Consider the following 57,671-nt stretch of genomic DNA (forward strand, 5'->3'; position numbering starts at 1 on the left):
TGAGCTCAAAGTAAAGTCAACTAGTCCAGCGCTGAAAGAAAAACCGGCTGTCCAGTGCATCATTGCTGCAAATGCAAGTGAGAGACCAGTGAAAACTGCATGTAAAACGTATAACGGCCAAGCAACAAACATAAACGAGAACTCAAGCGGTTCCGTGACCCCCGTAAAGAATGAAGCAAACGCACCGGCCAACATTAAACTACCAACTTCAGCTTTTTTTCAGGTCGTGCATTGCGATAAATTGCATAGGCACCAGCAGGTAAGCCAAACATCATGACTGGGAAAAATCCGGCCTGATACATACCAGTAACTCCCTTAACACCTTTTCCAGCCCAAAAATTACCGATATCATTAATACCAGCAGTATTAAACCAGAAAACTGCATTTAAAGCTTGATGAAGTCCAGTCGGAATAAGCACCCGGTTGAAAAAGCCATAAAGTCCTGCACCTGCAGCACCCAAGCCAACCATAAACTTGCCAAATGCCACAAGTGCATCATAGAGTGTTGGCCAAACGAACAGTAAAATAACCGTCAGTATCAGCATGACAATTGCTGCCATGATAGGTACTAATCTTTTACCACTAAAAAAAGATAATGCCATTGGCAATTTTGTTTTATGAAATTTATTGTATAAAGCAGCTGCAATTAATCCTGCAATAATACCGATGAACACGTTACTGCTCAGAGTACTAAATGCTGGATCAACTTTTGACGCCTTGATGCCCTCAAGCAACGCAACCGATGACGGGTCTAGCACCTTAATTGGAATTAAATATGCAACCAACCCTGCTAATGCGGCTGCTCCGTCCTGATTCTCCGACATACCAACTGCTAATCCGATCGCAAATAAAATCGACAACGACCCTAAAATAGCATTACCGCCGGCCTGTAAAAACTGAGCCAGCGACCACGATGATGGCATATAATGTCCAATACCAACTAACAGCGCAGCAGCAGGTAGAACAGCAACCGGCAACTGAAGGGATCGGCCCATCCGCTGCAGATAAGTCCTCATAATAAGATATCCTCCTAATTTCTCTTCTAAATTCACACGAGTAATATCTTACCGTCATTGACATGCACATACAAGTATTAAATTATAATTTAAAAATTGGTCTAAGTCTGATAAGCGGCTCTAAATAGGCAATGTAATACATGTTTTACTTAATTTTGTTTTTGAACATATTAATCAAAGTTGATCTATCAGCTTTTTTATTAGACTAGACCAATTTTTGAAAATTTACATAAAATTTCATTATATTTAAAATAGTACTTTAGTTTTACGCTACAGCCGCTATATATTCTGTAACACGAGTAAATAAAAATCCGTTCCACATCGGCAGCATCAACAGCAACCAACGCACAGCGGATTTTATATTCCAACATACATAGATTTTATTTTTTTAAATCGATTCTCTTACTGATCAAGTAAATGATAATACCGCCCACTGTCATCGACAGTAATTCACCTAAACCGATTGTTAACCAACCAGCTAAAAAAGGTGCCTTTGTCATAATATTTAACTCCCAGGCAATGGTAAACATTGATAATGAGACCACAATTGCCGTTAAAACAAACTTAACCAGCATTGACTTGATTGGTTTAGTTAGTAGCATGACGATAATCAACACAATAAAGGTGGATGCAGTACCAATTGGCACATCCAATGTCCAAGTTGGAGACGCAAAGTTAGATAAAAATACGCCTAACGTAACGCCCCACAGATACCGCTTATTAAACAGTACTAGATAGTTAAACATTTCAGCAATTCTAATTTGGACAACGCCAAAACTAAGCGTTGATAAAAACAAAGTAATTACTAAATATAAAGCGGCAACCACCGCAGTTTTTGTAATTCCTCGTACTGAAATACGAGAAGTTTGAACAGAATTTTTCACTGATAATATCTCCTTTGTAGTCCATTGCGGACTAGTAATAACTGCGACCAAAGGTGAAGGAAGTGTCACAGTGTGATCAATTCAGTTTTTGATCAAAAAATTTCAACCACTCATGTCGAGCATATCTTTGATTACTTTTCGGTCCAGCCACCATCAATTGGCACCACGGTACCGTGAATATAATCAGAATGTTCACTGGCTAAGAACAGTGTTAAGTCAGCAACTTCATCCGGCCGTGCCCAGCGCTTAGCCGGTGTTTGATCTGCCACCCATTTGGCCATGTTACCATCATCTGCAAAATCTGCTGCATTCATCGGAGTCTGAATAGCCCCTGGGGCGATGCAATTAGCTCTGATTCCCTGACCTGCATAATCAAGATCCAACTGCTTTGTCATACCAATGATAGCATGTTTAGAGGCAGTGTATGCAATTCCGCCTCCGCCTGCAACCAATCCAGCAATTGAAGCCATATTAACAAAAACACCATGTCCTTGTTCAAGCATCACAGGCAGTACCGTTTTTATTAATAAAAATTGACTGGTTAAATTAGTATCAATGATATTATTCCAGTCTTCAACACTGGTGTCTTGTACATTATGATATCCGTCTAAAACGCCAGCAGTATTGCAAACAATATCGACTTTTGAGCCGAGTCTAATTGCGGCATCAACAGCCTGTTTGGCGGTGTCCTCAAGTCTGACATCCCCAGTCAACAAAATCATCTTATCCGTTTTAATTGATTGATCAAGCAAACCTAAGCCTTCACCGTCTTGGTCAACAGCAACAACATTCGCCCCATGTTTGATAAACTCGCGCACCTGAGACAGGCCAATTCCCGATGCCGCCCCCGTCACGATAACCGTCTGTTCGTTAAAATCATTTAGCATTAATCAGTTACCAACTGCCAATCTTCAGCGAGAATATCACAATCCGTTGGAGACCAAAGACTAAAAGCCTCGTCTTCAGTCTTAATGAGAAAATAAGGATTCAAAACGTCTCCTTCAAATTTGCCCTCTGGTACAAGTTGGATAAATAACTCAGTTCCTTCCCAGCCAGTTCTAACAGCCTTTTTGCCTTGCTTAATGGATGGTAGTACATCTTCAAATGTCATTTATACGTCCTCCTAAATTTAATCATGGTAACAGACTACCACGAACACTTACCAAAAATCCAGCAATCAGTTAATTGTACTGATAATAATACTATCAATTCTTATTTCGATTTAATTAGCATGTCGCTATATTTTTTTTATCGCCATCAAAAAACCGGAAAACATAAATTTCCCGGTTTTAATACTACAATTTAATTTCTTGTCCAACATAAATAGTGTATGGGCTACTAATACTATTTAGTGATGCTAAAGTCGACCAACTAATACCGTACTTTGCGCCTATCGATGATAGAGAGTCACCACTTTTAACAGTGTATGTTGACGATGAAGAAGTGGACGTGCTGCTAGTTGAACCGATTTTAATTGTTTCACCAACGGTAATAACATTAGTGTTACTAATGTTATTTGCAGATGCCAGAGCACTAACAGTTGTACCATACTCAGCAGCGATTGCGGATAACGTGTCACCACTCTTAACTGTATACGTTGATGAAGACGTAGATGAACTTGTAGAAGTCGATGAACTGGTTGATGAAGAGGCTGTGCCACTAACCTTCAGAACTTGACCTACGTAAATCAGATTGGCATTACTCAAATCATTTAATGAAGTCAGAGCTGAAGTCGTTGTACCATACTCTTTTGCAATTGCTGATAACGTGTCACCACTTTTAACGGTATATGTCGAAGTACTACTACTTGATGTGGAACTGGCTGATGAAGAACTTGTTAGTTTCAAAACCTCACCAACGTAAATCAGATTGGCATTGCTGAGATCATTAAGTGAAACCAAGTTGGCAGTAGTTGTGCCATATGTGCTAGCAATTGCTGACAGTGTGTCGCCACTTTTAACGGTATAAGTTGAAGTTGAACTCGTGGACGATGTACTTGATGTAGAACTGCTACTTGCACTCGATGATGTTGTAGTGCTTGAGCCACTCTTAACAAGTAATTGCTGGCCAACGTAAATCAGATTTTCATTACTGATATCATTCAATGAGGCCAATGCCGAAGCCGTAGTGTCATAATCTGATGCAATGCCAGATAATGTATCTCCACTCTTAACAGTATAATATGTTGCACCTGAAGTACTAGTTGTTGAAGAAGTTGATGATGAAATGCTGGTACCAGAAATCGATTCGCCATTGATCGCAATTTCATCTAAAGCGGTCAAATTATATTCTTCAATTATTTCATCCAATTCAGTTGCATAGTTTGGATCAGTAGCGTATCCATCAGATTGCAGGTCAGCAGTTACCATTTTATAGTTAGTAACACCCAATAAATTACTATAACGTGAGTTTGAATAAAGAAAATATCCGTGGTCTTCAACACTCTCCGAGTTATTATCATATTTTCTGAATTCCGCATAAACGGTTACATAGCTACCGTTTTCGTACTCTTTAGTTGGATAATCAACATAATTTCCATTATAACTACCTTTTATACCAAACAAGTTATGTGCTTCAGTAGATAATGATGAGCTGCCCCATCCACTTTCTAGAATTGCTTGTGCAACAGTAACGGAGGGTAACACGCCATACTCATCCCATCCTTCAATGGCTCCTTCTTCCAAGCTTTCAATAAACGCTTGATCAGTTGAATTTGAAGTGAAGGTTGGTTGTGCCACAGTATTTGATGTCGATGCTGATGATGCCGCAGTTGAAGCCGTACTTGAAGATGTTGCAGTTGAGGCAACAGACATAACAGCCATCACTTTAGTAGTGGCAGAAGAACTTGCCGAACTGGAACTAGCCGTAGTGCTGGCACTTGCTGAAGTGGCACTGGATGCACTCGATGTTGAACTGCTAGCCTCAACGGCTGACGATGCACTCAAAGACGTCGTACTCGAGGCCGCACTTGCAGTAGAGCTGATAGCACTCGATGCGGCAGAAGAAGCCGCTGATGTCGCACTGCTTTGAGACGTTTCTGAAGAAGAATTAGATTCACTATTTTCACTAGTTGAGCTTGCACTGCTTACCGTCTGTGATTCATCTGATGTGGAAGTCGCAGATGACTGGACGTCAGTAGTCGCAACACTCGACAAAGTAACTGTATTGCTTTGAGATGACGTAGCTGCGACTGACTCTGTCGAACCAGTTCCCTCATCACTTGATGTATTATCAGCATGAACGGTAGTGGTAGTTAAGCCAACCGCAAATGAAAAAGCAGCTATGCCTGCAACAACCCACTGACGTCCATGTTTATACATTTTATAGTGTAACTTAGAATCATTTTTATTCATTAATTTTCCCCTTCTCATCACAAAATTATTCATTATTTTCATGTATCAAATGATAATAATAATTTAACATAAATTAAGAAACAATTAACTACCTGAACATTTCTTAAGATAATGCAAAGTGTTAAATATGTCAAAAATAGAAAGCAATTACATTAATTAGCGCTAATTACTGGTATGTAGGTATTTATAACGTATCGCAGGGGTAGGAATTATTACAATCGTCATGCTTTGTAATTTAAATTTAACAACCAAAAAGTGGACTAAATAATACATTAATCACTATTAACTAATTATCTTAAGATAATGATTTTAAACATTATTTGCCAAATATAATAAGTATTAATTCTTATTGTGATCATACATAATTAATCATAATTTTTATTTTTTAGAATACTTATACATCATTACAGCAATTTATTATCAATATGAAAGTTGTTCACCACTTTTTCTTGTGTAATAAAAATATTTTCTCTCAAGGCCCCAAACCGGCTCATTTATATTTTATAATTAACGTGGTAATTCGGACAGATGGTTTGTAATCGTTATAGGAGACACAATGAGATTAAGAGACAAATCTAATCAGGAACTAGCTCAACAATTAATCACCCATAAAAATCGTGAATCTTTAATCGCACATATTGCTGAAGATGAACTAATGCAACGTGCAATTGGTGGTGATATAGAGGCCCGTAAATTATTGCAAAAGTACGCTAGTCTGTTGAAAAACACCACTAGTTTCTCTTGGCACTTTAAAATTAAACGAAGATCCTAGAATTTATCAAATAGAATAAGCTCATAATTAATTTAATAATTTTCTTATGTATTGTTGTTGTTTTATTGCAAAACTTAGGTATAATGGTGGCACAGTTGGTTGGCGTTTGAAAAAAGAGGTTTTCCCATGAGTATTGAAAATGAAAGTAATGAATTCTTAGCAAGTAAGCTACATCATAATAACTTTTCGAGTTCATTAGTTGCCAAAACTGCAGAATCGGAATTATTACGACGTGCGGTCGATGGAGATTCTCAGGCCGCAAAAGTACTAATGCAACGAAAAAAAGAAGTTGAACAACAAAAACAAATTAGTTCAAATAAATCAGATAAAGTATTTATATCTTGGACCATGACTTTGAAACGACATTAGGTCGTTTCTTTTTTTGTCATAAATTGAATAATATCGGTTATCAAACCCACTATTATTTTCAAATTTATGGTGGTATGATTTTTTTGAAAGCGAATACAAAGGAGATTATGAAAATGAAAAGTTACAATTGGGCGATTGTTGGACCTGGACGTATTGCTGAAGACTTCTGTTCTGAATTTCCGTCAGAACAAACACTTTACGGTGTTGCAAGTTCACACGATCCAAATAAGGCAAAGCAGTTTGCAAAAAAATTTAACATTAAACATACCTATCAAGACTATGAAGATTTACTGAATGATCCACAGGTGGACATCGTTTACGTAGCAACAACAAATAATTTCCACTTTGATAACATCAAGCATGCATTGACGGCAGGCAAACATGTTTTCTCTGAGAAGCCTGTCACATTGAACACCTCTCAACTACAAGAATTAATAACTATCTCTAAAGAAAAACATTTGATATTGATGGAAGCACAAACAATTTATCATATGCCACTGTATGATAAACTGACCGAATTTATTCGTGATCAACAGTTAGGTCAATTAAAATCTATTCAGGTTTCGTTTGGTATGCACATCGACAAAACACAAACGAAAGACAGACTACTCAATCCTAATTTAGCAGGTGGTGCTCTATTAGATATGGGAATATATGCAATCAGCTTTGCTAGACGCTTCATGACAGCGGCACCAAAATTAGTTGCAACGCAAATGGTTCCCACATCCACAGGAGTTGACGATGTTAGTACCTACTTGCTAACAAATGATAATAATGAATTATGTACTATGAACTTTAATATGCTAGCAGATATGCCAACAATTGGTTATGTAATTTACGAAAATGGCTACTTCATCATTGAAAACTATCTAAGACCCGAAAATGCCGTGTTCATAAATGCCGACACCGGTGGAAAACAATTGATAATTGCTGGAAAAACAGACATTGCAATGGGATACGAAGCACTCGACATGGCAAAAGCAGTTGAAACTGGAGATAATGACACCTTGGATTGGACTGTTCAAACCATGAATGTCATGACTCAGGCACGTAAAGATTGGGATTTTAAGTATCCTAATGAATAAATTTAATACTTAAATCGAACGAAAAGTAGTGGTTAAAATTTATTTACCACTGCTTTTTAATTTATCCAGATATTAAATTTTATGTACAGAAATAAAAAAAGCATTCCACATAATTGTGAAATGCTGCAAAACATTGAATATCAATGATATTAACGCTTTGAAAATTGTGAAGCTTTACGGGCCTTCTTGAGACCTGGCTTATTAGAACCCATTTTCACTAAGTTGGAATAACCTTTAATATCAAGGCTTTCCTTAAGTATTACCTTCAATAAATCTCACTCAATTTGAATAACTTTCACTCAAATAGTGGGGATTTTATCAAAATAATGCGAGTCATTGGTGTTCTTTACATAGAAAAATTAGTTTCATCATTTTCAGCAACCATATCTATTGGTTGCTTTTTTTGATCCGTATAATCTACACTTTGCGTGCCTACTTCTTGGGAATCTTTACCCTTTTTGAAATTCTCAGCTTGTTCAAGAACTTGGTCAAAAATATCACTATTCCATTGTGGCGGATATCCATTCTTGTGCAATAAGATAACCAGGTCTCTTCTTAGCTGATTTTTTATATCATTTCGACTTGACCAATCAGCAAATTTTGCCTTATCATCAACTAACTCTTTTATATCTTTTGCTAAATTCAACGCATTTTCATCAGAATACTCAAAATCGTGTTCATCACGAACTTTTATGAGAATATCATAAAAAGCCTTTTCTTCATATGATATTCCCATCTTTTCAAAAGGATCAGCATCTTCTTTCAGATTCTTCATAATGTCCAACAATTGATCAGATAGATCATTTACAAAATCTGATACAACTTCTGAGACAAATACCTGTGCATCTCTATTATTGTAGGATTCAACAACCTTTTTAAGCCGTTCAGAGAATTCTATGGATTTCAGCTTATTCGTTAAACTATAGATTTTAATTTGTGATTTTAATAGCTTCAACAACGCGTTAAATTTAGAATTAGGCATCTTAATTCTTGCTAATTCATCTTGAACAGCTTGACTAAATAGTTCATCTGTTTCATTATTCACAATATCTTCTACACCAGTAGACGTTATCGCGTTGTATACCATTTGCTGGACAGTTTTATTCATCATTTCAGCATCTGGTGTATCCCCTTTGGTTTGCTTATAAATAATAGACCGAATAGCTAAGTAGAACTGGGCTCGTTCTGTTTCTTCATCACTTAATTCACCTGAAGGAAAAACAATCTCATACGCTTTCTTCATCTTTTTTGATTCGTGCATAAAACGATTTTCAAGTTCATTTCTCATTTGTACATATTCTGCCCCTTCATTTAGGACCATTAATCGCTCGGATGGTGTTCCCATGTAAAACAAACTTGCATCAAACTTAGAGAGCATCTCATCAATAATTGCCAACTGATTTCGAAAAATATCTAATGTCACAGGCAAATCATCAATTGGATTACCCTGATCACCATCATACATTTTCAATGCTTCTAGCATAGCCCGACGAATTCCAATATAGTCGACTACAATTCCATGATCTTTTCCTTCAAACACCCTATTAACACGGGAAATTGTTTGAATTAGTGTATGTTTTTTTAGCGGCTTGTCATTGTACATTACTGTAAGACTTGGTACGTCAAATCCAGTTATCCACATGTCGACAACAATGGCAATTTGAAAATTTGAATTATTGTTTTTAAATTGTTTTTCCAATAATTGTCTATGAGCTTTATCTCCAATTAAATCAAACATTTCTTTAACATCATCTTTATCTCGAGTTGCAACAAGATTCACTTTAGGTAATTCTACTAGCTTTTCAAGCTCTGCATCTGTTAAATCCTCTCGATCCGTTTTTTTAGCAATAAACCAATCAGGTCTGATTTTTTTCAACTCTCGATACAAAGCATAAGCATGCTCACGACTACTCGTTACAATCATGGCTTTTTGAACTATCTCAGGTTTCTCACTAACAAGTCTCATATAGTGAATAGCGATATCTGAAGCCACTTTCTTAATACGGTCTGGATGACTAAGGATTTGCTTCATATTTGACATGGCTTTTTTGCTTTCTTCCACTTGATCTGGATTAGCGCCATCCTCACTCACCTTTTTGTAGTATTTATCAATCTCAGCAACTTGACTATCTGACATAATCACGCGCGCTAATCGAGGTTCAAATGATATACGCACTGTAATACCATCATCAGTTGACTCTTTCATAGTATATTGATCAACAATTTCTCCAAATACATAGATAGTTTCATCTATCGGTGTTCCAGTAAAGCCAGCATAGGTTGCATTAGGAAAGGCTTCTCTTAAGTAGTGAGCAAAACCATAAGATGTTTCAATCCCCTTATCTGTCTTTTTCAGTTTAGCCTCAGTATTTGTTTGTGTTCTATGTGCTTCATCAGAAATACAAATAATATTTGTTCGTTCGGACAGCAATCCTGTCTCTTCCTCAAATTTTTGTATCGTACTGATATATACTCCACCAGATTCATTTGTAGAAAGTTCTTTTTTTAAGTCAGCACGGCTTTCAATTGCTTTAACATTGTTATCTTTCAAATATTTTTTGGATGACTCAAAGAGTTCACTTGTTTGATTCAACAAGTCTTCCCGATCAACTAAAATAACAACTGTTGGCGATTGAAAAACATCACGATTATGAGTAGCAAGCAGACGAGTTAAAAAAAGCATAGTATTTGTTTTTCCCGAACCAGTAGCACCAAAATATGTCCCACCTTTACCATCACCAGCAGGCTTCAAATGATTCTTAATATTTTCCAACATTTTATTGGCTGCAAAAAACTGTGGGTATCGTGTAACAATTGCGGTTTCTTTTTTTTCTGTATCTGGGTAATAAATAAAGTCCCGTAAAATAGTAATTAGCCTATTCTTCGAGAACGCGCCATCAATTAAGGTCTTTAGAGCAGAAATACCATTTGCTACTTTCTCTTCATCATTAGCTTTATTCCAAGAATAATAATATTCATATGGAGTAAAAATCGACCCCATTTTAGTATTTGCTCCATCAGATAAAACAGAAAGGAAGCAATACTTCATTAGATTTGGAATATCCCGATTATAGCGTGTATGAACTTGTTTCCAAGCATCATAGATTGTCATATTTTCATTAATTGCTGCCTTAAATTCAAAAATTGCAATTGGAATTCCATTTACAAAAACCAGCATGTCAGGTCTACGTTCGCGGTCACCAACAACGGTGTATTGGTTAACTATTTTAAAGATATTATTTTCAAGATTGTCATAATCAATATAATCAATATGAAGAGCTGATTCTTTTGTATCATCTCGAATCAAATCAAAACCTTCATTTATCAGGAAGAATAAATTACGATTTGACTGATATAACGGACTGGTTGGAGAGAGTTTTATCTTATTTATGATTTTAGCAATTTCAACTTTTGATAAATCTGAGTAACGTGCAGTTAAATAACTTGTCATGTCAGAGAGAAGTAACACTTCGTCATATTTGCGATGTATCATTTCACCATTTATATAGTCGTAGCCATTATTTTGAAATAGTTCAATGATTGCTGCTTCTAAAGTTGCTTCATTAAATTTTGACACTCATCCTCGCCTCCTTAATTGCACCATTTATTAAAATCGGACAGATATCCTTGATTTTTTGTTTTAAATGCTCGTTTAGTTTCCGTCTATTAATATAAGCATTATAAATATCAACAATAGATCTTTGAATATTAATATCGGGAATAGGAACTTTTACCTCTTGCATATCTTCCCAATTGAATGTTTCTCGTGCACTTCCCCAAGAATTAAAGCGTGAATATCGATCGAACTCATCTCTTCTAAAAAACATATTCAAATAACTTGGAATCAATTTTTCAGGACTTGTAACTTTAAATGTAATATAAGATGATGAACAAATTATCGCTTCAAGGGAGTTATTATGTGCTAAAGAAATTTTGTCACCATTTCGAGATGTTACTGTAACATATGCAAACTCATCTGGTTCAACAACTAAATAATTTTTCAGTGATACACCGTCCATTTTAGCTTTAGTTTCAATGAATTTTTTCTCAATGGATAAACCTCTAACAGAATCAACATCGTATCTTAAAGTTACGTTTTTATTGGCAGTTTGCTGGATGTAGGTCCCAATCGGTTTACTTGGCGTTTCCTGTCTAATTTTTTCAATTGTCGCATCACAAACTAATTTTAAATCTTCCAATCCATTTTCGAAGGATTGTTGATTAGCAAGTAGTGCTTTATAGACAGCAACATACTTTTGTTGAATCTCAATTGATGGTAGGTCAATATCAATGTCACAAAAGCGTGTCCAATCTAGATTCCCTCTAATAGAAGCGTCCGTACAGAACCAAGCATATCTATCAAATTCTGACGATTGAAAGATCATATTTAAGTATTCAGGTAATACTATTTCGGTTTTAGTTATTTGAAATACAAAATATGCTGATGAAACAACAATTTCATCACCTGTAGTATTCATAGCAATTGGAATACGTTCATCACGTCCAACGTGCATCAGATTACAAGCAAAACTATTACGCGGGACTACCAAATATTTTGAAGTATCTGCCCCAACATTTGTTGATGGCATAAACTGTTTTAATATATTGATCCCAGAAATATTTGGATGATTGGGATTTCCATTTTTAATTTTTATTTGTTCAATAATATCTCCAATTTTATATTTCATAACCTATCCCCCTGAAAGCTTCCTCAAGACGATTTTGCGATTTTTTTTCATCAGTCAAGACTTCTTTCATTTCTGATTGAATACGTGACATTTCTTTTTCATAGTTTATATCTAAATCATGGTCAATAAATTCTATATATTTACTAGGTGCAAGAGAATAGTTGGCTTCTTTAATTTTATCTATAGTCACTGACTTGCATAATTCCGGAATATCTTCATAGTCGCTACCTTTTTGCCAAGATTGATATATCAACTTAACTTTTGCTATTTGTTCATCAGTCAAGATTGTTTTTTTCTTATTTGTTCCTTTTTCAACCTTGTATTGTTGTACATGATCATTCCATTGACGTAAATCCATAAAAAGAACTTCATTTTGATGATTTCGAATTAAATGACCGTGTAATTCATGATCGGATTTATTATTGTTCAAAATCCACAAAGTCACTGAAATATCTGTTGTATAAAACATATTCCGTGGCAAAACGATAATAGCTTCAACTTTATCATTTTCAATTAATTTTTGCCGAATTTCTCTCTCAATTCCATCTGCATTTAATGCGCCATTGGCAAGTAAAAAACCTGCAACACCATTAGTCACATCAAGTTTAGAAAGTATATGCAAAATCCACGCATAGTTCGCATTTGATTTGGGGGGTACTGCATACCCTTGCCAACGTGGGTCGTCTAACAGTTCATTTTCTCCACGCCAATCCTTAAGGTTAAACGGAGGATTAGCCATGATATAATCTACCTTCATATCTTTATGTTGATCATCTGTAAAACTTGAACTTTCTCCTAGTCCTTGTTTGCCCAAATCATAGGAAATTTCTCGAATCGCCAGGTTCATTTTTGCTAACCTTCTTGTATCAGGATTCTTCTCCTGACCTATTATTGAAACTGCCGATTTGTTACCATTATGACGTTCAATAAACTTCATTGATTGAACGAACATTCCACCCGATCCACAAGCAGGATCATAAACCTTTCCACTATATGGTTCAATCAACTCTGCAATCAGTTTAACAACTGAAGAAGGCGTATAGAACTCACCTTCTTCTTTAGTTGCAGAAAGAGCAAAACTTTGTAAGAAATACTCATAAACTCGACCTATTAAGTCATCCTCTTTAAATCTTTCAGATGAAATCTTATTAATTTCATCAATGAGATGTTTGATGGTGCTAACAGCTAGGTTAAAGCCAACATAAAAATTGGATGGCAGCGCTCCCTGTAACGATTCATTTTCCTTTTCGATATCGGACATAGCTGTATCAATTATGACGGCAATATCGTTTTTGTTGGCATTTTTCACTAAGTATGACCAACGTGTATGCTCTTCTAGATAAAATACATTATCAGCAAGATAAAACGATTTTTCATCTAAAAACTCTGGAACATCTCCGTACTCTTTTCTAATTTTTTCACGTTGGACCTCAAATTTTTCTGAAGCAAACTTAATAAATATTAGACCAATTATTGCATCTCTCTTATCGTCTGTTTTACCAGATGAGCGCAGAATATTACGAATATTAAATAAAATTGTTTCTAGTGTCTGTTCTTTAGGTGTCGTAGCTTTTTTTGCCATATATTTAACTCTCCCTGTATTTTAGTGTCTGATACTGTCTAAACGGCTGGAAATTACTTTTGCTAAATTTATCTGTAATAATGATGAACGTCCATATTTTGGATTTTGTTGTGTTAACACTTGAATTTCTTCCTCTGTAGGTTCAAGTTTCGCTCCAAAATCGTATTCTAAATCCTCAATCGTTGTTCGACTTTCATAATGACTCTCTACGTAATTACGCTCCTCATCATTTTCGTAAACCACCACGTTTTCTAATACTTTGGAGGCTGAATAGTAATAATCTCGATAAAAATCCCCATTCATGCTCTGATTCCACGCATCCACCAGTAGATGCCAAAACTTCCAATCTAATGAATCTTTGAGAAAATAGTTGTAGGCAGTATCGCTATTATTAAAAACTAATTTTGAAAAATGTGGTGATAATGTCATTCCCCTATCTCGATCAAAATCAAAAAGTGGCCTAACCTCAAAAATTAAATGATCGCCATACATGAATTTTACAAATCGATATCGACCTATTCTCCATTCGCTAGGAAAATCACTTGTATTTACAAGCCAACCGTAATAATCACCATCATGAACTTTTCTTTCTTCGTCAGGATCTTCAACGATCAAAATATAAAAATTAGGATCAAAATTATATAATAATTTCTGCTCCGAATCTAGGTATGTCCAATCTTTCGTTTGAGAAATCAAATAAAGATATCGCTGATAAATTGTGGTGTTTAAATGTAGTCTTTTTTTATACAGACGTTCTACCACAAAATCGGGAGCCGATTCAGAAATTGGTGTATTCGTATCACTTATTCTAGTAAAAATTTGTCCAGGATTGATTGTCTTTTTACCCCTAGAATATTTGTTAATTAAATAAACGGGAACACTGTTCGTATTATATACAGTCAAGACGTCAATTTCTTTTTCCTCAACTGTTAAGGTTTCAACATTTATTTTAGGTGGCTTATTCGAGAAGTTTTGATGACTCAAAAAATCCGTTAACTGTTGTTTATTTTTCCTATTATCATCGTCAGAAATGCCAACTATTTCGAATGTCTCATCTTCTATACCAAAGATAAGATAACAATCCTGATTGTGAACTGTATTTACAAACGATAATATATCCCTCATAAGTTCAGAGTTGTTATCATGCCATTCTCGCTTATAGTCTAATCTCTCATTCTCACTAGTATGGTTATTTATCAGATCAAGTAACTGTTCCTCTTTCAAAAACTCACTTCTTTCTTAAAGAGATACTCCATTAAAAACCACTTGCAAAACTTTTAACCATCATTATCACAACTTTTATTTCCAAAGTTTTTCCTAATCCAATTCATTGCCAAAGAAGTGCTTATCTCCAAGTGAGATAAGTGCTTTTTTGGCATTAATCTTAGTTCATTTTACCTATTTTCATCACAATCAAAGTCTGGTATAACGTCATTTTTCATTATTAATTCTTTTCTGATAATAGGACCTCGGATCATTATATCTTTCCATTAAAACAATATCTTTTTTTGTCGCATCCTCATCGTCACCAAGTATCGAATAAAGTTCACGATCACGAATATCTTTTCTTAATAATTCGTCATTCAATTCAAATTTTTCGTTAAATAATGCCTCTAGCATTATCTCAAATTTTTTTCTTAAAAATATCTTTTCTACCTTACCTTCAGAAACAGAATAAGAATCTTCATCGATAAAAGTATCCTTATCATCATATAGTTGCATTTGTTTATATCGCTCATCTTCTGCATTCCCTTGATAATCATTAAGTTTTTGATCAGATATACTTCCTGCAGCATGAAGTTGTTCATTTCCTGATTTACTATTTTTCCGAAAATAATCAAACATATCATCTCTGACAAAAGAAACGACATCATCTATATAATACATTTTCTTTCGATTACCTGAACTAGTCTTTACAGGATTTATATTTTTATTTCTAAGGGTGCGTACTACTTGTTTATAAACAGCTGTTTTCTCCACCCACAGTTCTCCCCACACTTCAAGAGCAACATTTACAATATCATTTCTTGAATACAATTTTTTTCCCATAATTCCACCTCTGTCCACTAAATCGCACAAATTGTCTAATTCACGTTCATAAATAAGTTCCAATTATCACTATTATATCAGTAATTTTAAAAAATGTCGTTTTTTATATGTCAATAGAATGTCCAATAAAAAAAGAAGATAATGTATTTGCAAATAAGGAAAGGAATTGATGAAATATGAAACACACATGTAAGAGTTTACTAACAGAAATTTTATCTAATTATACTCCGGCTATCTATTTATATAGTACTAATCAAAAAGATTTAAGCAACGTATCATTACAGCTTCAAGAATTATGGTTTTCAAATGTTTCCCCATCTCTTCTCACGATTCAGCGATCGGATATTGATAGGAGAGATGCTGATTTATTAGGAATTTGTGCAAATTTACTCTATCTTCAATATAAGCTTAAAACAGAATTTTCAAAACTGTAGATTTTTGACCAAGATCGTTATGTCATTAAACTATCGATCCTCACTTTGAGGTTCTCGTCCCATTTGGTTAGATGCTAATACTTTTAGCATCAGAAAGGATCTGGTGTTGCTCATGGCAAAACCTAACTGGACTCCGCGTTTGGAAGACGTGCTGGGTCACAAAACACAAGAAACAACAAAAGTCAGTCCTCGGACTGGCAATAAGTACAAAACTGACGTCATCCCCGTTTTAAATGTTCTTTCGACAGGACTCGTTGAAGACATGGGCGATGGGAAATATCGTTATTCCATTGTTGATCGACAACAAAATTTGGAATACGCAATCAAAGTACCAACTAAAATTGATGTTAAATTCGGTACCGCATTAAGCTTTACAAATGTTTGCGGCGGAACGACAAATTTTGGTGGTTGGTATTCTGCTGATTCAGTATCCATTATTCAACGCAATGCGTAAGTATCGCCGTGTTAAGCGCTCCAAAGATAACAGTCATCAAAACTATCAACTCTTCTTGATAGCTTTCGGGCTGTTTTCTTTATTAACAGGTTTCAGCTTTTTCATCTTTACTAGTTGTCAAAATTCACGTTTCTTCACCTCATTAAGTGAATTATTTCGAAATATAACTGTTTTACTCGTGATTATATCGCTGGTACTACTTGTCATATCCGTCATCACATTCTTTCACCGCGAATTGGTTACTACACTTGAGATACCGTCGATGAGTAGTAAAGCTGAAAATTTATCAAGAAAAATCAAACAACTTTTCAATGATAAACAACTTGACGATGTCTTATGTCTTTGTAACTCAACTCGATATGGAATTGAATTTCCTCTTCTATATGTTTGGGTATCTGACGATTGTAATTATGGCTACATTGCTATTGAGAATATCGCCACATATGATCGCATGGATCAAGATAAGTATGAACAAAAAGTCTCGGGAATTCTAGGCGGAAAATATAAGCGCTTTGCGGTAATCTCGTCAGAATTGACTAGTAACGACAGCTATATGCTGTTTCATTTTGAAGATACATTAACTTACTACAAACTGATAATTAATGAAAAAGAAGATACATTATCTGGCTACGTTAGTAAAGATCCACATGCTATTTTGTTATCAAAAGACTTAGTCTGGCATGCAGAGATGACACCACATCTGAGTGTTATTGCTAGGACTCGGGCCGGAAAGTCAGTTCTGTGTGGTCGGTATATGGCAAGATTAATGCAATTGCAGGGCTGGATTGTTGAATACAATTCTGCTAAATTTGATCGCTATGTCAAAGAGTTCGACGGTAAAAGTGATCCACTTGAAATCGTTGAGCGTGCCGAGTATTGGTGTGAAGTTATGTTAGAACGCTTAAATAAGATCAATGATGCGGGGCAAGAAAAATATCTTGACCTTCCAGATCTTGTCGATATCGGATTATTCTTTGATGAAATCGGTAATTTAAACGCTGCGTTAGAACTCGATAAGTCACTCAAAAAACGGTGGGAAGTTGCGATCAATAGGTTAACCGCAACCGGTGGAGCAGCTGGTTTGCATCTCGTTGCTATCTCTCAGTTTGCAACTAAAGAAGCGTTTCTGCCCAGTTTAGCTCGCGTAAACTGTTCTGACGCTGTCATAATGCTTGCTGGGGCTGCTGATTCCGCCGATGAAAGAAGATTCCTGATGGCTGGTTTTGCTGATTTACCCCAGCGTAATTATAAGGTTGGGCAAGGTGTGGCAAGAATAATTACTAGTGGTAAAAAATGGGAAACCCCACACTTCTTCGAAGCTCCTTGGTTTATCTAGATTAAAAAATAATATCTTAAAAAGCATGGCAACGCGCGCGTTGCCATGCTTACATAAAATTTTAAATTTAACTCTAACTATTCTACGCGCATACGGCACAGGGCTTGTCGATGTGCCGTAATAATTCCAATTGCTGAAAAAACAGCAATATAAATAAGAGATTTTAGTAGGTCAAACTAAGAATAGTTAGAAGAAAAGAAAGGTAAGGTTATTTTAAATGGCGAAAGATAGTACATTAACCTGCGTTATGATTGCACAACAATTACAACCCGAGTTTTGGCATGGCTGGGATGAACAACCAATTATTCAAGCGCAGAATGGCGATGCTCGAGATTTATTAGATAATGTCGTACAACGGTTAGATAAAAGCAACGTTAAGGTTTCAGAAGCATACGGTATTATTCACAACAAATATACAGAAACAATTTGGAATGCAGAAAAGCAACAAAATAGTATTCGTCAAAAAGAAGATCATGTTCATTTCTTATTAAAATTTGATAAGGGCAACACAATCAACAATTTGGCGATGACAATCGGTGTCGAACCGCAATACCTTGAAAAAGCTAAATCAGGCAGATACGGTTATGACAATCTACTTGCCTATCTCGTCCATGCAAAAGATAAAGATAAGTTTCAGTACAATCCAAAAGATGTGACGACAGCTGTTGGTGAAGATTACTTAAGTGTTTATAATCGGCGCCGTGAAACTTGGCTACGCGGACGAGCCACCAAAGAAGCACAAAACTCAATGCAGAGTGTTGATTATCTTATCGCCCAAGTATTACAGGGTAAATTAACAAAAAGTCAAATTATGAGCGATGAAGATTTATATATGGTTTACGGTCTTAACAGCTCTAAGATAAATGGTGCTTTTACAGTCATTGGTGAGCGCAAAAGTATTACCGCTCAACGCGATATTGAAGCGAGTAAATTCAAAAAAAAAATTATTTTTATTTCTGGTACTGCTGGAGTTGGTAAAACAAAATTTGGTAAATTACTTGTACGCCAAATCCAAAAAGCTGTGCAAAAAGAACATAACTGTTACTGGGAATGTTGTGTTACTGCTTCAACTAATCCTTTTGATGAATATAGCGGACAAGAAATTCTTTTTCTTGACAATGTCCGTGGTGAAACATTAGGCTTTCTTGACTGGCTTAAACTCTTAGATCCACATAATATTAGCCCTATTTCAGCTAGATACCATAACAAATTTGGTGTTGCTAAAGTAATTATTATTACCAGTCCAGTTCCACCCTATCAATTTTTTAATCACCCAAAATTTAACAGTATGGAAGATTTAGGACAGTTTTATCGTCGAATTGATTTTTGGATTAGTTTTTCAAATAACAAATTATTAGTATGTAATCCAATCCGAGACTTTTGGCATCACAATAGCAAATATCATTATCTGCATAACTCATCTTATCGTTTCTCGAAAAATGGCTTATATAAAAAGACAAATGCAATTCAACGAATTCTAAAATTAATTAACAACAATATGAAATGGAAAAAGAAAAAGGAACAAATCACAACCGCCGGCAAGCTTAAGTGATTAGTCCCCTAATTGGTTTGCAAGTTTTACTTGCAACCTCATTATATCATGGAGGTAATTAAACATGTTGCTACAAAATACTGATAATCAACAAAATCTAACTGAACAAGAACTTGTTAAAAACATCTTAGATGAAGTGAAAAGTACACTCACTCAGCTAACCATTAATAATCGTTATATGAATAAACAAGAAACATGCGATTACTTAAAAATTTCTAATAACACTTTAGACAAATGGATCGGATATGGCTTGCCCTTCATTTTAGTTGGGAGCACACGTCGTTTTGATCGTGTTGCTATTGATAAATGGCTAAATTCGCGAGTATAATATCGTTACTCCTTTGACTCGCAAACAAAGGAGTTTTTAACTGTGAGCATTACAAAAACAAAAAATAATACTTATCGCGTTCGAAAGAAGTATCCTTTGGATATCATGCAATCTCTTGAATTATCGAATCCCGACTACGATAAGATTTTTAAAACAAGAAAGGAGGCCAAACAAGCTGAACTTGAATTCGAAAACAGAATTATCAAGTTCAGAAACAACAACAGTATCAGTTCTTTTGAATTGGGCGGTGAAGTTCTTTTTAAGGACTTTTACAAGGACGTCTGGTTAGATGATTATAAAAGTGGCTTAACAAGTTCTTACACGCAACCTCCTAGTATTGTAACCATTCAAAATACCGAAGATCTTTTTAGGCTTCATATTTTGCCAATGTTTGGAGCCTATTCACTTAATTATCTTAATCAGCATCGCCAATTCGTTATTCAAAAAATGAATGCAAAGGCAAAAGAATATGCTAATTTCAAAGTTATTCGCAGTTATGTAAATCAGGTATTCGACCTAGCAGAAGAATATGAGTACATCGAATCTAACCGACTTAGCAAAAGTCTTAGAAAAGTAAAAGCGATCAAGAAAAATCATTTAAAATCTGCAAAACGTGATGAAGATAAATACCTTACTGATACCGACCTAATGGCATGGTTTCAGGCTGTTCAAGAGGACTTGGATAATGGATCACTTTCATATCAAGATTATACGTTATTCTGGACAACTTTCTTCTTATCTGATCGAAAATCAGAAACGTACGCCTTGCAATGGAAACACGTTGATTTTAACAACAAGACAATCTATCTCACTCAAGCACTAGACAAATTCGGTAATGTTAAAAATACAAAAGGAAATAAAAATACGCAATTCTCACTGCCAGATCATTTAGAAAGAATGCTGATCGAATGGAAACAACGACAGAAAAACGAGCTTGCGGAATTAAATATTAAGCAAACACGAGATCAATTCTTATTTACTTATTGTGATCGACAAGGTAATTTAAATCAACGACTTCATACAGATTATTTAAATTATCGGATGAAATCTATTCACCACCGTCATCCTAATTTAAAACCTTGCTCTCCCCATAAGCTGCGTCATACAACCGCAACTTTAGCTAAACTCCATGGTATGTCACTTGAAAAAATTTCAGAAGCATTAACCCATTCGAATATTGGAACAACTCGTGTTTATGTTAATGCAAATAATGTTGTGGATTTAACTCCGGCTAACTTTGCTTATGATAACTTAAATAAAAATGGTCGTGGGGATTCGGTGGGGAATCTGGTGGGAATTTCCACAAAAAAAGACACCCACAAAGATGTGGATGCCTTGTAAACGTTGATATATCTGGATATTAACGCTTTGAAAATTGTGAAGCTTTACGGGCCTTCTTGAGACCTGGCTTCTTACGTTCTTTCATACGTGCATCACGAGTTAATAATCCGGCACGCTTCAAAGGACCGCGGAAATCAGGGTCAACGTTGAGCAAAGCACGGGCAATACCATGACGAGTTGCACCAGCTTGACCAGAAAAACCACCACCACGAACGTTAACTAAAACGTCATAGTTGCCACTAGTTTCAGTAGCAGTAAATGGTTGTAAAACAACTTCACGTAAGTTAGCAAATGGAATATATTCAGTGATATCCTTGCCGTTCATCGTGATTTTTCCTGTACCTGGTACCAAACGTACACGTGCAGTAGAGTTCTTACGACGACCTGTGCCGCTATATTGTACTTGAGCCAATTCTGTTCCCTCCCTAAATTAAGTTTGTAATGTCTAATACTTCTGGCTTTTGGGCTTCATGCTTGTGATTTGCATCAGCATATACATGTAGCTTCAAACCCATCTTTTGTCCAAGTGAGTTATGAGGAAGCATACCCTTAACAGACGTTTCGATTAACTTCTCAGGGTTTTTCTCACGTAAATCACCAGCAGTGCGTTCTTTTAAACCACCTGGATGATTTGAGTGATGGTAATAAATCTTACCACTTGCCTTGTTACCAGTTAATTTAACATTTGCTGCGTTAATAATAATCACATTATCACCCGTATCCACATTAGGGGTGTATGTTGGCTTATTCTTACCGCGCAAGATCGAAGCAACAACTGTTGATAAACGACCAAGTGCAATATCGGTTGCGTCAATGACGTACCATTTACGTTCAACTTCACCTGGTTTAGCTAAGTATGTCGATTTCAATGTAAAATCCTCCATTTTTCTTGTCTTCTTCAACTAATTAATAAGCTGCCGGGGCCTTTTAAGTGGTTAAAGAATACCAACAATCAGTTTACTTTAAAATTCACTGTTCGTCAATGCTTTTTAGTCATCGTAATTAACTTCTACTAAATATAATCCGCTAGCTGGGGCTGTTCCTCGTGCTTGGTTTCTATCCCTCGCTGCCAATACTCTCGGAATATCGTTTACTGGACGCTGATCATTTCCAATTTCCAAAAGAAGTGAAACCATTATCCGAACCTGATTGTACAAAAATCCATTACCTTCAAATTCAAAAATGATCTCCTGATCATGCTCATCCCTCCATATTTGAGCATGATAGATTATTCTCACATTACTCTTTGTTTGACTGCCTGAAGCAACAAGACTCGTAAAGTCATGTTCACCAATCAAGTCTTTCACAGCAATTTGCATTCTTTCAATATCAAGTGGATATTTGTAATGTGCCGTGTACCGTCTCTTAAAAGGATCAACGAACTCTCCTTGTGATACGCGATATCGATACAACTTCCTGTGAGCACTATATCTAGCATGAAAATTGGCGTCAACATGCTCTGCACTCTTAACCATCATATCAAGCGGTAATAAGCTGTTCAATGCCCGCCGCATTGAATCATCAGGTAAATCAAAGGGAATATCAAAATGAGCAACCTGACCAAGTGCATGAACGCCCGCATCTGTTCTACCTGAGCCATACACTTCAATTGCAGGATCAGGGTTTTTAGCAATTTTATTCACAGCAATTTTTAGCGTCTTTTCAACAGTACGCTGATGCGGCTGAACTTGAAATCCAGCAAAGTCAGAACCGTCATAAGCAAAAATTATTTTGTATCGATACATAGAAAAAAAGCTCCTAAACTAAGTAAAATATCTCAGGGTTAACAGTATAATTGTGGCTGCTACCATTACAAAACAAGCAACCGAATCTGCAGTATGCCAATGGAGCAACCTATATTTAGTCCGCCCTTCGCCACCACTATATCCACGTGCTTCCATGGCTGTGGCTAAGTCTTCGGCACGATTAAAAGCACTAATAAATAACGGAATTAAAATCGGAATTAGTGACTTAACTCGTTTCCACAAGCTTCCCGTGCCAAAATTAACACCACGTGCTCTTTGCGCATTCATTATTTTTTGACTCTCATCCATTAATGTAGGTACAAAACGTAGAGCAATAGATAACATCAAGGCCAGTTCATAAACTGGTACTTTAATCTTGGTCAAAGGCTTAAGTAGCGACTCTACTGCATCCGCAATCATCAACGGTTGTGTAGTTAATGTCAGGACCGTTGACATACAAATAATTAACACAAATCTACAAAAAATGTACGCACCGTTAATTAACCCAAATTGGGTAATAGACAGTATGCCCCACTGCCAATACACATGACCACCACTACTGAAAAATATTTGCAGAATAACAGTTAAAACAATAATAAATATTAGTGGCCTAACTCCATCCCAAAAGAATCCTAATGGAACTTTGGTTAACAGAATTGTCCCCAAGGTAAATGCAGCCAACCATGCATAGGTTTGCCAACTGTTTGCAAAAAAAATGATCACAATAAAGTACATGCTAAGAACCAATTTAGCACGTGGATCTAATTTATGAATTACCGAATTGGTAGGCACAAAGCGGCCAAATAGAACTTTAGAAAACATTAATTTGACCCACTTTCCAATTGTTTTGCAACTTGCCTGCTTAACTCCTCCAATGTTAATGGATATGGGTCAAATCTAAACCCACCTTTTGTCAGCTCATTGGCCACTTTAGTTGTCTTTGGAATCGTTAAGTGGTTTCCAATTAACCCCTCTGGATTTGAAAAAATTTCGTTCGGACTACCTGCCTTAACAAGATTACCATCATTCATAACAAGTACCTGATTTGCAAAAGCTGCAGCATCTTCCATTTGATGCGTCACTAGTATCACATTAATGTTATTTTTCCTATGCAATTGACTAAAAAGTTGCATAGTTTCCCGTTGACCACGAGGATCTAACCCAGCAGTCGGTTCATCTAAAATCAAAATTTCTGGTTTCATAGCCAGTACACCGGCAATCGCTACACGTCTCATCTGACCACCAGATAATTCAAAGGGAGATCTTTGCGCTAAACTATCGTCAAGCCCAACTAATTGCATAGCTTCTTTTGCCAAAACTATGGCCTCATCCTCTGATTTACCAAAATTTTGCGGTCCAAAAGATATATCTTTTAGAACAGTCTCTTCAAACAGTTGATTCTCGGGAAATTGAAAGACGAAACCAATCTTTGAACGAATTTTACCGAGTTCAGAATTACTACTAGTGGAGCTGATAGTTTCGTTTCCAACTTTAATCGTTCCAGTCGTTGGTCTAATCAACCCATCAAGTAGTTGAATCAGCGTTGATTTACCACTGCCGGTGTGTCCAACAATCGCAGTGTACGATCTGTCTGAAATTCTTACGTTTATATCATGTAGTGCATTAACCTCAAACGGTGTACCAACCTGATACGAAAAATTTACTCCATTGAACTCAATTGTTGACATAACCAATTCACCACCTGACTGCTATTCATGTATTCCTCTGGAACTTCAATCTTTAATTCTTTTAAATCATGTTTAATATGTTCTCCAAGTGGTAAATCAAGACCCTTTTCAAGTAACATTTTAGAATCGGAAAGAATTTTTTCCGGTTCTCCAGATGATATCAGACTTCCATCATCGATGACAAATAAGCGATCTGCCAAAGCAGTTTCGTCTATATCATGTGTGATTGTTAAAACTGTAAATTTATAACGCTGTTTTAACTCATGCAACAATTCAATAACTTCTTGGCGTCCCTGAGGATCCAACATACTTGTCGCTTCATCTAAAATCACAATCTTCGGCTGCATCGCTATAACACCTGCAAGTGCCACCCTTTGCTTCTGACCACCAGAAAGTCCGGCAGGTTCACGATCAGCGTATTTATCCATTCTAACAAGTTTCAATGCTTCATCCACTTTGGCCACCATCGTTGCATGATCAACATGGCGATTTTCAAGACCAAACGCAACATCATCAGCAACTGTGGCTCCAACAAACTGATTGTCAGGGTTTTGAAATACAAAACCAATTTTTGAGCGAACATCCCATACGGTGTTCTCGTTCAATTCTAGTCCGTCAACCACGACCTGCCCACTATCAAGGGACAGCAGACCATCAATTGCCTTCGCAAGTGTACTTTTTCCGCTTCCATTGTGCCCAATAATGGCCACCCATTCGCCTTGAGACACATCAAAAGATATATCATTCAAAACATGAATGTCATTTCCTGGATAACTAAATATTGCATTTTGTACGGATATTATATTATTCATTAACTGCCGCTCCATTGTAAATTTACACCAGAATCATCATAACATAATAGACGAATCAATCAGTAAAATATGTACAAAAAAATCACTTACAATTGTGGCGCTCAGGTAGAAACCTGCATTCAAGCTAGACTAGGATCTCTCCACCATCATAACGCTCTATACCATCAATCATAGTGATTCTTTATTACGCTTATTTATATTCTATTAGACAAACTCAAGAATAACCATCGATGCAGCATCGCCGCGACGAGGCATTGTCTTCAAGATACGAGTATATCCACCATTACGATCAGCATACTTAGGTGCTAATTCTTCAAACAAATTTTGAAGAGCAGACTGAACACGTACATCTTCGCCGTCTTCCTTAATATCTGCAACCATATTGCGAAGAAATGAAGCAGCTTGACGACGAGCATGTAAATCACCCTTCTTGCCAAGAGTAATCATTTGGTCAGCAGTCTTACGAACTTCTTTAGCGCGAGCTTCAGTAGTTTCAATACGACCATTAACAATCAAGTTAGTAGTTAAATCGCGTAATAAAGCCTTACGTTGGGAGCTTGTGCGTCCTAATTTACGGTAACTCATGAACAGTTTTCCTCCTTTGTGAGAGTTTTAATCTTCTTGACGAAGTGATAATCCTAAATCAGCTAATTTAACCTTTACCTCTTCAAGTGACTTACGACCAAGGTTGCGCACCTTCATCATGTCAGCTTCAGAGCGGTCTGTTAGTTCTTGAACAGTGTTGATTCCAGCACGCTTGAGACAATTGTATGAACGAACTGAAAGATCCAATTCTTCAATTGTCATTTCTAACATTTTTTCCTTATGAGTCTCTTCTTTTTCGACCATAATTTCAGCATTCTTAGCAGTATCCGTTAAATCAACGAACATTGAAAGATGCTCAGTTAGAATTTTGGCAGCTAAACTAATTGACTCACTTGGCGTGATTGAACCATCAGTCCAAACATCAAGCGTCAACTTGTCGTAGTCGTTACGTTGCCCCACACGTGCATTTTCAACATTGTAGTTCACGCGTTCAATTGGGGTATAGATGGAATCAATCGGTAATACACCGATAGGAAGGTCATCCATACGAGCTTTGTTATCATCAGCTGAAACGTAACCACGACCAGTATTAGCAGTCATCTGGATGTGTAATTCAGCCCCATCAGCAACTGTTGCAATGTGCAAGTCTGGATTCAGAACTTCAACATCACCATCAGCCTCAATATCACCAGCTGTAACAGCGGCGGGACCCTTAACATCAATCTCTAAAGCCTTATCTTCCTCAGAGTCAATCTTAAGAGAGATTTTCTTCATGTTCAGAATGATTTGAGTAACGTCTTCTGTGACACCCTCAACTGTTGAAAATTCATGCAAAACACCATCAATTTGAATACTGGTGATGGCTGCTCCAGGGAGTGACGCTAATAGAATTCGTCGTAACGAATTTCCAAGCGTTGTTCCATAACCACGCTCGAGTGGTTCTACGACAAACTTGCCATAGTTATTACTTTCATCAACTTTGTGAATGTTAGGTTTCTCAAATTCGATCATTCTTATCTTTTACCCCTTTCAAAACGTGGTTCGCTATTAATATAAAATACATTAATATGAAGAAAACTCCACGAAAATGTAGCAGAATTAAACACGACGACGCTTTGGAGGACGAGAACCATTATGTGGCACTGGAGTCACATCACGAATTGCACTCACTTCAAGGCCAGTACTTTGAAGTGCACGGATGGCAGCTTCACGTCCAGAACCTGGTCCCTTAACAGCAACTTCGACAGTCTTCATACCGTGTTCCATTGATGCCTTTGCAGCAGCCTCTGACGCCATTTGTGCAGCAAACGGTGTAGATTTACGACTACCCTTAAAGCCCAATGAACCAGCTGATGACCACGCAACAGCATTTCCTTGTAAATCAGTAATCATAACAAGCGTATTGTTAAATGTTGAATGGATATGTGCAACTCCAGTTTCAATATTCTTTTTTACTCGACGCTTACGAGTTCCTTTTCTTGTAGCCATAGGAATTGTTTCCCTCCTTTACTTAATTATTTTTTACGACCTGCAATAGAAACGGCCTTACCCTTACGAGTACGTGCATTATTCTTTGTGTGTTGACCACGAACTGGCAACCCACGACGATGACGCATACCACGGTATGAACCGATTTCTTGAAGACGCTTGATGTTAAGTGAAGTTTCACGACGAAGGTCACCTTCAACTTTAAGTTGATCAACCTCAGCACGTATCTTGTCTTCTTGATCAGGTGTTAAGTCACGAACACGGATATCTTCTGATACACCCGCGTTAGCAAGAATCTTTTGAGCACTTGTATTACCAATACCAAAAATATAAGTTAAGCCGATTACAATTCGTTTGTCACGAGGTAAATCGACACCTGCAAAACGAGCCATTTATTAGTACACCTCCAATTCAGTTTTATAAAATTACTTACCTTGACGTTGTTTGTGCTTTGGATTTGCAGAGCAAATTACCATAACACGGCCATTACGCTTGATCACTTTGCAGTGTTCGCACATTGGCTTTACTGATGGTCTTACTTTCATTGTAAAATATCCTCCTAGAAAGTCATAATCCAATTAAATACTACTATTTAAAGCGGAAAGTAATACGACCCTTTGTTAAATCATACGGAGACATTTCAACTTGAACACGATCACCAGGCAAAATTTTGATGTAGTGCATCCGAATCTTACCAGAGACATGTGCCAATATCTCATGTCCATTTTCTAATTCCACTTTAAACATAGCATTCGGTAAAGTTTCCGTAACTTTACCTTCAATTTCGATCACATCGTCTTTTGCCACGAAATATTCCTCCTTGTTCCTCAGATTCAACATAAAAATGGCGGACTTATCCATCCACCTTGACTTTTGTCAATAAACCTAAAGTAGTGTACCACAGCTTTAATGACAAAGCAAGAATAGCACGTTATCGCACCAATTATATGTTTTTAAGAATCTGCTGAACTTCTGAATAAACCTTGTCAATATCTTGCTCGCCATCAACGGTGTGCAAAACATTTTCCTTTTGATAGTAATCAACAAGTGGCGTGTTCATCTTGATGTTAACATCCAAACGGTTCTTAACAGTCTCAGGCTTATCATCTTCGCGTTGGTAGAAATCGTGATGACCACAAACATCGCAAGTTCCCTCAACCTTAGGCATATGGTAAATCTTGTGATACGTTGCTCCACAGTTGCGGCAAATGAAACGACCAGTCAATCTTTCAACTAGAACACTTGGTTCAACATGAATGTTCAAAACGGCATCCAGTTTACGATTAGACTCGGCAAGCATTTCATCAAGCGCTTCAGCTTGCACTAAGTTTCGTGGAAATCCATCTAACATAAAGCCTACTTTTGTATCTTCTTCAGCCAAACGATCACGAACAATTCCATTAGTAACTTCGTCAGGAACTAATTCACCTTTGTCAATAAACGCTTTTGCCTTAAGACCCATTTCAGTTTCATTCTTCATGGCAGCACGGAAAATATCACCAGTCGAAATATGTGGAATGTGAAATTCATCAACAATTTTTTGTGCTTGGGTACCTTTACCGGCACCCGGAAGTCCCATTAAAATGAGATTCATGGTACTCATCTACAATTCCTCCTCAATCATGTATAAACCCAATATACTCTCTCTTCATATTCAAACCATTTAACTGTCTAACAACATCTAATGCAATTTGTACAACAATTAGTAAACTTGTTCCTCCCAAACCAATTGATTGACTTAAATTCCAAATGTCACTTGCTAACAATGGAATCAAAGAAATAAATCCAAGGAAGACAGAACCAACTGTACTCAATCGCATTAAAACTCCAGCAACAAAGCTTTGAGTCCCCTTACCAGGCCAAACACCTGGAATGTAACTGCCTTGTTTTTGTAAGTTCTCTGACAGTTTTTCAGGATTGACCTGAACGAAAGCATAGAAGAATGTAAATACAACGATCAACAAGATATACAATGTTGTACCAGGTAACGTCTGCATATTAAATATATCAGTCATTACTTGATACCAAGTATCTCCACTATGATTTTGCTGGAAAGCCATTAAGATAGTTTGCGGTGTTGATACAAACGAACCAGCAAAAATAACCGGAATAACACCAGACACGTTTATCTTCAAAGGAAGATAACTACTATCTGGGGCACTTGTCGTACGACGTGTGTATTGAATCGGAAGACGACGCTCAGCTTGCTGAACCCAGGTAACAAACGTCACAATTATCAAAAGTGCAACGACCACGACGGCGATAAAACCAATACCGATCCATAGCTCTTTACCAGAAGCACCAACAATTTGATCTTGCCAAAGTTGTTTGATACCACTAGGCATCTGAGCAATGATACCTGCAAAGATAAGCATTGATACACCATTACCCAAACCACGTTCGGTAATCATATCACCCATCCACGTCGCTAACATAGTTCCGGCAGTTAGAATTAAACCTATCATCAGATATGTTTGAATTCCTGGATTATTGACTAGTTTCAATGTGCTTAAAGCGTTAAAACCAGCTGTAATACCAATTGATTGGATAAACCCAAGAACAATTGTCAACCAACGTGTTGCTTGATTAAGCTTACGTCGACCAACATCACCTTGTTTACTCCATTCAACGAACTTTGGAACGATGTCCATTTGCAAAAGTTGAACAACAATTTGAGCAGTGATATATGGTGAAACACCCATTGCAAACAATGAATAGTTTTCAAGCCCACCACCACTAAATGTATTCAAAATTGATGCGAGCCCAGTAGATGCAACCTGCTGTAACGCAGCTGCATTTATACCTGGAACGGTGATATACGCACCAAGTCGGTACACAATTAGGACAAATAAAGTAAACAGAATCTTCTTACGAATCTCCGATACTTTAAATCCATTTTTGATAGTTGCAAACATTAAATCACCTCAGTTTTACCACCTGCGGCCTCAATTGCTGAAACAGCAGAAGCAGAAAACTTAGCTGCTTTAACTGTTAACTTCTTAGTTAACTTTCCATTACCAAGAATTTTGATGCCATTTTTTTCGTTCTTGATTACACCATTTTCAACTAGTAAAGCAGGTGTAACTTCAGTGCCCTCATCGAATTGATCAAGGGTAGCTAAACTAACAATTGCGTATTCTTTACGACTGATGTTAGTGAATCCACGCTTTGGAATACGACGATAAAGTGGCATTTGGCCACCTTCAAAGCCTAAGCGTGTCTTGCTACGAGCCTTTTGACCTTTTTGACCACGACCTGATGTTTTACCGTTACCAGCTGAGGTACCACGACCACGACGAGCGCGAACTCCACGTGATCCTTCTGCGGGTTGTAATTCATGTAACTTCATTTGGGTCTGCACCTCCTTATTGATTAATTAATTACTTAACTTCTTCAATCGAAACTAGGTGAGCAATTTTAAAAATTGCACCACGCGTAGCTTCGTTATCTGGTTTAATTACAGAGCTGTTCACACGACCTAATCCAAGTGCTTTTACAATAGCACGGTGAGCTGGAAGACGGTGAGCGGCGCTATGGATTAACGTAATTTTAACTTGTGCCATAAGACTGTCCTCCTATTTAGATAAGTGTTCGAGTGAAACACCACGTAATGCTGAAACTTCATCAGCACTCTTCAATGCCTTCAAGCCTTCAAAAGTGGCACGAACAACATTGACAGGTGTGTTTGAGCCTAAACGCTTTGAAGTAACATCAGCAACACCAGCAAGTTCCATAACGGAACGAACAGCGCCACCGGCTGCAACTCCAGAACCTTCAACGGCTGGCTTTAACATAATACGGCCACCACCGTAAACACCAACTACTTCATGTGGAAGTGTTGTGCCGACGATTGGTACTTCAATCAAGTTCTTTTTAGCCGCTTCTACAGCCTTACGAATTGCTTCTGGAACTTCTTGAGCTTTACCAGTGCCAAAACCAACGTGGCCCTTCTTGTCACCAACAATGACTAATGCAGCAAAACGTAGTCGACGACCACCTTTAACAACTTTAGTAATTCGATTGATAGCAACCACGTTATCTTCAAGATCTAATTTTGATGGGTCAATAAATGATGCCATTACGGGTTATTCCTCCTTTTCTCTAGAATTTAAGTCCGTTTTCACGAGCTGCTTCAGCTAAAGCCTGTACACGACCATGATACAGATAACCGCCACGATCAAATACAACTTCACTGACATTCTTTTCAGTACCACGTTTAGCGATCAATTCGCCAACCTTGGCTGCTTGTTCTGATTTATTTCCACTAACTTCTTTGTCAATTGTGGAGGCACTTGCGAGCGTCACACCCTCTACATCATCAATTAATTGAGCGTAGATGTTTTTGTTAGAACGATAAACACTTAAGCGTGGGCGCTGAGCAGTACCAGAAATCTTTCCGCGAACGCGTGCATGACGACGTTGGCGTGTTTTATTCTTATCTGGTTTTGAAATCACAATAGTCACCTCTTTGATTTATTTTAAAACATTAAAACTACTTACCAGTCTTACCTTCCAAACGACGAACATATTCATTTTCGTAACGAATACCTTTACCTTTGTAAGGTTCTGGTGAACGAACTGCACGTACTTCGGCAGCAAAGTCACCAACTTCTTGCTTACTGATACCACTAATTTTAATAGTAGTGTTATCAGGAACTTCGAGCTTAAGACCTTCTGGAGTTTCGAATTCAACTGGATGTGAATAACCAACAGTCAAAATCAACTTAGTACCTTTTAATTGTGCACGATATCCGACACCAACGAGCTTCAATGTTTTACCAAAGCCATTTACAACGCCTTCAACCATGTTGTTAACATTGGCACGTGTAGTACCGTGCAATGCACGAGTCTTGTTGTTGTCGTCAGGACGATCAAACTTAACTACGTTACCTTCAACAGTCATTGTAATAACTGAAGAAATAGCACGAGTTAATGAACCCTTAGGACCTTTAACTGTAACGTCATCACCATCGCGTGAAATTTCAACGCCTGCTGGCAAATCAATCTCTTTATAACCAATACGACTCAATTTGTGCACCTCCTAACTATTATTAATTAATTACCAAACGTATGCGACTACTTCGCCGCCAATTTTCTTTGCTCGAGCTTCCTTATCGGTAACAACACCTTGAGAAGTCGAAATGATAGCAATTCCTAAGCCATTTAAAACCTTAGGAACGGCGTCAGCCTTAACGTATGAACGAAGACCTGGCTTCGAAATACGCTTAAGCCCTGAAATAACCCGTTCGTTGTCCTTACCATACTTCAAGAACACACGAATGATGCCTTGCTTATCATCGTCAATATATTCAACATCGCGAACGAAACCTTCGCTTTTTAAGATTTCTGCGATGTCTTTCTTAATTTTAGATGCAGGTACTTCAACTGAATCGTGACGAACCATATTGGCGTTACGAATACGAGTCAGAAAGTCTGCAATTGGATCACTCATAGACATCGATGTTTATCCTCCTTTTGTCGGTTTGTTGTTTACCAGCTGGCCTTCTTCATACCAGGAATCTGGCCCTTATGTGCGAGTTCGCGTAAGCAAATCCGGCATAGATGGAACTTTTGATAAACAGAATGTGGACGTCCACAACGTTCACAACGAGTGTAGTTTTGTGTTGAAAACTTAGCGGGACGCTTGTTTTTAGCAATTTGTGATTTTTTTGCCAATTTGTGGAACCTCCTTATTTATTTAGCAAATGGCATTCCTAATTCTGCCAATAATTCGCGTGATTCTTCATCAGATTGAGCTGTTGTAACAATTACAATATCCAATCCACGAACACGGTTAACGTTATCGTAATCAATTTCTGGGAAAATCAATTGTTCACGAACACCAAGTGTATAGTTACCACGGCCATCAAAAGCTTTATTGCTGACACCATGGAAATCACGAACACGTGGGAGAGAAACATTGATTAACTTATCCAAAAAGTCATACATGCGTTCGCCACGGAGTGTAACCTTCGCACCGATTGACATGCCCTCACGAAGACGGAAACCAGCGATTGATTTCTTAGCCTTTGTAACAAGTGGCTTCTGACCAGAAATTAATTCTAGTTCTGCTACTGCTTCGTCCAAGTTTTTTGCATTTGTGGTGGCATCGCCAACACCCATGTTCAAAACAATCTTATCGATTTTTGGAGTTTGCATTACAGATGTATAGTTGAACTTTTCGATTAATGAAGGTGTAATTTCATTAACGTATTTTTCCTTAAGACGGTTTACCATGAAGTATTATTCCTCCTTCCTTAAAGATTAGTCAATTGTTTTGCCTGACTTCTTAGCTACGCGAACCTTTTTGCCATCAACAACTTTAAACCCAACGCGTGTTGGTTCATTTGTTGAAGGATCGATAAGCATAACGTTTGAAGCTTGAATTGGCGCCTCAGTGTCAATAACACCGCCTTGTGGATACTTGTTACTTGGCTTTTGGTGTTTCTTGATCATATTTACGCCTTCGACAACCACGCGGTTTTCCTTAGCAAGTGTACTTTGGACAGTACCTTCCTTGCCTTTGTCCTTACCACTGATTACTCGAACTTTGTCACCAGTTTTTACGAACATGTTGATGTGCACCTCCTTATTAAATAGATGAATTAAAGAACTTCTGGAGCTAATGAGACGATTCTCATGAAATCATCATCACGTAGTTCACGGGCGATTGGTCCAAAAATACGAGTTCCTTGTGGGCTCTTGTCATCCTTAATAAGTACGGCAGCATTTTCGTCAAACTTGATGTAAGAACCATCGTTACGACGAAGTCCAGCTTTTGTACGGACGACGACAGCTTTAACAACGTCTCCCTTTTTGACAACGCCACCTGGTGTTGCTTGTTTTACAGTAGCAACAATAATGTCACCAATATTACCAGTCTTAACTCGTGAGCCACCCAAAATCTTAATTACTAAAATTTCACGGGCACCTGAGTTATCAGCGACCTTCAACCGACTTTCTTGTTGAATCACGGTTAATGTCCTCCTTCCATCTTCAAATCAGAATACGAATTTAAGTGATGATTTAGATAATAACAGCTTTTTCAACAATAGAAAGCAGACGGAAACGTTTTTTAGCAGACAATGGACGAGTTTCCATGATCCGTACTAAATCGCCGGTCTTAGCATCGTTATTTTCATCATGCGCATAATATTTCTTTGAGTACTTAACTCGCTTACCATACGAAGGGTCAGTCTTATAAGTATCAACTTGAACAGTAATTGTCTTGTCCATTTTGTCTGAAACAACACGACCTTGGTATACCTTACGAGCATTACGATCTTCACTCATGCGTTAATCCTCCTTTTCGTATTCTATTTGTTAATTTCTTGTTGCCGAAGAACTGTTTTCACCCGCGCAATGTCTTTGCGAACTTGCTTTAGACTTGCGGTATTTTCAAGTTGACCAGTGGCCAATTGAAAACGTAAGTTGAACAATTGATCCTTCAGTTCTTTTTCTTTATTAAGCATTTCAGCAGTGGTTAATCCGTTCAATTCTTGAACAAAATCTTTACTTTTCATCTGATTGCCCACCTACTTCCTCACGTTTTACGATCTTAACACGCATTGGTAACTTGTGGCCGGCTAAACGTAATGCTTCACGGGCAACTTCTTCAGAAACGCCACCTACTTCAAACATTACCTTACCGCGCTTAACAGGTGCTACCCAGCCTTCTGGTGTACCTTTCCCATTACCCATACGAACTCCGACACCTTTGCTCGTATATGACTTGTGTGGGAAAATCTTAATCCAAAGCTTTCCACCACGCTTCATGTAACGGTTCATAGCAACACGAGCGGCTTCAATCTGACGGTTTGAAACCCAGCTGGAGTCCAATGCTTGGATACCATAATCACCAAAGCTAACGGCTTTACCACCCTTAGCTTCACCACGCATGTGGCCACGGTGAACACGACGGAACTTTACTCGTTTAGGTACTAGCATGTTTATTTCCCTCCTTGCTCAGTAGCGTTCTTAGCGCCCTTCTTTTCTGGGAGAATTTCTCCACGATAAATCCAGGTCTTAACGCCCAAAGCACCATAAGTGGTGTGAGCTTCATCCCATGAATAATCAATATCTGCACGAAGTGTGTGCAAAGGAACTGTACCGTCAGCATAGGTTTCAACACGAGACATGTCGGCACCATTCAAACGGCCAGCAACTTGAGTCTTAACACCCTTAGCACCCGCACGCATTGCACGTTGCATTGCACCACGCATTGCACGACGGAAAGCTACACGAGCTTCAAGTTGACGAGCGATGCTTTCACCAACAAGGTGTGCATCAAGATCAGGCTTTTTGATTTCAACAATGTTAATGTGAACTCGTTTGCCTGTAAGACTGTTTAACTCTTTACGAAGTGCTTCAACTTCTGAACCACCCTTACCAATGACCATACCAGGCTTGGCAGTGTGAATTGAAACGTTCACGCGATTTGCTGCGCGTTCAATTTCAACGGTTGATACAGAGGCATCAGCAAGTCGTTTTGAAATATATTTACGGATCCGTAAATCTTCATTCAAGAATGTAGCAAAATCTTTTTCAGCATACCACTTTGCTTGCCAATCGCGAATGACACCAACACGGAATCCTGTTGGATTAATCTTTTGACCCACTAGTTATTCCTCCTACTTTTCTGATACAACCACTGTAATGTGACTTGTCCGTTTGTTAATTGGTGAAGCTGATCCCTTTGCACGGGGACGGAAACGCTTAAGCGTAGGTCCTTCATTTGCAAATGTTTGGCTTACAACCAATGATTCACGATCTAAATCAAAATTGTTTTCAGCGTTTGCAACAGCAGATTTTAAAACTTTTTCTACGTCTGAAGCTGCACCACGAGGGGTGAACTTTAGAATTGCTAAAGCTTCAGCAACGCTCTTGCCACGAATGGCATCTAGAACGAGTCGAACCTTGCGGGCCGATACACGAACAGTCTTAGCAGTTGCTTTAGCTGATGTAATCTCTTCTGCCATGATTCACCCTCCTTTATTTACCAGTTGTTTTATCGTCAGTACCATGACCATGGAACGTACGAGTTGGTACAAATTCGCCAAGCTTATGACCTACCATGTCTTCTTGAACGTAAACTGGAACATGCTTACGACCATCATACACAGCAAACGTGTAACCTACAAAGCTAGGGAAAATTGTTGAACGACGTGACCAAGTTTTGATCACTGATTTTTTGTCTGAATCAGCTTGTGCTTCGACCTTTTTCAAAAGGTGAGCATCAGCGAAAGGTCCTTTTTTCAAACTACGACCCATTATGTGTTACCTCCTCTCGGATTCTACCGTTAACTAATTAGCGAGTATGTGGTCCACGCTTGCGACCACGAACAATAAACTTGCTTGAACGTGCCTTGTGTGAACGTGTTTTCTTACCAACAGTCTTCTTACCCCATGGAGATAGAGGTGATGGCAGACCGACTGGAGCTTTACCTTCACCACCACCATGAGGGTGATCGTTAGGGTTCATAACAGATCCACGAACGTGTGGGCGTTGACCAGAGTAACGCTTGCGACCAGCTTTACCAACATTAATTAACTCATGTTGTTCATTACCAACTGTACCGATAGATGCACGGCAAGTTGAAAGAACCATTCGAACTTCACCTGAAGCAAGACGAACAAGAACATACTTGTCTTCCTTACCAAGGATTTGTGCTGAAACACCAGCGGAACGGGCCAATTGGCCACCCTTACCTGGCTTTAATTCAATGTTGTGGATGATAGTACCAACAGGGATGTTTGATAATGGAAGAGCATTACCTACCTTAATATCAACATCTGGGCCTGATTGTACTTGAGTACCAACAGTTAAACCCTTTGGAGCAATGATATATGATTTAGTACCATCAGCATATCCAAGTAAAGCGATATTTGCTGTACGGTTTGGATCATATTCAATTGCTTTAACAGTTGCTGGAACATCATCTTTGATACGCTTGAAATCAATAATACGATATTGACGCTTTGTACCACCGCCACGGTGACGAACAGTAATATGTCCGTAACTATTACGGCCGGCCGTGTGACTTAGCGGAGCAAGTAATGACTTTTCTGGAGTAGTTTTAGTAATCTCTTCAAAGTCAGAACCAGTCATGTTACGACGACCGTTAGTGGTTGGTTTGTATTTCCGAATTCCCACTTTATTTTCCTCCTATTCTAGATTTTTAATTATTCTTCGTTGAATAATTTAATTTCATTTGAATCGGCAGATAAAGTGACAATAGCCTTACGACGCTTCTTAGTGTAGCCAGCGTAACGGCCTTGACGCTTCAACTTACCTTTAACATTCATAATATTAACTTTAACTACCTTAACATCGAAGATTTCTTCGATAGCTTTCTTAACTTGAGTCTTGGTAGCTCGTACATCAACATCAAATGCATAACGCTTGTCATCCATGAATGCCATCGTTGCTTCTGTGACAACTGGACGTAAAATAATATCGCGTGCTTCCATTATGCGAGCACCTCCTCTACTTGAGAAAGAGCTGATTGAGTAATTACTAACTTGTCGTTATTAACTACATCTAAAATATTAACATTTGCAGCATTTGTAACAGTTACATTAGCAATGTTACGAGCTGACAAAGCAACATTTTCATTATCTTTATCAAGAACTAATAAAGTCTTTTCTGCAACTTTTAAGTTTGCCAAGACAGCAGTGAACTCTTTTGTCTTTGGTTTGTCAAAGCTGATTGAATCAACAACGACAAGTTTGTCATCAGCAACCTTCTCTGACAAAGCAGACTTGATTGCTAATTGACGTACCTTACGGGGTAATTTGAAACTGTATGAACGTGGTGTAGGTCCAAATACAATTCCACCGCCACGCCATTGTGGTGACCGAATTGATCCTTGACGTGCACGACCAGTTCCCTTTTGACGCCATGGCTTCTTACCACCACCGCTAACTGCACTACGATTCTTAACGGCATGTGTACCTTGACGTAATGATGCACGTTGACGTAAAACCGCATCATAAATGGCATTTTGGTTTGGTTCAATACCAAAAACATCGGCATTTAAATCAACCGTGCCATTTTGGCTTCCATCTTGTTTATATAATGCAACGCTTGTTGTCATTACCTAGTTCCTCCCTTCCTATTGTTTGTTTTTTTGCTTGCTAAGGTTTTTCTTAGTATTAGCTTTTACAGAATTTTTAATGGTAACAAATGACTTGTTAGCACCTGGAACATTACCTTTAATCAACAAAACGTTGTTATCAGTATCAACACGAACGATCTTCAAGCTTTGCATTGTACGAGTGTTGTTACCCATACGTCCTGGTAATTTCTTACCCTTGAAAACACGGTTAATAATTGAACCAAGTGAACCAGGACGACGATGGTAACGAGAACCGTGAGCCATAGGTCCACGTTGTTGTCCATCCTTATGGATATTACCCTGATATCCGTGTCCTTTTGTTGTTCCTGTGACGTCGACAGCTTCACCAGCTGCAAAAAGATCAACTTTAATTTCGTCGCCAACCTTAACGTCGTCTCCTAATTGCGCATCTCTAATTTCACTGATGAAGCGCTTAGGAGTAGTATTTGCTTTTGCTACATGACCTTGTTCGGGCTTGTTGCTGAGCACTTCACGCTTGTCATCGAAGCCAAGTTGAACGGCAGTATAGCCGTCATTTTCAACAGTCTTGACTTGAAGAACAATGTTAGGAGTTACTTCAACTACAGTGACTGGTACTAATTCACCTGATTCAGTGAATACTTGAGTCATCCCTACTTTTTTACCTAAGATTCCTTTGGTCATGAGTACACCTCCAATATGTTGTAATAATTATTTACTAAAGCTTAATTTCAATGTCGACACCACTAGGCAAGTCAAGTTTCATTAATGAATCAACTGTCTTTGGTGTTGGATCGATAATATCAATCAAACGCTTGTGTGTCCGCATTTCGAATTGTTCACGTGAATCCTTGTGCTTATGTGGTGAACGAAGCACCGTGTACAAGGTACGTTCCGTTGGTAACGGAATTGGACCTGAAATTGATGCACCAGTACGCTTAGCAGTCTCAACAATCTTGTCAGCAGACTGATCTAATGTACGATGCTCGTAGGCCTTCAAACGAATACGAATTTTTTGTTTTGCCATTATGTTCCCTCCTTCGTCAATATTTTAAATTTGACTAGCTCCGTGAAAATTACCGCCACATCCTGTGGCAAAGCGGCCGGGTGTGTCGCAACCTCTCACATCAACGCTGTATATACTTTTACCTGCCACAGGACATAGTTATACCCATGGAAAGCTCAAGCACTTATATATATTACTAGACATTCCCTACAAACACAAGGACTTTTCGCAATTTTTTATTATTCAATTCTTTTCTACTATTAAAAAAACTCGATTCCGCAAATTACAAATTTGCAAAATCGAGTTTAAATTTGGTGAATCAATTATTCTTTAATATTTGAGCCGCCATTTTTCTTAATGATATCTTCTTGAATAGACTTTGGAACTTTTTCATAATGATCAAATGTCATTGTGAATGTACCACGTCCTTGTGATGCTGAACGAAGTGTTGTAGCATATCCAAACATTTCTGAAAGTGGAACAAATGAGTGAACCATTTGTGCATTACCACGATCTTCCATACCATCGATACGGCCACGACGTGCAGTAACTTGTCCCATGATATCTCCCATGTATTCTTCTGGGATAACAATATCAACCTTCATAATTGGTTCAAGGATTACAGGACCAGCAGTCTTTGCAGCATTACGAAGGGCTAATGATGCAGCAACCTTAAATGCGGCTTCACTAGAATCGACTTCATGATAACTACCATCATAAAGCTTGGCCTTGATATCAACTAATGGGTATCCGGCAAGAACACCATTTTCAAGTGATTCTTTCAACCCTTGTTCAACTGAAGGAATGTATTCACGAGGAACAACACCACCAACAATGGCATCTTCGAATTCAAATCCTTTACCTTCTTCATTAGGTTCGAATTCAATCCAAACATCACCATATTGACCTTTACCACCAGATTGACGAACAAACTTACCTTGAGCTTGTGTCTTCTTAGTGAATGCTTCACGGTATGAAACTTGTGGGTTACCAACAGTTGCTTCAACGTTAAACTCACGCTTCATACGATCAATGATGATATCCAAGTGAAGTTCACCCATTCCGGCGATCAATGTTTCACCAGTTTCGGGATTAGTTTCAGCTTTAAATGTTGGATCTTCTTCAGCAAGCTTTTGAAGAGCAACATCCATCTTATCCTGGTCAGCCTTTGACTTAGGTTCAACGGCAACCTGGATAACTGGGTCAGGGAATTCCATCGATTCTAGTTGAAGTGGACGGTCTGGATCAGTTAATGAATCACCAGTAGTGGTGTTCTTTAATCCGATAGCAGCCGCAATATCACCTGAGAATACTTCTGGAATTTCTTGACGGTGATTTGAATGCATTTGGAGCAAACGACCAACACGCTCACGTTTGCCCTTAGTTGTGTTCATAACGTATGAACCTGATTCCAAAGTACCAGTATACACACGAATGAATGTTAAACGACCAACGAATGGATCTGTGGCGATCTTAAATGCCAAAGCAGCGAATGGTTCGTTGTCATCAGCCTTAAGTTCGATTTCGTCGCCAGTATCAGGATCAGTTGCATTGTATGGCTTAACATCAAGTGGTGATGGTAAGTAATCAATAACTGCATCCAACATCATTTGAACACCCTTGTTTTTGAAAGCAGAACCAGCAAGAACTGGGAATAATTCGAGATTCAAAGTACCACGACGAATGGCAGCCTTAATTTCAGCTTCTGAAATTTCTTCACCATCCAAGTACTTTTCCATGATTGCATCATCAAGATCAGCAAGTTGCTCAATCATAGAATCACGACGCTTTTGTGCTTCAGCCTTGTATTCTTCTGGAACATCAACTGTATCCCACTTTGAACCAAGTTCGTCTTCGTCATAGATATCGGCCTTCATTTCAACAAGGTCAATAACACCTTCGAAATCGTCTTCGGCACCAATTGGCATTTGAATTGGTAATGCGTTTGCTTGGAGACGATCCTTAATAGTAGATACTGAAAAATCAAAGTCAGCACCCATCTTATCCATCTTGTTAGCAAAGACGATCCGTGGGACATTGTAATCTGATGCTTGACGCCAAACAGTTTCAGTTTGTGGTTCAACACCAGCTTGAGCATCAAGCACAGTAACGGCACCATCTAACACACGAAGTGAACGTTCAACTTCGACAGTGAAGTCAACGTGTCCTGGGGTATCAATAATGTTGATACGGTGATCCTTCCATGCAGCGGTTGTAGCGGCAGAAGTGATCGTGATACCACGTTCTTGTTCTTGTTCCATCCAGTCCATTTGTGAAGCACCATCATGAGTTTCACCAATTTTGTGAATTTTACCAGTGTAATACAAGATACGCTCAGTTGTAGTCGTCTTACCGGCATCGATATGGGCCATAATCCCGATGTTGCGAGTCTTTTCAAGTGGGTATTCTCGTTTATTAGCCATCTTAAAAGTGTTTCTCCTTCCAGGTAAATAAAAATATCATAATTCCGAAAAAGTGGCTCCTATATGCAATTTAAATGTCATATAACAGCCACCAGCCTGTGTTCAACAGGCAAATCAATTAAAAGGTTTAGATTACCAACGGTAGTGAGCAAAAGCACGGTTGGCTTCAGCCATTCTGTGGGTATCTTCACGCTTCTTAACAGATGCACCAGTATTGTTAGCGGCATCCATGATTTCACGAGCAAGACGTTCAGTCATAGTATGTTCACCGCGTGAACGTGCATATTGAACGAGCCAACGAAGGCCAAGAGTCGTACGACGATCTGGACGAACTTCGATGGGAACTTGATAGTTAGAACCACCAACACGGCGAGCCTTAACTTCAAGAACTGGCATAACATTTTCCATTGCTTGTTCGAAAACTTCAACAGGATCATTGCCAGTTTCTTCTTTGATCAAATCAAATGAAGCATATAAAATTTTTGAAGCAGTTCCACGGCGACCATCAATCATCAAACGGTTGATCAAGCTGGTAACTAACTTTGAATTGTACATTGGATCCGGTAAAACTTCTGGATTTTTAGCATGTCCTCTACGTGGCATTTAGTTTACTCCTCTCTTTACTATTCCTTTGGCTTCTTTGTACCGTACTTAGAACGGCTTTGACGACGATCCTCGACACCTGCGGTATCAAGAACACCACGAATAATGTGGTAACGAACCCCAGGTAAATCCTTAACACGTCCACCACGGATCAAAACAACACTATGTTCTTGTAGGTTGTGTCCAATACCTGGAATGTAAGCAGTAACTTCGATTAAGTTTGATAAACGTACACGAGCATACTTACGTAATGCTGAGTTAGGCTTCTTTGGTGTCATTGTTCCGACACGAGTTGCAACACCCCGCTTTTGTGGTGCTGGGTTACTTGTTGAAGCTTTCTTATAACTGTTGTAACCAAAACTCAAAGCTGGTGACTTTGATTTAGAGCTCTTTGATTTGCGCCCTTTACGTACCAATTGGTTAATTGTTGGCATGAATTTGTTTCCCCTTCCTGTTTTTAAGTCCACACATCCAGGTGGTTCTTTTTATTTCATAAAAAAAATCACACAAGGATCGTGTTTACATTGTGCTACCGTCGACGACAGCGAAAATCTGCCGTGCGACAGAATAACTGCGTTGTGAAAAAAGCACCTTTAATAGAATATCACGCACCGTGTTAAGTGTCAACGATTCCTCCAAGATAAAATCCGACTTTTTGCTATTATGTCGTACTTAAATTATAGGAGGTAATTATTATGAGCTTACTATATTTTTGTATTGGCACAATTCTAGCTTCGTTCACAACATTATGTGCATGGCGCATCCCTCAAGGTATCTCGATTATTATACCACGATCATCGTGCGATTCATGCCACCATCTGCTTAAACACTGGCAACTTATTCCTATTATTGGTTTCGTCATCCAAAAAGGAAAATGCCATTTTTGCAAACAAAGAATTAGTTGTGTGTCCTTTATAAACGAACTATGCATTGGAACCTTTTGCCACATATGCAGTCAGTTACCAATGCAGTTATTTGTCGGCTACCTACTGGTATTCTTAACATTGATTTTTATTTCAACAATGGATTTAGAATTTGGCTATATTTACCCAATCTGTTTGCTTGGTCTGACGCCTTGCTTTTTCTTACTACCACTACCAAATTATCAAAGTTACACTTTTTGGATTGCAACAATTTTTATCCTATTACTGCTTTTATTCTTATCTCTTTATTGTAAAAGTCTTGGGTTTGCAGATGTAGAACTGATCATGATTTGCCAATTTGTTTGGGGATTTTATTTAACAAATATGATCATATTATCCAGTAGCCTCATCGCGACCGTGTGGATGTTATTCTTCAAACACCACGATAGAATTCCTTTTCTACCCTTTTTGTGTTCGGCTACTATGTTAGTTATTTTATGGCAAATGAATATGTACTAAAAAAGCCGAACTGCATTTCTGCAATTCGGCTTTTTTAACAGGGTATTATTCCTGCTCTTGTTCTTTCATTTGTTGTTCAAGATCACTAATTGAGTAGACGCCGTTTGTTGAAGCGGCACTAACTTCCTTAGGCTTGATATTGCGATATTGTCCCATCCCAGTACCGGCAGGAATAATCTTACCAATGATAACATTTTCCTTTAAACCAACAAGAGGATCGTTCTTACCGCGAATAGCAGCATCCGTCAACACACGAGTAGTTTCTTGGAATGACGCAGCTGATAAGAAACTATTCGTTTCAAGAGCAGCTTTTGTAATTCCCAAGATAACAGGACGTGCAGTGGCGGGGACACCACCAGCAACCAATGTTTTATAGTTGTCATCACGGAAATCATTAATGTCAAGTAATGCACCAGGCAAGACATCAGTATCACCTGGATCCATAACACGGACCTTACGTAACATCTGACGAATCATGATTTCAATATGCTTATCCAAAATTTCAATACCTTGCATACGATAAACCTTTTGAACTTCAGTTAATAGGTATGTTTCGGTTGAAAGGACATCGCGTACCTGAAGCAATTCCTTAGGATCAATTGAACCTTCGTTAAGAGCAGCACCACGGTGAACAAATTCACCTTCGGCAGTCTTCAAACGAGCAGTAAGTGGCAAAGTGTAGGTACGAGTATCGGTTTCACCCTTAATCGTAACATCCTTTGTACGTTCTGCAGGATTTTCTTCGATTGACTCAACTGTACCAGTAACTTCAGAAACCACAGCCTTGGCTTTAGGGTTACGAGCTTCAACGATTTCTTGAATACGTGGAAGACCTTGTGTGATATCTTCATTACCAGCAACACCACCAGTATGGAAGTTACGCATTGTAAGTTGTGTACCTGGTTCACCGATTGATTGTGCGGCAACGGTACCAACAGCTTCACCGGCTTCAACTCGATCACCAGTTGCAGCATTGCGACCGTAACAACGTTCACAAACACCATGCTTAGTGTTGCAAGTAAATGCAGAGCGGATAGTTACCTTAGTCACACCGGCATCAACAATTTTATCTGCAATGTCTTCATCGATCATCTCATCACGACCAACAATCTTTTCACCAGTTTCTGGATTGTAAACTGACTTAAGCGTGTAACGTCCGAGAATCCGATCATACAAAGGTTCAATCATTTCATTGCCATCAGTAATTGCAGTGATTTCAAGCCCGCGGTCAGTACCACAGTCCTTTTCACGAACAATAACATCTTGGGCAACATCAACCAAACGACGAGTTAAGTAACCAGAGTTGGCAGTCTTCAAAGCGGTATCAGTCATACCTTTACGAGCACCATGAGTGGAAATAAACATTTCCAAAACGTTTAGTCCTTCACGGAAGTTCGATAAGATAGGCAGCTCCATAATCTTACCATTAGGTGCAGCCATCAAGCCACGCATACCAGCTAATTGAGTAAAGTTTGAAATGTTACCACGAGCACCAGAATCGGACATCATGTTGATTGGGTTATGGATATCCATACCATCAAGCAACTTCTGTTGTACCTCATCCTTAGCGTCATTCCAAACACCAATAACACGTTCATAACGTTCGTCATCGGTAATTAAACCACGACGGAATTGCTTAGTGATTGTAGCAACTTCTTTATGAGCCTGTTCGATAATTTCAGGTTTTTCCTTCAAATCAGTAATATCAGTAATACCAACTGTCAGTCCTGAAATAGTTGATTCATAGTAGCCCAAATCCTTCATACGGTCCAAAAGTAATGATGTAGCAGTTACTTTGTAACGCTTATAGACTTCGGCAATAATGTCTGATAAGAAGCCCTTCTTAAATGGTGGAATCAAAGGCATATCACTTAAATGTGCCTTCAGATCTTCGCCAGCATCCAAGATGTACTTATCATTAACACCATTCGTTAGATTGTCTTTAGTTGGTTCATTTAAATATGTTAAATCTTCTGGCAAAATGTCGTTGAAGATTAGCTTACCAACTGTGGTGATCAAGACCTTACCCTGTTGAGCAGCTGTGAATGGCTTCTTAGGCATTGATGAGGTTAACACACCAATTCTGGTATGCAAGTGCACGTAATTGTTTTGATAAGCAGTTCGTGCTTCATCGATATCTTTAAATATCATGCCTTCGCCTTCACGACCACTCTCTTCAATGGTTAGGTAGTAGTTACCAATAACCATATCTTGAGAAGGTGTAACCACTGGTTGGCCATCACGTGGTGACAGAATGTGTCCAGCAGCAAGCATTAAAATTCGAGCTTCTGCTTGTGCTTCATCAGATAACGGAACGTGGATAGCCATTTGGTCACCATCGAAATCTGCGTTATAAGCTTCACACACAAGCGGATGTACACGCATTGCCTTGCCAGATACGAGCACTGGTTCAAAGGCTTGAATTCCCAAACGGTGAAGAGTAGGTGCACGGTTCAAGAGAACCGGGTGCTCCTTAATAACATCTTCAAGAACGTCATAAACGTCATCATCTTGACGGTCAATCTTGCGCTTAGCATTCTTAATATTCGAAGCTAATTCACGCTTAACTAATTCTTTCATGATGAATGGCTTGAATAATTCCATTGCCATTGGCACTGGTAAGCCCATTTGGTTCATTCGCAGTGATGGACCAACATCGATAACTGAACGACCAGAGTAGTCAACACGCTTACCAAGTAAGTTTTGCCGGAATCGTCCTTGCTTACCTTTGAGTAAGTGAGACAGTGACTTAAGTGGACGGTTACCAGGACCAGCAACCGGACGGCCACGACGACCGTTATCAATCAGCGCATCAACGGCTTCTTGCAACATCCGTTTTTCGTTTTGAACAATAATGCCAGGTGCATTTAAATCAAGCAATCGCTTAAGACGATTGTTACGGTTAATAACCCGACGATACAAATCGTTCAAATCTGAGGTTGCAAAACGGCCACCTTCAAGTTGAACCATTGGGCGTAAGTCAGGTGGCATAACTGGAACAACATCCATAACCATCCATTCAGGATTATTACCTGACTTGATGAATGCTTCCAAAATGTCCAAGCGACGAACAGCACGTGTCCGTTTCTGACCAGAAGCTTCCTTCAATTCTTCCTTAAGTTCAGCAGCTTCTTTATCCAAATCAACTTCGGACAAAAGCTTTTTAATCGCTTCAGCACCCATTTCAGCTGTGAAACGATTGCCTAATTCAAGCTTCTTATCACGATATTCGCGTTCTGATAATAACTGTTTCTTTTCAAGAGCAGTATCACCTGCATCTAAAACAACGTATGACGCAAAGTAAATTATTTCTTCAAGTGCGCGAGGGCTCATATCTAAGACCAAGCCCATACGACTTGGGATACCCTTAAAGTACCAGATATGAGTAACAGGAGCTGCTAATTCAATATGGCCCATCCGTTCACGACGAACCTTTGAACGAGTAACTTCAACACCACAGCGGTCACACACAACACCCTTGTAACGAATCCGCTTGTACTTACCACAAGCACATTCCCAATCTTTAGTTGGGCCGAAGATTCGTTCATCAAACAAGCCATCGCGTTCTGGCTTAAGAGTACGGTAGTTGATTGTTTCAGGCTTTTTTACTTCACCATACGACCAACTACGAATCTTATCTGGAGATGCCAGACCGATTTGCATGCTTTCAAAATTATTGACATCAATCAAAGGATGATCCTCCTTAACTTAGTGTTCTCATCTAATAACGAATTAATCTTTTTGTGGTTCTTCTGTTGGCGTATCTTGTTGCTTTTGCTCAGCTTCCTGCTTTGCTTGTTGTTCTTGGGCATATTTGCTCAATGCATCAACATTCACAACTTCGTCACCGTCATCATCCATATCACGAAGTTCAATTTCTTGTTTCTGACCATCTAGAACCTTCATATCAAGGCCGAGAGCTTGTAGTTCTTTAACAAGCACACGGAATGATTCAGGAACACCTGGCTTTGGAATTGGCTCACCCTTCACAATTGCTTCGTAAGTCTTAACACGACCAACAACATCATCAGACTTGTAAGTCAAGATTTCTTGCAATGTATAAGCAGCACCATAAGCTTCCAAGGCCCAAACTTCCATTTCACCGAAACGTTGGCCACCAAATTGAGCTTTACCACCAAGTGGCTGTTGGGTAACTAATGAGTAAGGTCCAATTGAACGAGCATGGATCTTATCGTCAACCATGTGGGCGAGCTTCATGTAATGCATAACACCAACGGCAATTCGGTTATCAAATGCTTCACCGGTACGGCCATCATAAAGAACAGTCTTACCATCAGAAGGAAGTCCTGCTTCACGAACAGCGGACCAAACATCATCATCGGTTGCACCATCGAAAACTGGAGTAGCAACATGAATACCTAATTCACGAGCAGCCATCCCCAAATGCAATTCAATAACTTGTCCGATGTTCATACGTGAAGGAACACCCATTGGGCTCAACATAATGTCGATTGGAGTACCATCTGGCATATATGGCATGTCTTCTTGTGGAATAACAACAGACACAGTACCTTTGTTACCATGACGTCCGGCCATCTTATCACCAACCTGAAGCTTACGCTTTTGGGCGATGAAGACACGAACCATCATGTTAACACCGGGAGATAATTCGTCACCGTTCTCACGAGTGAAGATTTGAACGTCTTGAACAATACCGCCACCACCATGAGGTACACGAAGAGCAGTATCACGAACTTCACGAGATTTTTCACCAAAAATAGCGTGCAGCAAACGTTCTTCAGCTGATAATTCAGTAACACCCTTAGGAGTAACCTTACCAACTAAAATGTCTCCATCATGAACTTCGGCACCGACACGGATGATTCCGTCTTCGTCAAGATCCTTTAAGGCATCTTCACCGACGTTAGGAATTTCGCGAGTCATTTCTTCTGGTCCAAGTTTAGTGTCACGAGCTTCAGATTCATAAGATTCGATATGAATTGAAGTGTAAACATCATCACGAACCAGTCGTTCGTTAATGGCGATCGCATCTTCGAAGTTATATCCTTGCCATGTCATGAAGGCAACAAGTGGGTTTTGACCTAAAGCTAATTCACCATTTTCCATTGATGGACCATCGGCTAAGATTTCACTCTTATCAACGTGATCGCCCAACTTAACGATTGGTGTTTGGTTGTAGTTTTTACCACCGTTTGAACGACGGAACTTCATCAACTTGTAAGTATCAATAGTACCGTTATCCTGACGAACACGAATTTCGCGAGCATCAACATAATCAACTGTACCTTCGTTCTTACAAATCATTGCAACACCAGAATCATGGGCTGCTTTATATTCAATACCAGTACCAACTAATGGTGAATGTGGTCTAAGCAAAGGTACAGCTTGACGTTGCATGTTGGCACCCATCAAAGCACGGTTAGAATCATCGTTTTCCAAGAAAGGAATACATGCAGTGGCTACAGCAACTACTTGCTTAGGAGAAACATCCATGTAGTCAACATTGTTGATGTTTGTTTCAATATTATCTGATTGTGCACGCGCCATAACTGTATCATCAACGAATGAACCATCATCCTCTAATGGTGAGTTAGCTTGTGCAATAACATAATTATCTTCTTCATCAGCAGTTAAATAGTCAATCTTATCGGTAACTTTATGAGTTTCCCACGAAACACGACGATATGGTGTCTCGATGAAGCCATACTTGTTAACCCGGGCATAGCTTGACAAACTGTTGATCAATCCAATGTTAGGTCCTTCAGGAGTTTCAATTGGGCACATCCGACCGTAATGAGTATAGTGCACATCACGGACTTCATAACCGGCACGATCACGAGTCAAACCACCAGGTCCAAGGGCAGATAAACGACGCTTATGTGTTAATTCACCCAGTGGATTTGTTTGATCCATGAATTGTGACAGTTGAGATGATCCAAAGAATTCCTTAATTGAAGCAACTACTGGACGAATATTAATCAATTGTTGAGGCGTAACGGTAGCTGAATCTTGAATTGACATCCGTTCACGAACCACACGTTCCATCCGTGATAAGCCAATACGAAATTGGTTTTGGAGTAATTCACCAACTGAGCGAATACGACGGTTACCCAAGTGATCAATATCATCGGTGTTACCAATGCCTTCTTCAAGGTTGAAGAAGTAATTCATTGAAGCCAAAATATCGGCTGGCTGAATGTGCTTCAATTTCAAATCAATGTGACCATTACCAATCATTGGTACTTCGCGTTCAGGGTCAACCTTTGAGTAAACCATGACTTTTTGAAGTTGAACTGGAGCAGTCACAACGGCCTCATCTGAAGGTGTGTACGTGATCATCTTAAAATCATCACGATCCAAGTAGCCTTCCAAATCACGCATAACTTCTTTGGTAATTAAAGTACCCTTAGCGGCAATAACTTCACCAGTTTCAGGATCAGCTAGTGTCTCAGCTAACGTTTGATTCAAAAGACGTGTCTTCAAATTAAGCTTCTTGTTAGCCTTGTAACGACCAACGGGAGCCATATCATAACGCTTTGGATCAAAGAAACGAGCGGTCAGCAAACTACGTGACGAATCAGCAGTTTTGGGCTCTCCTGGACGGAGACGTTCGTAAATATCTTTCAATGATTCTTCAACACGTGAGTCTTCATTGTTCTTATGAACATCCTTATCGAGTGTCAACGCTAGTGATTCACTACCACCAAACATGTCGATAATTTCATCGTCTGATCCAAATCCTAAAGCACGAACCAATTCTGTAAGTGGAATCTTACGAGTCCGGTCAATTCTGACATACGCAATATTCTTGGCATCAGTTTCATATTCAAGCCATGCACCACGGTTTGGAATGAAGGTTGCACCGTAACTAGGGCGACCATTCTTATCGAGTTCTTCGTTAAAATAAATGCCAGGGGAACGAACTAATTGTGAAACGATAACCCGTTCTGCACCATTAATAATAAACGTACCTTGTTCCGTCATCAGCGGGAAGTCGCCAAAGAAAACATCTTGCGACTTAATTTCGCCAGTTTCGTGATTGGTAAGACGAAGGGTAACGTGTAGTGGAGCAGAATAGTTGGCATCGTGTTCACGCGCCTCATCTACTGTATACTTCGGTTCTAATAACTGATAGTCAACGAATTCCAATGACAACTTTCCTTGGAAATCATCAATTGGCATAATGTCATCAAACATTTCCCGCAGACCTTCATCCAAGAACCACTGATAAGAGTTGGTTTGGATTTCAATCAAGTTAGGTAAATCAAGAACTTCCTTGATTCGAGAATAACTACGACGGGTACGGTGTTTACCGTATTCTACTAAATGTCCGGCCAAGCTGTTCACCTCTCTAATTTATTCCGCAAGTTCATCTCTCATTCAAATATTACAATTTGATTACAAATCATAATATTACCTGAATTTGAGCAAAAAAAATCCAAAAATAGCCATTGCTATCTTTGGTTTTTATGAAGAACCACATGGACAATAGATCACATGATTCAAATGAACTCGCAACTACATACAGACATTATTATATCCATTCATATTGCACAAGTCAACACTCGTGCTTGTAAGTTCTTTATTTATTTTTCACCGGCAATTCCGTACAACACAAACTTCAGAATCAATTTAACTCTTTCATCATTTGAAAGTTGGTGTCCACCTAGTCGATTAAAGCTCCCAAACAATGTATTAATATCCGACAAATATAGCTCAGCCGCCTCATCCGGTAAAATTTCAGCCCTCAAATTAACTTCTGGTAGTTTGAAATAGTCAGCTAATGGTGCAATGTAATTCATCTTGAATAACATCTCTAGCTTTCTTTTACCACTGGCTGATAATTCCTTATAGCTTTCATAGATCAATGTGGTGATACTGTTATGGTGGATTTTAGTTAGTATCTTCGTAATTTGAAACAGACGCTCATCGGCACTTAAATTCTGTTTACGCATTACCTTATTAACATTATTGCGAACTTCTTTACCAATTTCAGCGATCACTTCAAGAAAAATAACTTCCTTATCGTTAAAATGATGGTAAAGAGCCGGCTGCGTAATGCCAATTTCTCCGGCAATATCCCTCGTAGACGTATTTTGGTACCCATTTTTCAAAAACAATTTTCTGGCGGTAACTAAGATCGCCGTTCTTGTTTGTTCTAACTGTTCGGCGCGTTTCATTAAAATTCCCCTCAATCTAGATACTTACTTATTATCTAATTTTAATCTTTAAGTTCAATTATCGACTGAAACTTATAATTTTACAACCAAAAATTGATAATTTTTAATATTTTTTCAGCGTTGTTATTGACAGAGCGAAATATGGTGATCAAAACTTCTTGAATTATCAGGGTGTATACGGGTGATAGTGGTTAAATAAACTAGCTGACTACACTTGAAATACTGATTTGTTTAAGACTTTTTTCTTTTTTAGGCAAAATCGTAATTATAAAGACTGAATCTTATTAGATGACAAAATAAGTTGACGTGTTGCAATCGTTGCTTGTTTTAAGTTCTTTTGCCCTTCGGGCTTTTTTCTCTCCCATTTTTTCTAGCAGAAACGTGAAGCAAAAGACTGAACCACATCATATAACAGATAAGGCCATGCATCGCCCAAAGTACGGGCGATACATGGCCTTATCTGTTATATGAAACGGTTCAATCCGTCTTTTGCTTCACTCTATTTCGTAGAAATCAACTTAGAATTCTGTTGATCATCGGTTACACTTACCTTGATCTTACCGTGGTTGGCTCCGATTGATACTGTGTCACCAATCTTGATTTGACCGGCTAGCATTGCCTCACTTAGCTTATCTTCAACTTCAGTCTGTAGTGCGCGTCTGATTGGGCGTGCACCATATTCTGGATCGAATCCTGCCTTTGCCACTACGTCAATCGCCGCTGGTGAGAACCTTACCGTAATTGCCTGTTCTGCAACTCGTTTTACCAGTTCCTTAGACATCAACTTAACAATTTGATGTAGTTCTTCTTTCTTAAGTGAATGGAAGATGATTGTTTCATCAATTCGGTTCAGGAATTCTGGACGGAAATGCAATTTAAGCTGTTCAGTAATTGCTCCGGACATTGCCTTGTAATCTTGTTGAACATCCTTTGCACCAAAACCAACTTCCTTGTCATCACGCAGTGCCGTTGCACCTAAGTTAGAAGTCATAATCAAAATAGTGTTTCTAAAGTCCACCTTACGTCCCTTGGCGTCCGTTAAGAATCCATCATCGAGAACTTGCAATAACAAGTTGAAGACGTCCGGATGGGCTTTTTCAGCTTCATCAAGAAGAACGACTGAGTATGGGTGTTGACGAACCTTTTCGGTCAACTGTCCACCTTCATCATAGCCGACATATCCTGGAGCGGCACCAATTAGACGACTGGTACTATACTTCTCCATATATTCAGACATATCGACACGAATCATGTTATCTTCAGAACCAAACATTGCTTCAGCCAATGCTTTTGCAAGTTCGGTCTTACCAACACCGGTAGGTCCAAGAAACATAAATGAACCAATCGGACGATTAGGATCTTTAAGTCCGCTACGGGCCCGTCGAATCGCACGGGCGACCGCAGAAACAGCTTCTTCTTGCCCAATTACTCGTTCGTGCAAGATTTTTTCCAGGTTCACAAGACGTTCACTTTCAGTTTTCCGAAGTTGAGTCAATGGAATTCCCGTCCACTCAGCAACAACCTGGGCTACATCTTCTTCGCCAACTTGAAGATCATATTGCTTGTCATCAGACTGTTTTTCTGCCTGCTTATCAAGTTTTTCCTTAAGCTTTAATTCCTGTTGTCTAATCTCAGCAGCTAAATCAAAGTTTTGATCCTCAATCGCCTTTTCTTTATCTTTACGAAGTTTTTCAAGCTTAGCAGCCTGCTTAGACTGCTTGCTTGGATTCTCTTCAGCATCGATTCGAACTTTAGCGGCTGCTTCATCCATCAGGTCAATTGCCTTATCAGGCAAGAAACGGTCACTGATGTAACGTGCTGATAGCTTAACCGCTTGAATCACAGCATCGTCCGTAATTTCTGCGTGGTGATGGTCCTCGTAGCGACTACGCAGTCCCTTCAAAATAGCAACTGCTTCATCTTCTGTTGGTTCATCAACCTGTACAGTCGCAAAACGACGTTCCAAAGCAGCATCAGACTCAATGTATTTTTGATACTCATCCAATGTTGTGGCTCCAATCGTCTGCAACTCACCACGAGCCAACGCTGGCTTCAAGATGTTAGATGCGTCGATAGCACCTTCAGCACCACCTGCACCAATCAGAGTATGCAATTCATCAATAAATAAGATGACATGTCCATCATGATAAATTTCATCAATTACTTTTTTCAAACGATCTTCAAATTCGCCACGGTACTTTGTACCAGCAACTAGTGAGCCCATATCAAGCATCATAATTCGTTTTTGCGCCAAATCTTCAGGTACATTACCTGCAACAATTCTTTGTGCCAATCCTTCAGCAATTGCTGTTTTACCGACACCTGGCTCACCAATCAAAACAGGATTGTTTTTGGTTCGACGGCTTAAGATTTGAATCACGCGGCGAACTTCTTGTTCACGTCCAACAACGGGATCCATTTTGTCTTCACGAGCACTCTGAGTTAAGTCACGAGCCAATGAGTCCAGAGTTGGTGTGCCTTGTGGCTGTGAAGATTTTGCTCGGTTACCAGCTTGATGACGCTTAGGAGTATCTGACACTCCCAAACGACGTAGTACATTCTTACGGGTTTGATTAAGATCTACATTTAAGTTTAACAAGATACGTGATGACAAAATGCTATCATCAGCCAACAAAGCAAGTAGCAAATGTTCGGTACCAATTTTAACTGCACCTAATCGCTTTGCTTCATCCCCCGCTGCAGCCAAAATTTCTTTAGCCTTTGGTGAATATGGTAAATACGTATCCTTGTCGACATTGCTTAACGTTCCATAGCCGGTGAATCGCTCGATTTCTTCGCGGACATCGTCTTCAGTGATTGAAAACTGTTGTAACACCTTATTTGCAATCCCGTTTTGTTCAATACTAAGTGCCAGTAACAAATGCTCAGTTCCTACTGCTTGGTGCTTAAAATACTTTGCTTGTTCTTGTGCCAGTACCAAAACGTTCTTAGCACTAGGTGTAAATAGGTTATCCATCGCAATTCCCCTCTTTCTCTAACTCTCGTAACGCAGTCGATTTAACAACGAAATCAAAATGTTGGCTCGCAGAGCATCCTCCAGTTGCCGATCACTGATCGAATACGTTGACTTGTCAATCGCCACAACCATTAAATCTGCTTCGCGACGACTAACCACGTTCTCATCATACAACGTTTGAATGATAGATACAGCGTCTCGCTCACTAATTGAGGTCCCAATTACCTTAATTAATGAATTCAATACATCAATGTCATCTAGTAAATTGACCTTCTCAATTCGAATATAACCACCGCCGCCACGTTTACTTTCAACTAAGTAGCCATTTTGAATCGTAAAGCGAGTCTTAATGACGTAGTTAATTTGTGACGGAACCACATCAAACAAATTTGCAATCTCTGAACGTCTAATCTCAATGTGTTCTGAATCAGCCAAAATAGTCTTTAAATATCGTTCAATTACATCTGAAATATTTTGACCTTCCATATTGATTCCCCATTCTTTGACTAATGTTGACTAATATTATACAAAGTCTTGAGTTAAATGCAAATATATTTAACTCAAATCGCAAAAACTGTGCCGATCAACATCAATCGATCGGCACAGTCTCAACTTTTAACTTACTTATTTTTCTTCGCCTTCAGCGGCCTGTCGATCTATTCGACGAGCAACCAGTACATCAACAAGATATGCAATGCCAGCCAATACGGCTGTAAATACAATCAAGTAGATAATTGCCAGTAAGACGTTATAGTTTGTTCCATTAATTAGTGCATCGAATCCTTGGATGGCATGCGTCATCGGCAAGATACTTGCAACGCCTTGATAGAACGATGACAACATCGCGTTTGGAAATACTTGGCCGGTGATAATAATTTGTAGTAATGCAAGCAATACTGCAAACAAGACGCCGACGCGACCAAACAAATGGTAAAGTGTCATACAGATTCCAGTAAACAGAACTGACACGATTAGTGAGAAGAACGTTAATCCAAACCAGCTTTGGACACTAACACCCAAAATTGCAATTAGGATATCAGCAAGAGCAGCCTGGGCAACAGCTGTTAAGCCGATTGCCAATAATGGTTCTTCAAACAATGTGTGACGTTTGCGACGTTCTGGAGTAAATAGACCTAATTGAGTGACCACGGCACCAATAAACAATACTAAAGCTAACATTAATGGTGCAAATGTGTTCTTCAAGTTTTCGTTGGTCGATCCAAGTTCTTTATTACTAATTGGTGTGGCAAAATGTTGAACATTACCTGATCCATCGTGAACAGTACCAATTTGATCAGCACCGTCTTGAAGCTTCGAGTTCAATGTACCAACACCCGCTGCAGCGGTATCTAAGCCATCGCCCAGAGTTTGTGATCCATTAGCTAACTGATCAGCACCAGACTTAGCTTGAACTGTCCCATCATAAATCTGTTGTGTTCCACTTGTTAATTGTGAGCTAGCACTGGTTAATTTATTGCCACCAGTCACAATAGTCTTGCTTCCTGTCACAAGTTGAGAAACACCACTAATCAATGCTGGTGCAGAAGCTGCAAGAGTGGAGTTACCAGTTGCTAATTGTGCGGCTCCACTAACCAGAGCTGACGAATTAGCATTCAACTGGTTACCGCCTGAGACAACTTGCTTGCTTCCGGCAAATAACTGTTGAACTCCACTGGCGAGAGCAGGTGCTTGACTTGCTAGTGAATTGTTTCCTGATGCAAGTTGAGAAGCACCAGACGTTAATTGTGATACGGTGCTACTATTCGTTAATTGATCTAATCCTTGTGATTGTAATTGATTCAAAGCAGGAGTTAATGCTTTTGAATTTGCTAAAATCTGATTAAGAGTGTTAACAGTATTTTGTGACATCAAAGGTTCTGTTTCACTAAACACTGTATTTGCTTCATCCTCAATTGTTTGAACTTGCTTAAGCATTGCATCAGCATCAGCCGTTGTAAGGTTTGCACCGCTTAATTCATTACTAAACTGAGTCAATGACGTTGTCGCTGTGTTAGTGACCATCTTATATGCATTTGCAGTATTCTTTGCATCAGTAGCAACCTTCGAATTAGCGGTCTTATTTGCATTTGACGCTGATTCAAGTGCTGCTTTTTCAGTTGGATCTGATACAGATGCAATTGCACTGTCTAATGCTGACTGTGTCGAGCTTGCAGCTGCTGTGTCAGTATTAACTTGATCAGGTGTCTTAGCGATCATGTTTGCTAATTTCATCTGTGATTGTAACGTATTAATCTGCGTCTTAGCAGTACTAATTTGATCAAGCAAAGGAGCAAGTTGACTCAATGTACTCAATCCACTTTGCAACTGTGACATTTCGGATTGTAGCTGAGCTGTATCTGTTCGTGCTTTACCCATTTGGTCAGTCATACCGTTTAATGTTGTCACCAATTTATCGTTGGCAGCAACCGCAGCTCTAATTTGACCAAAGCCGGTATTAACCGAACTAACACCGTCAGTATACTTCTTAACACCTGTCGAT

Annotated in this window: 62 protein-coding genes and 1 pseudogene (2 of these 63 cut by a window edge); 9 read left to right on the plus strand and 54 right to left on the minus strand. The window is 38.7% G+C overall.

Annotation, left to right across the window (positions count from 1 at the left end):
* The 5 genes and pseudogenes from nagE to FD16_RS01230 all read right to left on the minus strand — a co-directional run.
* A pseudogene (nagE, locus tag FD16_RS01210) lies at nt 1-1,016 on the minus strand (N-acetylglucosamine-specific PTS transporter subunit IIBC); it reaches 984 nt to the left of the window's first position.
* A gap of 380 nt (nt 1,017-1,396) precedes the next feature.
* On the minus strand, nt 1,397-1,900 hold the full coding sequence (locus FD16_RS01215) for a QueT transporter family protein (protein WP_010621676.1): 504 nt from the start codon (nt 1,898-1,900) through the stop codon (nt 1,397-1,399).
* A gap of 131 nt (nt 1,901-2,031) precedes the next feature.
* Nucleotides 2,032-2,787 (minus strand): 3-oxoacyl-ACP reductase, encoded by a 756-nt coding sequence (locus FD16_RS01220; protein ID WP_010621675.1) that lies wholly within the window; start codon nt 2,785-2,787, stop codon nt 2,032-2,034.
* Nucleotides 2,787-3,011: a DUF2829 domain-containing protein gene (locus FD16_RS01225; RefSeq protein WP_010621674.1), complete on the minus strand. Its 225-nt coding sequence runs from the start codon at nt 3,009-3,011 to the stop codon at nt 2,787-2,789. Before FD16_RS01225 ends, FD16_RS01220 begins: the two co-directional genes overlap by 1 nt.
* Before the next feature lie 184 nt (nt 3,012-3,195).
* Nucleotides 3,196-5,253 (minus strand): LysM peptidoglycan-binding domain-containing protein, encoded by a 2,058-nt coding sequence (locus tag FD16_RS01230; RefSeq protein WP_010621673.1) that lies wholly within the window; start codon nt 5,251-5,253, stop codon nt 3,196-3,198.
* A 556-nt stretch (nt 5,254-5,809) separates the two neighbouring features.
* On the opposite strand from FD16_RS01230, the gene FD16_RS01235 reads away from it, so the two are divergent.
* The 3 genes from FD16_RS01235 to FD16_RS01245 all read left to right on the plus strand — a co-directional run bounded on the left by FD16_RS01235 (nt 5,810) and on the right by FD16_RS01245 (nt 7,479).
* Nucleotides 5,810-6,025, plus strand: a complete 216-nt coding sequence (locus FD16_RS01235) for a hypothetical protein (protein ID WP_010621672.1) — start codon at nt 5,810-5,812, stop codon at nt 6,023-6,025.
* Nucleotides 6,026-6,151: 126 nt separating this feature from the next.
* Nucleotides 6,152-6,394, plus strand: a complete 243-nt coding sequence (locus tag FD16_RS01240; protein WP_010621671.1) for a hypothetical protein — start codon at nt 6,152-6,154, stop codon at nt 6,392-6,394.
* A 113-nt stretch (nt 6,395-6,507) separates the two neighbouring features.
* On the plus strand, nt 6,508-7,479 hold the full coding sequence (locus FD16_RS01245; RefSeq protein WP_010621670.1) for a Gfo/Idh/MocA family protein: 972 nt from the start codon (nt 6,508-6,510) through the stop codon (nt 7,477-7,479).
* A 346-nt stretch (nt 7,480-7,825) separates the two neighbouring features.
* Here FD16_RS01245 and FD16_RS01250 read toward each other — a convergent pair whose 3' ends face one another.
* From FD16_RS01250 to FD16_RS01270, 5 genes are all read right to left on the minus strand, one after another.
* Nucleotides 7,826-11,056 carry a type I restriction endonuclease subunit R gene (locus tag FD16_RS01250; RefSeq protein WP_010621669.1) on the minus strand — a complete coding sequence of 1,077 codons (3,231 nt, stop codon included), beginning with the start codon at nt 11,054-11,056 and terminating at the stop codon, nt 7,826-7,828.
* A complete protein-coding gene (locus FD16_RS01255) occupies nt 11,043-12,167 on the minus strand; it encodes a restriction endonuclease subunit S (protein WP_010621668.1) in 1,125 nt (374 codons plus the stop codon). Before FD16_RS01255 ends, FD16_RS01250 begins: the two co-directional genes overlap by 14 nt.
* Complete coding sequence (locus FD16_RS01260; protein ID WP_010621667.1) at nt 12,157-13,749, minus strand: type I restriction-modification system subunit M; 1,593 nt, start codon at nt 13,747-13,749, stop codon at nt 12,157-12,159. Before FD16_RS01260 ends, FD16_RS01255 begins: the two co-directional genes overlap by 11 nt.
* A 21-nt stretch (nt 13,750-13,770) precedes the next feature.
* Nucleotides 13,771-14,973, minus strand: coding sequence for an ATP-binding protein (locus FD16_RS01265; RefSeq protein ID WP_010621666.1), 1,203 nt, complete (start codon nt 14,971-14,973; stop codon nt 13,771-13,773).
* A gap of 207 nt (nt 14,974-15,180) precedes the next feature.
* Nucleotides 15,181-15,798 carry a hypothetical protein gene (locus FD16_RS01270; protein WP_010621665.1) on the minus strand — a complete coding sequence of 206 codons (618 nt, stop codon included), beginning with the start codon at nt 15,796-15,798 and terminating at the stop codon, nt 15,181-15,183.
* Between the two features lie 546 nt (nt 15,799-16,344).
* On the opposite strand from FD16_RS01270, the gene FD16_RS01275 reads away from it, so the two are divergent.
* The 5 genes from FD16_RS01275 (at nt 16,345) to FD16_RS01295 (ending at nt 21,243) form a co-directional block, all read left to right on the plus strand.
* Nucleotides 16,345-16,686, plus strand: coding sequence for a hypothetical protein (locus tag FD16_RS01275; protein WP_010621663.1), 342 nt, complete (start codon nt 16,345-16,347; stop codon nt 16,684-16,686).
* A gap of 262 nt (nt 16,687-16,948) precedes the next feature.
* Complete coding sequence (locus FD16_RS01280) at nt 16,949-18,022, plus strand: hypothetical protein (protein WP_010621662.1); 1,074 nt, start codon at nt 16,949-16,951, stop codon at nt 18,020-18,022.
* 217 nt (nt 18,023-18,239) lie between these two features.
* Complete coding sequence (locus FD16_RS01285) at nt 18,240-19,574, plus strand: Rep family protein (RefSeq protein ID WP_056938517.1); 1,335 nt, start codon at nt 18,240-18,242, stop codon at nt 19,572-19,574.
* Nucleotides 19,575-19,638: 64 nt separating this feature from the next.
* Nucleotides 19,639-19,902 carry a helix-turn-helix domain-containing protein gene (locus tag FD16_RS01290; protein ID WP_010621660.1) on the plus strand — a complete coding sequence of 88 codons (264 nt, stop codon included), beginning with the start codon at nt 19,639-19,641 and terminating at the stop codon, nt 19,900-19,902.
* 42 nt (nt 19,903-19,944) lie between these two features.
* Complete coding sequence (locus tag FD16_RS01295) at nt 19,945-21,243, plus strand: site-specific integrase (protein WP_010621659.1); 1,299 nt, start codon at nt 19,945-19,947, stop codon at nt 21,241-21,243.
* Nucleotides 21,244-21,262: 19 nt separating this feature from the next.
* Here FD16_RS01295 and rpsI read toward each other — a convergent pair whose 3' ends face one another.
* The 38 genes from rpsI to rpsL all read right to left on the minus strand — a co-directional run bounded on the left by rpsI (nt 21,263) and on the right by rpsL (nt 43,084).
* The gene (gene rpsI / locus FD16_RS01300; RefSeq protein ID WP_010621658.1) at nt 21,263-21,655 is read right to left on the minus strand and encodes a 30S ribosomal protein S9; all 393 of its coding nucleotides are present in this window, start codon (nt 21,653-21,655) and stop codon (nt 21,263-21,265) included.
* Nucleotides 21,656-21,668: 13 nt separating this feature from the next.
* Nucleotides 21,669-22,112 (minus strand): 50S ribosomal protein L13, encoded by a 444-nt coding sequence (gene rplM, locus FD16_RS01305; RefSeq protein WP_010621657.1) that lies wholly within the window; start codon nt 22,110-22,112, stop codon nt 21,669-21,671.
* A gap of 120 nt (nt 22,113-22,232) precedes the next feature.
* Entirely contained in the window at nt 22,233-22,988 is a 756-nt protein-coding gene (truA, locus tag FD16_RS01310; protein ID WP_010621656.1) for a tRNA pseudouridine(38-40) synthase TruA, read from the minus strand.
* Nucleotides 22,989-23,006: 18 nt separating this feature from the next.
* Nucleotides 23,007-23,810, minus strand: a complete 804-nt coding sequence (locus tag FD16_RS01315; RefSeq protein WP_010621655.1) for an energy-coupling factor transporter transmembrane component T family protein — start codon at nt 23,808-23,810, stop codon at nt 23,007-23,009.
* Nucleotides 23,810-24,676 (minus strand): energy-coupling factor ABC transporter ATP-binding protein, encoded by an 867-nt coding sequence (locus FD16_RS01320; RefSeq protein ID WP_010621654.1) that lies wholly within the window; start codon nt 24,674-24,676, stop codon nt 23,810-23,812. The genes FD16_RS01315 and FD16_RS01320 overlap by 1 nt, the downstream gene beginning before the upstream one ends.
* Nucleotides 24,649-25,488, minus strand: a complete 840-nt coding sequence (locus FD16_RS01325; protein ID WP_010621653.1) for an energy-coupling factor ABC transporter ATP-binding protein — start codon at nt 25,486-25,488, stop codon at nt 24,649-24,651. The genes FD16_RS01320 and FD16_RS01325 overlap by 28 nt, the downstream gene beginning before the upstream one ends.
* Nucleotides 25,489-25,692: 204 nt before the next feature.
* Nucleotides 25,693-26,073, minus strand: a complete 381-nt coding sequence (rplQ, locus tag FD16_RS01330; RefSeq protein WP_010621652.1) for a 50S ribosomal protein L17 — start codon at nt 26,071-26,073, stop codon at nt 25,693-25,695.
* A gap of 27 nt (nt 26,074-26,100) precedes the next feature.
* Nucleotides 26,101-27,045 (minus strand): DNA-directed RNA polymerase subunit alpha, encoded by a 945-nt coding sequence (locus tag FD16_RS01335; protein ID WP_010621651.1) that lies wholly within the window; start codon nt 27,043-27,045, stop codon nt 26,101-26,103.
* Between the two features lie 87 nt (nt 27,046-27,132).
* Entirely contained in the window at nt 27,133-27,522 is a 390-nt protein-coding gene (gene rpsK / locus FD16_RS01340; protein WP_010621650.1) for a 30S ribosomal protein S11, read from the minus strand.
* Between the two features lie 26 nt (nt 27,523-27,548).
* A complete protein-coding gene (gene rpsM, locus FD16_RS01345) occupies nt 27,549-27,914 on the minus strand; it encodes a 30S ribosomal protein S13 (RefSeq protein ID WP_010621649.1) in 366 nt (121 codons plus the stop codon).
* A 33-nt stretch (nt 27,915-27,947) separates the two neighbouring features.
* Complete coding sequence (gene rpmJ / locus FD16_RS01350) at nt 27,948-28,067, minus strand: 50S ribosomal protein L36 (RefSeq protein ID WP_010621648.1); 120 nt, start codon at nt 28,065-28,067, stop codon at nt 27,948-27,950.
* Between the two features lie 43 nt (nt 28,068-28,110).
* Nucleotides 28,111-28,329 (minus strand): translation initiation factor IF-1, encoded by a 219-nt coding sequence (infA, locus tag FD16_RS01355; RefSeq protein ID WP_010621647.1) that lies wholly within the window; start codon nt 28,327-28,329, stop codon nt 28,111-28,113.
* 136 nt (nt 28,330-28,465) lie between these two features.
* A complete protein-coding gene (locus FD16_RS01360) occupies nt 28,466-29,116 on the minus strand; it encodes an adenylate kinase (RefSeq protein WP_010621646.1) in 651 nt (216 codons plus the stop codon).
* Between the two features lie 22 nt (nt 29,117-29,138).
* Nucleotides 29,139-30,437 (minus strand): preprotein translocase subunit SecY, encoded by a 1,299-nt coding sequence (gene secY / locus FD16_RS01365; protein ID WP_010621645.1) that lies wholly within the window; start codon nt 30,435-30,437, stop codon nt 29,139-29,141.
* Nucleotides 30,437-30,871, minus strand: a complete 435-nt coding sequence (gene rplO, locus FD16_RS01370; protein ID WP_010621644.1) for a 50S ribosomal protein L15 — start codon at nt 30,869-30,871, stop codon at nt 30,437-30,439. The genes secY and rplO overlap by 1 nt, the downstream gene beginning before the upstream one ends.
* A 31-nt stretch (nt 30,872-30,902) precedes the next feature.
* Entirely contained in the window at nt 30,903-31,085 is a 183-nt protein-coding gene (gene rpmD / locus FD16_RS01375) for a 50S ribosomal protein L30 (protein WP_010621643.1), read from the minus strand.
* Nucleotides 31,086-31,097: 12 nt separating this feature from the next.
* The gene (gene rpsE / locus FD16_RS01380) at nt 31,098-31,601 is read right to left on the minus strand and encodes a 30S ribosomal protein S5 (RefSeq protein ID WP_010621642.1); all 504 of its coding nucleotides are present in this window, start codon (nt 31,599-31,601) and stop codon (nt 31,098-31,100) included.
* Nucleotides 31,602-31,623: 22 nt separating this feature from the next.
* Nucleotides 31,624-31,977: a 50S ribosomal protein L18 gene (rplR, locus tag FD16_RS01385; RefSeq protein ID WP_010621641.1), complete on the minus strand. Its 354-nt coding sequence runs from the start codon at nt 31,975-31,977 to the stop codon at nt 31,624-31,626.
* 37 nt (nt 31,978-32,014) lie between these two features.
* Nucleotides 32,015-32,551, minus strand: a complete 537-nt coding sequence (gene rplF / locus FD16_RS01390) for a 50S ribosomal protein L6 (protein ID WP_010621640.1) — start codon at nt 32,549-32,551, stop codon at nt 32,015-32,017.
* Between the two features lie 30 nt (nt 32,552-32,581).
* A complete protein-coding gene (gene rpsH, locus FD16_RS01395; protein ID WP_010621639.1) occupies nt 32,582-32,980 on the minus strand; it encodes a 30S ribosomal protein S8 in 399 nt (132 codons plus the stop codon).
* Nucleotides 32,981-33,012: 32 nt separating this feature from the next.
* The gene (locus FD16_RS01400) at nt 33,013-33,198 is read right to left on the minus strand and encodes a type Z 30S ribosomal protein S14 (protein WP_010621638.1); all 186 of its coding nucleotides are present in this window, start codon (nt 33,196-33,198) and stop codon (nt 33,013-33,015) included.
* 18 nt (nt 33,199-33,216) lie between these two features.
* Nucleotides 33,217-33,759, minus strand: coding sequence for a 50S ribosomal protein L5 (rplE, locus tag FD16_RS01405; RefSeq protein WP_010621637.1), 543 nt, complete (start codon nt 33,757-33,759; stop codon nt 33,217-33,219).
* Between the two features lie 27 nt (nt 33,760-33,786).
* Complete coding sequence (gene rplX, locus FD16_RS01410) at nt 33,787-34,095, minus strand: 50S ribosomal protein L24 (RefSeq protein WP_010621636.1); 309 nt, start codon at nt 34,093-34,095, stop codon at nt 33,787-33,789.
* A gap of 32 nt (nt 34,096-34,127) precedes the next feature.
* Nucleotides 34,128-34,496, minus strand: a complete 369-nt coding sequence (gene rplN, locus FD16_RS01415) for a 50S ribosomal protein L14 (RefSeq protein ID WP_010621635.1) — start codon at nt 34,494-34,496, stop codon at nt 34,128-34,130.
* 52 nt (nt 34,497-34,548) lie between these two features.
* Nucleotides 34,549-34,815, minus strand: a complete 267-nt coding sequence (rpsQ, locus tag FD16_RS01420) for a 30S ribosomal protein S17 (protein ID WP_010621634.1) — start codon at nt 34,813-34,815, stop codon at nt 34,549-34,551.
* Between the two features lie 23 nt (nt 34,816-34,838).
* Entirely contained in the window at nt 34,839-35,045 is a 207-nt protein-coding gene (gene rpmC, locus FD16_RS01425; protein WP_010621633.1) for a 50S ribosomal protein L29, read from the minus strand.
* Nucleotides 35,035-35,469, minus strand: coding sequence for a 50S ribosomal protein L16 (gene rplP / locus FD16_RS01430; protein WP_010621632.1), 435 nt, complete (start codon nt 35,467-35,469; stop codon nt 35,035-35,037). The genes rpmC and rplP overlap by 11 nt, the downstream gene beginning before the upstream one ends.
* A gap of 2 nt (nt 35,470-35,471) precedes the next feature.
* Nucleotides 35,472-36,140: a 30S ribosomal protein S3 gene (gene rpsC / locus FD16_RS01435; protein WP_010621631.1), complete on the minus strand. Its 669-nt coding sequence runs from the start codon at nt 36,138-36,140 to the stop codon at nt 35,472-35,474.
* A 12-nt stretch (nt 36,141-36,152) separates the two neighbouring features.
* On the minus strand, nt 36,153-36,500 hold the full coding sequence (gene rplV / locus FD16_RS01440; RefSeq protein ID WP_010621630.1) for a 50S ribosomal protein L22: 348 nt from the start codon (nt 36,498-36,500) through the stop codon (nt 36,153-36,155).
* Between the two features lie 13 nt (nt 36,501-36,513).
* Nucleotides 36,514-36,792 (minus strand): 30S ribosomal protein S19, encoded by a 279-nt coding sequence (gene rpsS, locus FD16_RS01445; RefSeq protein WP_010621629.1) that lies wholly within the window; start codon nt 36,790-36,792, stop codon nt 36,514-36,516.
* Nucleotides 36,793-36,829: 37 nt separating this feature from the next.
* On the minus strand, nt 36,830-37,675 hold the full coding sequence (gene rplB / locus FD16_RS01450; RefSeq protein ID WP_010621628.1) for a 50S ribosomal protein L2: 846 nt from the start codon (nt 37,673-37,675) through the stop codon (nt 36,830-36,832).
* Between the two features lie 29 nt (nt 37,676-37,704).
* Nucleotides 37,705-37,992 (minus strand): 50S ribosomal protein L23, encoded by a 288-nt coding sequence (gene rplW, locus FD16_RS01455; protein ID WP_010621627.1) that lies wholly within the window; start codon nt 37,990-37,992, stop codon nt 37,705-37,707.
* Nucleotides 37,992-38,618: a 50S ribosomal protein L4 gene (gene rplD, locus FD16_RS01460; RefSeq protein WP_010621626.1), complete on the minus strand. Its 627-nt coding sequence runs from the start codon at nt 38,616-38,618 to the stop codon at nt 37,992-37,994. The genes rplW and rplD overlap by 1 nt, the downstream gene beginning before the upstream one ends.
* Nucleotides 38,619-38,636: 18 nt before the next feature.
* The gene (gene rplC, locus FD16_RS01465) at nt 38,637-39,302 is read right to left on the minus strand and encodes a 50S ribosomal protein L3 (protein ID WP_010621625.1); all 666 of its coding nucleotides are present in this window, start codon (nt 39,300-39,302) and stop codon (nt 38,637-38,639) included.
* A gap of 34 nt (nt 39,303-39,336) precedes the next feature.
* Nucleotides 39,337-39,645 carry a 30S ribosomal protein S10 gene (gene rpsJ, locus FD16_RS01470; RefSeq protein WP_010621624.1) on the minus strand — a complete coding sequence of 103 codons (309 nt, stop codon included), beginning with the start codon at nt 39,643-39,645 and terminating at the stop codon, nt 39,337-39,339.
* 302 nt (nt 39,646-39,947) lie between these two features.
* On the minus strand, nt 39,948-42,047 hold the full coding sequence (fusA, locus tag FD16_RS01475) for an elongation factor G (protein WP_010621623.1): 2,100 nt from the start codon (nt 42,045-42,047) through the stop codon (nt 39,948-39,950).
* 132 nt (nt 42,048-42,179) lie between these two features.
* Complete coding sequence (rpsG, locus tag FD16_RS01480) at nt 42,180-42,650, minus strand: 30S ribosomal protein S7 (RefSeq protein ID WP_010621622.1); 471 nt, start codon at nt 42,648-42,650, stop codon at nt 42,180-42,182.
* Between the two features lie 20 nt (nt 42,651-42,670).
* Nucleotides 42,671-43,084: a 30S ribosomal protein S12 gene (rpsL, locus tag FD16_RS01485; protein ID WP_010621621.1), complete on the minus strand. Its 414-nt coding sequence runs from the start codon at nt 43,082-43,084 to the stop codon at nt 42,671-42,673.
* A 261-nt stretch (nt 43,085-43,345) separates the two neighbouring features.
* Between rpsL and FD16_RS13320 the strand changes: the two genes are divergently transcribed.
* Entirely contained in the window at nt 43,346-44,032 is a 687-nt protein-coding gene (locus FD16_RS13320) for a prepilin peptidase (RefSeq protein ID WP_010621620.1), read from the plus strand.
* A gap of 45 nt (nt 44,033-44,077) precedes the next feature.
* Here FD16_RS13320 and rpoC read toward each other — a convergent pair whose 3' ends face one another.
* From rpoC to FD16_RS01515, 6 genes are all read right to left on the minus strand, one after another.
* On the minus strand, nt 44,078-47,722 hold the full coding sequence (rpoC, locus tag FD16_RS01490) for a DNA-directed RNA polymerase subunit beta' (protein ID WP_010621619.1): 3,645 nt from the start codon (nt 47,720-47,722) through the stop codon (nt 44,078-44,080).
* Between the two features lie 42 nt (nt 47,723-47,764).
* On the minus strand, nt 47,765-51,361 hold the full coding sequence (gene rpoB / locus FD16_RS01495) for a DNA-directed RNA polymerase subunit beta (RefSeq protein ID WP_033385639.1): 3,597 nt from the start codon (nt 51,359-51,361) through the stop codon (nt 47,765-47,767).
* A gap of 239 nt (nt 51,362-51,600) precedes the next feature.
* Nucleotides 51,601-52,194: a TetR/AcrR family transcriptional regulator gene (locus tag FD16_RS01500; protein ID WP_010621617.1), complete on the minus strand. Its 594-nt coding sequence runs from the start codon at nt 52,192-52,194 to the stop codon at nt 51,601-51,603.
* Between the two features lie 499 nt (nt 52,195-52,693).
* Entirely contained in the window at nt 52,694-55,171 is a 2,478-nt protein-coding gene (locus FD16_RS01505; RefSeq protein ID WP_010621616.1) for an ATP-dependent Clp protease ATP-binding subunit, read from the minus strand.
* Between the two features lie 18 nt (nt 55,172-55,189).
* Entirely contained in the window at nt 55,190-55,657 is a 468-nt protein-coding gene (locus tag FD16_RS01510) for a CtsR family transcriptional regulator (RefSeq protein ID WP_010621615.1), read from the minus strand.
* Nucleotides 55,658-55,795: 138 nt separating this feature from the next.
* Nucleotides 55,796-57,671, minus strand: partial view of a YhgE/Pip domain-containing protein gene (locus tag FD16_RS01515; RefSeq protein ID WP_010621614.1) — the 3' portion only. It continues 953 nt past the right edge of the window; the window shows 1,876 of its 2,829 coding nt (coding positions 954-2,829); its start codon lies off the right edge, out of view; the stop codon is at nt 55,796-55,798.

It is taken from the genome of Paucilactobacillus suebicus DSM 5007 = KCTC 3549 (genome assembly GCF_001434475.1).
Taxonomy (GTDB): domain Bacteria; phylum Bacillota; class Bacilli; order Lactobacillales; family Lactobacillaceae; genus Paucilactobacillus; species Paucilactobacillus suebicus.

What these genes read in the sequence shown, in the direction of transcription:
- FD16_RS01220 (WP_010621675.1), bottom strand. Translation starts at nt 2,787, where the DNA reads ATGCTAAATGATTTTAACGAACAGACGGTTATCGTGACGGGGGCGGCA.
- FD16_RS01225 (WP_010621674.1), bottom strand. Translation starts at nt 3,011, where the DNA reads ATGACATTTGAAGATGTACTACCATCCATTAAGCAAGGCAAAAAGGCT.
- FD16_RS01230 (WP_010621673.1), bottom strand. Translation starts at nt 5,253, where the DNA reads ATGAATAAAAATGATTCTAAGTTACACTATAAAATGTATAAACATGGA.
- FD16_RS01235 (WP_010621672.1), top strand. Translation starts at nt 5,810, where the DNA reads ATGAGATTAAGAGACAAATCTAATCAGGAACTAGCTCAACAATTAATC.
- FD16_RS01240 (WP_010621671.1), top strand. Translation starts at nt 6,152, where the DNA reads ATGAGTATTGAAAATGAAAGTAATGAATTCTTAGCAAGTAAGCTACAT.
- FD16_RS01245 (WP_010621670.1), top strand. Translation starts at nt 6,508, where the DNA reads ATGAAAAGTTACAATTGGGCGATTGTTGGACCTGGACGTATTGCTGAA.
- FD16_RS01255 (WP_010621668.1), bottom strand. Translation starts at nt 12,167, where the DNA reads ATGAAATATAAAATTGGAGATATTATTGAACAAATAAAAATTAAAAAT.
- FD16_RS01260 (WP_010621667.1), bottom strand. Translation starts at nt 13,749, where the DNA reads ATGGCAAAAAAAGCTACGACACCTAAAGAACAGACACTAGAAACAATT.
- FD16_RS01270 (WP_010621665.1), bottom strand. Translation starts at nt 15,798, where the DNA reads ATGGGAAAAAAATTGTATTCAAGAAATGATATTGTAAATGTTGCTCTT.
- FD16_RS01275 (WP_010621663.1), top strand. Translation starts at nt 16,345, where the DNA reads ATGGCAAAACCTAACTGGACTCCGCGTTTGGAAGACGTGCTGGGTCAC.
- FD16_RS01280 (WP_010621662.1), top strand. Translation starts at nt 16,949, where the DNA reads ATGAGTAGTAAAGCTGAAAATTTATCAAGAAAAATCAAACAACTTTTC.
- FD16_RS01285 (WP_056938517.1), top strand. Translation starts at nt 18,240, where the DNA reads ATGGCGAAAGATAGTACATTAACCTGCGTTATGATTGCACAACAATTA.
- FD16_RS01290 (WP_010621660.1), top strand. Translation starts at nt 19,639, where the DNA reads ATGTTGCTACAAAATACTGATAATCAACAAAATCTAACTGAACAAGAA.
- truA (WP_010621656.1), bottom strand. Translation starts at nt 22,988, where the DNA reads ATGTATCGATACAAAATAATTTTTGCTTATGACGGTTCTGACTTTGCT.
- FD16_RS01315 (WP_010621655.1), bottom strand. Translation starts at nt 23,810, where the DNA reads ATGTTTTCTAAAGTTCTATTTGGCCGCTTTGTGCCTACCAATTCGGTA.
- FD16_RS01320 (WP_010621654.1), bottom strand. Translation starts at nt 24,676, where the DNA reads ATGTCAACAATTGAGTTCAATGGAGTAAATTTTTCGTATCAGGTTGGT.
- FD16_RS01325 (WP_010621653.1), bottom strand. Translation starts at nt 25,488, where the DNA reads ATGAATAATATAATATCCGTACAAAATGCAATATTTAGTTATCCAGGA.
- rplQ (WP_010621652.1), bottom strand. Translation starts at nt 26,073, where the DNA reads ATGAGTTACCGTAAATTAGGACGCACAAGCTCCCAACGTAAGGCTTTA.
- FD16_RS01335 (WP_010621651.1), bottom strand. Translation starts at nt 27,045, where the DNA reads ATGATCGAATTTGAGAAACCTAACATTCACAAAGTTGATGAAAGTAAT.
- rpsK (WP_010621650.1), bottom strand. Translation starts at nt 27,522, where the DNA reads ATGGCTACAAGAAAAGGAACTCGTAAGCGTCGAGTAAAAAAGAATATT.
- rpsM (WP_010621649.1), bottom strand. Translation starts at nt 27,914, where the DNA reads ATGGCTCGTTTTGCAGGTGTCGATTTACCTCGTGACAAACGAATTGTA.
- rpmJ (WP_010621648.1), bottom strand. Translation starts at nt 28,067, where the DNA reads ATGAAAGTAAGACCATCAGTAAAGCCAATGTGCGAACACTGCAAAGTG.
- FD16_RS01360 (WP_010621646.1), bottom strand. Translation starts at nt 29,116, where the DNA reads ATGAATCTCATTTTAATGGGACTTCCGGGTGCCGGTAAAGGTACCCAA.
- secY (WP_010621645.1), bottom strand. Translation starts at nt 30,437, where the DNA reads ATGTTTGCAACTATCAAAAATGGATTTAAAGTATCGGAGATTCGTAAG.
- rplO (WP_010621644.1), bottom strand. Translation starts at nt 30,871, where the DNA reads ATGAAGTTACATGAATTACAACCCGCAGAAGGATCACGTGGAGTTCGC.
- rpmD (WP_010621643.1), bottom strand. Translation starts at nt 31,085, where the DNA reads ATGGCACAAGTTAAAATTACGTTAATCCATAGCGCCGCTCACCGTCTT.
- rpsE (WP_010621642.1), bottom strand. Translation starts at nt 31,601, where the DNA reads ATGGCATCATTTATTGACCCATCAAAATTAGATCTTGAAGATAACGTG.
- rpsH (WP_010621639.1), bottom strand. Translation starts at nt 32,980, where the DNA reads ATGTCTATGAGTGATCCAATTGCAGACTTTCTGACTCGTATTCGTAAC.
- rplE (WP_010621637.1), bottom strand. Translation starts at nt 33,759, where the DNA reads ATGGTAAACCGTCTTAAGGAAAAATACGTTAATGAAATTACACCTTCA.
- rplX (WP_010621636.1), bottom strand. Translation starts at nt 34,095, where the DNA reads ATGTTCGTAAAAACTGGTGACAAAGTTCGAGTAATCAGTGGTAAGGAC.
- rpsQ (WP_010621634.1), bottom strand. Translation starts at nt 34,815, where the DNA reads ATGAGTGAAGATCGTAATGCTCGTAAGGTATACCAAGGTCGTGTTGTT.
- rpmC (WP_010621633.1), bottom strand. Translation starts at nt 35,045, where the DNA reads ATGAAAAGTAAAGATTTTGTTCAAGAATTGAACGGATTAACCACTGCT.
- rplP (WP_010621632.1), bottom strand. Translation starts at nt 35,469, where the DNA reads ATGCTAGTACCTAAACGAGTAAAGTTCCGTCGTGTTCACCGTGGCCAC.
- rplV (WP_010621630.1), bottom strand. Translation starts at nt 36,500, where the DNA reads ATGGCAGAAGAGATTACATCAGCTAAAGCAACTGCTAAGACTGTTCGT.
- rpsS (WP_010621629.1), bottom strand. Translation starts at nt 36,792, where the DNA reads ATGGGTCGTAGTTTGAAAAAAGGACCTTTCGCTGATGCTCACCTTTTG.
- rplW (WP_010621627.1), bottom strand. Translation starts at nt 37,992, where the DNA reads ATGGAAGCACGCGATATTATTTTACGTCCAGTTGTCACAGAAGCAACG.
- rplD (WP_010621626.1), bottom strand. Translation starts at nt 38,618, where the DNA reads ATGACAACAAGCGTTGCATTATATAAACAAGATGGAAGCCAAAATGGC.
- rplC (WP_010621625.1), bottom strand. Translation starts at nt 39,302, where the DNA reads ATGACCAAAGGAATCTTAGGTAAAAAAGTAGGGATGACTCAAGTATTC.
- rpsJ (WP_010621624.1), bottom strand. Translation starts at nt 39,645, where the DNA reads ATGGCAAAACAAAAAATTCGTATTCGTTTGAAGGCCTACGAGCATCGT.
- fusA (WP_010621623.1), bottom strand. Translation starts at nt 42,047, where the DNA reads ATGGCTAATAAACGAGAATACCCACTTGAAAAGACTCGCAACATCGGG.
- rpsG (WP_010621622.1), bottom strand. Translation starts at nt 42,650, where the DNA reads ATGCCACGTAGAGGACATGCTAAAAATCCAGAAGTTTTACCGGATCCA.
- rpsL (WP_010621621.1), bottom strand. Translation starts at nt 43,084, where the DNA reads ATGCCAACAATTAACCAATTGGTACGTAAAGGGCGCAAATCAAAGAGC.
- FD16_RS13320 (WP_010621620.1), top strand. Translation starts at nt 43,346, where the DNA reads ATGAGCTTACTATATTTTTGTATTGGCACAATTCTAGCTTCGTTCACA.
- FD16_RS01500 (WP_010621617.1), bottom strand. Translation starts at nt 52,194, where the DNA reads ATGAAACGCGCCGAACAGTTAGAACAAACAAGAACGGCGATCTTAGTT.
- FD16_RS01505 (WP_010621616.1), bottom strand. Translation starts at nt 55,171, where the DNA reads ATGGATAACCTATTTACACCTAGTGCTAAGAACGTTTTGGTACTGGCA.
- FD16_RS01510 (WP_010621615.1), bottom strand. Translation starts at nt 55,657, where the DNA reads ATGGAAGGTCAAAATATTTCAGATGTAATTGAACGATATTTAAAGACT.